The organism is Mycobacterium sp. SA01 (genome assembly GCF_041287105.1).
Classification (GTDB): Bacteria; Actinomycetota; Actinomycetes; order Mycobacteriales; family Mycobacteriaceae; genus Mycobacterium.
In genome coordinates this window covers 168,671-224,465 of the sequence record NZ_JBGGNO010000017.1, presented here as the reverse complement: position 1 = coordinate 224,465, position 55,795 = coordinate 168,671, and the positions used below count along the sequence as shown (strand labels likewise).

The window sequence follows — 55,795 nt, the reverse complement described above, 5'->3', positions numbered from 1 at the left end:
GGGTCCGTTCGAGGAACATAGGAGTTCACATGTCGCTGCTGGCCGGCCAGACCGCGGTCATCACCGGTGGAGCGCAAGGCCTCGGCTTTGCGATCGCGGAGCAGTTCATCGCCGAAGGCGCCCGCGTCATACTCGGTGACCTCAATCTCGAGGCCACCGAGGAGGCGGTCACCAAACTCGGTGGTGCCGACGTCGCCCGTGCGGTGCAGTGCAACGTCACCTCGTATGCCGACGTCGACGCACTCGTCGATGCCGCCGTCGAACAGTTCGGCCGCTTCGACATCATGGTGAACAATGCCGGCATCACTCGCGACGCGACGCTGCGCAAGATGACCGAGGACGAGTTCGACCAGGTCATCTCGGTACATCTGAAGGGCACCTGGAACGGGCTGAAGAAGGCGTCGACGGTGATGCGGGAGCAGAAGAGCGGCGCGATCGTGAACATGTCGTCGATCTCCGGCAAGGTCGGCATGATCGGGCAGACCAACTACTCGGCGGCCAAGGCCGGCATCGTCGGCATGACCAAGGCGGCGTCCAAGGAACTGGCCCATCTCGGTGTGCGAGTCAACGCCATCCAGCCCGGTTTGATCCGGTCGGCGATGACCGAGGCCATGCCGCAACGTATTTGGGATTCCAAGGTGGCCGAGGTGCCGATGGGGCGTGCGGGTGAGCCGTCCGAGGTCGCCAAGGTGGCACTGTTCCTGGCGTCTGACCTGTCGTCGTACATGACCGGAACGGTCCTCGAGGTCACCGGCGGACGGCACCTCTGATGCCCAGAACCGCCGTGATCTGTGAGCCGGTCCGCACGCCGATCGGCCGCTACGGCGGCATGTTCGCCTCCCTGACGGCCGTCGATCTCGGGGTGGCCGTGCTCAACGGTCTGCTGGCTCGCACCGGGATCGCGCCGGACGCCGTCGAGGACGTGATCCTCGGGCACTGCTATCCGAACAGCGAGGCGCCGGCGATCGGCCGCGTCGTCGCACTCGATGCCGGCCTCCCGGTCACTGTGCCCGGTATGCAGGTGGACCGACGCTGCGGTTCGGGTCTACAGGCCGTGATTCAGGCTTGTCTCCAAGTCGCTTCGGGGGATAACGATCTCGTCATCGCCGGTGGCGCGGAGAGCATGAGCAACGTCGCCTTCTACTCGACCGATATGCGGTGGGGTGGCGGCCGCACCGGGGTGCAGGTGCACGACGGTCTGGCCCGCGGGCGCACGACGGCCGGCGGCAAGCACCATCCGGTGCCGGGTGGCATGCTCGAGACCGCCGAGAACCTGCGCCGCGAGTACTGCATTTCCCGCCAGGAGCAGGACGAGCTGGCGGTGGCGTCCCATCAGCGCGCGGTCGCCGCGCAGAAGGACGGCATCCTGGCCGAGGAGATCATTCCGGTCACGGTCACCAGTCGCCGCGGTGAGGACGTGATCGACACCGATGAGCATCCCCGCGCCGACACGACCCTCGAATCGCTGGGAAAGCTCAAACCGGTTCTGCTGAAGCAGGATCCGGAGGCCACTGTCACCGCGGGCAACTCCAGCGGGCAGAACGACGCCGCGTCGATGTGCATCGTGACCACGCCGGAGAAGGCCGCCGAACTGGGTCTGACTCCGCTGGTGCGGCTGGTGTCGTGGGCGTCGGCGGGGGTGGGGCCCGAGGTGATGGGCATCGGTCCGGTGCCTGCCACCGAGGCGGCGTTGGCCAAAGCCGGTGTGACGCTGGGTGACATCGACCTCATCGAACTCAACGAGGCTTTCGCCGCCCAGGCGTTGGCCTGCATGAAGGCCTGGAACTTCACCGCTGCCGACCATGAACGCACCAACGTCCACGGCTCGGGGATCTCGCTCGGGCATCCGGTTGGCGCAACTGGCGGCCGGATGCTCGCGACATTGGCACGGGAACTGCACCGGCGCGACGCGCGCTACGGCCTGGAAACGATGTGCATCGGCGGCGGCCAGGGCCTGGCCGCGGTGTTCGAAAGGGTGGACGCACGATGACCCGTATTGCTCAGACCCTCGGCCTGACCGAGGTCCAGTCCGAAATCATCTCCACCGTGCGGCAATTCGTCGACAAGGAGATCATTCCCAATGCCCAGGAGCTGGAGCACGCCGACACCTACCCGCAGGCCATCGTCGATCAGATGCGGGAGATGGGCCTGTTCGGGCTGATGATCCCCGAGGAGTACGGCGGGCTGGGGGAGTCGCTGCTCACCTACGCGCTGTGCGTCGAGGAACTGGCCCGCGGCTGGATGAGCGTCTCCGGGGTGATCAACACCCACTTCATCGTGGCCTACATGATCCGCCAGCACGGCACCGACGAACAGAAGCAGCGTTTCCTGCCGAAAATGGCCACCGGCGAGATCCGGGGTGCCTTCTCGATGTCGGAGCCCGAGCTGGGTTCCGATGTCGCCGCGATCCGGACCAAGGCGAAGAACAACGGCGACGGCACCTACACCATCGACGGCCAGAAGATGTGGCTGACCAACGGCGGCAGTTCTACTCTGGTCGCCGCGCTGGTGCGCACCGATGAGGGAGCCGACAAGCCGCACCGCAACCTGACGGCGTTCCTGATCGAAAAGCCCTCCGGTTTCGGCGAAGTCGCGCCGGGCCTGACGATCCCCGGCAAGCTCGACAAGCTCGGCTACAAGGGCATCGACACCACCGAGCTGATCTTCGACGGCTACGTCGCCGGCGCTGACGACGTTCTGGGCGCCAAGCCCGGGCACGGCTTCTTCCAGATGATGGACGGTGTCGAGGTCGGCCGGGTCAATGTGTCGGCCCGCGCCTGCGGTGTGGGCATCCGCGCGTTCGAGCTGGCCGTCCGGTATGCCCAGCAGCGCAGCACGTTCGGCAAACCGATCGCCGAACATCAGGCCATCGCGTTCCAACTGGCCGAGATGGCCACCAAAGTGGAGGCCGCGCATCTGATGATGGTGAACGCCGCGCGGCTGAAGGACTCCGGGGAGCGCAACGACGTCGCGGCCGGGATGGCGAAATATCTCGCGAGCGAATTCTGCGCGGAGGTCACTCAGCAGAGCTTCCGCATCCACGGCGGTTACGGGTACTCCAAGGAGTACGAGATCGAGCGGTTGATGCGCGACGCGCCGTTCCTGCTCATCGGCGAGGGCACCAGCGAAATCCAGAAGAACATCATCAGCAAGCGGCTACTGGCCGACTACCGGATTTGACATGAGTACACCGGATTTCGTGCCCCGCCCGCAGCTGGCGGAGGATGTCGCGCGCTTTGTCCGGACCCGGATCTTCAACGGCACCTATCCCGCAGGTGAGTACATCCGGCTGGACCAGTTGGCCGCCGAGCTCGGCATCAGCGTCACGCCGGTGCGGGAAGCCCTGTTCGAGCTGCGCGGGGAAGGTCTGCTGGATCAGCTGCCGCGGCGCGGCTTCGTCGTGCTGCCGTTCACCGACCGGGACATCACCGATGTCTCGAACCTGCAGGCGTACGTCGGCGGTGAACTGGCCGCGCGGGCCGCGGTGAACATCACCGGCGACGAGCTTGCGGTGCTGTCGTCGATTCACGACGAGCTGGTCGCCGCCTACACCGCCGACGATATCCGCGCCGTTCGGCTCAACCATGAATTCCATCGCGCCATCAACGTCGCGGCGCAGTCTCCCAAGCTCGCGCAGTTGATGTCTCAGATCACCCGGTACGCACCGGAATCGGTGTTCCCCACCATCGATGGCTGGCCTGCCAAATCGGTCGCCGACCACGAGCGCATCCTCGCCGCGCTCAAGGCTCACGACCAGGAGCAGGCCCGCGCCGCGATGTCGGACCACCTGGCGGCGGGTGCCGGACCGCTGATCGAGCACCTCGTCAAACAGGGTGTGGCGCAGCGGTTTCAGACTACCGAGTAGCCCGCCGCGAGGGTGCCCCGTCCGGTGAGGGCGCACAGCAGCTCCTGGCTGTCGCCACGGCGCTGAGCGACGGCGACCGAGAGGGCAAGGATGCTGTCGGCGACGTGGGGCGGGAGGGCTTCGGGCGCACCGATGGCGCGAGCCAGATCGATGCTGTGCAGACCGAGTTCGAAGATCCGCGTCGGCAGATAGTCCGACAGCCGCATACCTCCGGCGATGGTCTGGATGACCCGATCCTCGCTGTTCAGCACAGCGGCCGCGCGATCCTGCTGTTCGCGCAGGACATCCAGTGGACGCTCACCCAGCGCCAGGCCGGCCTGCACGGCGCGCGCATCGATCTGCGAGGAGTCGGTGAGCAGAGGGGCGATCGCGAGGTAGTACTCGGCGGAGTCGGCGATGTCCAGCCGCTCCGCCGGTCGGGCCGAGTAGTCGACGACGGTGGTGAACGATCGGCCGATGTGGCCGACGAGCGTGCGTACCGACCACGTCCCGAGCGCGGGCGAATCCCATTGGTCGGGCCCGATCTGCTCGGCCATCCACACGGCGTGGGCACCCGCCCGGCGAAACGTTTCGATATGCGCCTGCAGCGTCATGGACCTAGAAGTTACCCCTGCCCGCTCAGCACCTCACGCAGGCGGCGCACATCGATCTTGCCGCTGGACATCAGCGGCAGCTGGTCGGGAGTCAGTGCGACGACGCGTCGCGGGATCTTGTACGCCGACAATTCGGCCTTGAGGCTGTGTCGCAGCGCGCCGGCGTCAAACGTGCCGGCATCCGGGGTGACCACCGCCGCGACGACGATCTGGCCGCGTCCCGGATCGGGGATGCCGATCACGTGGGCGGCCAGTCCGCCGGTCACGCGGGTGATCGCTTTCTCCACCTCGCCGGGAAACACGTTGGCACCGGCTGTTTTGATCATCGATCCTCGCCTACCGAGGAAGTAGAAGAACCCATCGGCGTCGGTGCGCACCAGATCGCCGGTGTGAAACCATCCGTCGGCGTCGAAGCACTCGTCGCGGCTGCGCTTGTAATAGCCCTGCATCACGTACCGGCCGCGAATCCACAGCTCGCCGTCGACGATCGTGGTTTCGAATCCGGGCGCGGGTTTACCGTACGACCCGCGGCGGTGTTCGGGCTGGTCGGTCTCGTCTGCGCTGAGCAACAACACACCGCCGGCTTCGGTCAGGCCCAGCATGTTGTGCCTCAGTTCCGGATCACGGGGCCGGACATCAGGAGCCATGATCGGATAGAGGTTGCCGCGCCGCATCGACGACAGATCGCGCCGCGCAAAGCTCTCATGACGCGCCAGATGCGCGATGCCGGAAACGAATCCGTTGGTGATCGTGGGCCGCACGTCCTCGAGCAGATCGAGGACGGCGCCGGCATCGGTGGCGTTGGAACACACCAGCGTCGCACCCGCGACCATCGTCGCCAGCAGACCGAAGCCGAAGCCGCCGATCCAGAAGAACGGTGAGTTGCAGAACAGGATGTCCTGCGCGGTCAGACCGCGAATCTCGTTGAGGTTGCGCTGATGTCCGAGCAGCGCCGCGTGGGTGTGCACCACACCCTTCGCGGCTCCGGTGGATCCCGACGTGTAGACGATGACGAGCGGGTCGCGGCCGCCGACGTCTCCGTCGACGGCTGTCGGCTCAGCCACGGCGGCGATGTCGTTGTCGAACACGACATGGCGCAGTCGCGGCGCGGTCACGTCCCGGAGCCGCGCAGAATAGTCGTGGCCGCGGAAAGAGCGTGCCGTGAGCAGGATCTCGGTGTCGCTGTGGACCAGCTGGGTTTCCAGTTCGGCGCCGGTCGAGAAGGTGGAGAACGGCACGACGACGGAACCGATGCGCGCTGCGGCGAGCATCGCGACCACGAACTGAGCGCCGTTGGGATACAGCACTCCGACGTGAGTGCCTCGGCCCGCGCCCAGTGCGATCAGTCCGTGGGCCAGCCGGGCGGAGCGTTCCTCGGCCTCGCGGTAGGTGAGCCGCTCGGCATCGCACACCAGCAGCGGATGGTGACCGCGGGCGGCGGCCTGGTGGCGCAGCAGCCGTCCGACGGTGTCAGCGGTCACGGCCGGTGAAGTGTTGCCGAACCGCACTCAGGTCCGCTTTACCCGACGGTGTACGTGGGATCGCGTCGACTATCGAGATCGCCGAGGGGATTTCATAGGGCGCCAGCCGGGTCCGCAGGTACTCGACCAGCTCCGCATCGGTGACCGACTCGCCGCGGCGCAGCTCGACCATCGCGACCGGTGTCTCACCGAGGCGTTTGTCGGGCCGGCCCACCACCGACGCGCCGAGCACGCCGGGGTGGGTCTCCAGCGCCGCGCGGACATCGTCGGGCAGCACTTTGAAGCCGCCTCGGATGATGGCCTGATCGGCCCGGCCCAGGATCCACAGGAACCCGTCGGAGTCGATGCGTGCCAGGTCGGTGGTGCGCAGCCACGGGGCGTCGCGCCCGAGTTGACCGGGCTTCACCTCCAACAGTCCCACCTGGCCCGCGGCCAGGGGCACCCCGTCGTCGGACACCACCCGCAGCTCGGCACCCAAGGTGGCGCGGCCTACGCTGCCGCGCTTGGACTCCCAGTACTTCCGGTGATCGGCCAACGTCCAGCCGGCCACGCCGCCACCGAATTCGGTTGCCGCATAGGAGGTCAGCACCGGGATGCCGAACTTGTCGAAGAAGGCGTCGGCGTCCTCGGCCGACAACGGCGCCGTCCCGGACGTGACGGCGCGGACCCCGGCAAGGTCATCGGGACCGAGGTCGGACTGCAGCACCATCCGCAGCGCCGCGGGCACCAGCGACACCGCTTTGGGGGAGTAGCGGCGCACCGCGGCTGACCAGGAGCCCAGTTCGAAGCGGGGCAGGAGAACGAACGGTCGTGCCTGGCAGATACATTGCAAAACCCGATACACCCCGCCGATGTGCACCAGCGGCGCGTTGACGATCGCGACGCCGCCGGACACCGCCGTCGGTGCGGGCGCCGTCGCGAAGTCGGTGCCGATCACCGAGACCGCCAGCATGTCGTAGGTGAGGTCCACCCGTTTGGGCGGTCCGGTGGTGCCACTGGTCAACATTCGGACGGCCACCCGCCCCGGGCCGGCATCGATCGGTGCGCCGGGCCGGATCCGCGGAGCGGTGTCGAGGTCGCCGATCGACACCACGGTGGTGGTATCGGCCGAATGCGCAAGCAAAGTTATGTCCTCGTCGGTGCCGATGATGACCGGCAGGGTCAGCGCGGCGACGTCCGCCCTGATCCGCTCGTCGCCGCGGGACGGGTTGATGACGACGACGCAGCCGCCGGCAGCCAGCACCCCCAGCAGTGCGGCCACGTGAGCGGGGCTGTTGCGCAGCAGGATTCCCACGTCGGTGCCGGGTTGCACGACGGAGGTGATGTGACCGCTCGCGTCCGCGAGCTGCCGCCAGGTGTACCAGTGGCCGTCGTATTCGATCGCGTGAGCCTCGGGGGCCAGCCGCAGAACGTCGTTGATCCGGCGGCTCAGCGCGCTCATCACCGCGGTCTGTTCTTCGCGCAAGCGCTCATCACCGCACCTTCGGAACGATGCGGGTCTTCTCCTGCTCGGCCAGCTCGGCCTGACCCAGCGGGTTGCCCAGCCGGGTGTAGATCAGGTTCTGCTCCATGGCCGCGCGATACGGCTTGTCCAGTGACTCCCAGATCGCCTTGACCGTCCCCTGGGTGGCCGACGGTGGCTTGGCGGCGATGGTGGCGGCGATCTCGTGGGCCCGCGACCAGAGATCGTCGGGCTCGACGACCTCGGACACCAGACCGATGCGCAGTGCGGTATCAGCGCTGACCCGTTCGTCATTGCCCATCAGTGCGATTCGCAGCGACTCGCCGAGCCCGATCTTGCGCATCAGGCCGATCGGTTCGAGCGCACAGACCAGCCCGGCGCTGACATGGGAGTCGAAGAACGTGGCGTCGGAGGAGCAGATCACCACGTCGGACTCGTTGACGAAGTAGAACGCCCCCGCCGTGCACATGCCGTGCACCGCACACACGACGGGCTTCCACATCTTCTGCCACTTCGGGCTGAGCAGCTCACCCGGGTCCTCGTGGTTCCACACATTCTGCGGCTGGCCGTACGGGGTCTTGATGTCCAAGCCCGCACTGAAGGCCCGTTCGCCGGCGGCGCGCAGCACCACCGCGTGGATGGCGTTGTCGTTCTTCACGATTCGCCATGCGGCGGCAACTTCTTCACACATGGTGCGGTTGAACGCGTTGAGCTGATCAGGTCGGTTCAGGGTGATGGTGGCGACGTGATCGATCCGGTCGAAGTCGAGCAGGATGGTCTCGAACGCGGCGGTCATCGGCAGTGCCATTCGGGTGCGCGCTTCTCGACGAAGGCCCGGGGTCCTTCGAGCGAGTCTTCGGTGTGCAGGTTGCGCTCCCGGAAGGCCTCGGCGAGCATCTCGGCTTCGTGCATCGGGATCTCCCGTCCCTTGATGATCGCCAAGCGGGTGCCGCGAACCGCCAGCGGCGCATTGCGGGTCACGATCTCCGCGATTTCGTGGGCCCGCTCGAGGAGCCGGTCATGTTCGACGATCTCGGTGATCAGTCCGAGCTCATAGGCACGGGCAGCATCCATGCGCTCATGCTTACCCATCATCGCCATCCGCAACGCCACCGTCCGCGGCAACACCCGGGCCAGCCGTACCATCTCGCGGCCCGCCACCAAACCGATCGACACGTGCGGGTCGAAAAACGTCGCCTGGTCCGAGGCGATCACGATGTCGCCGGTGGTCACCCAGTCCAGGCCTGCGCCACAACAGATTCCGTTGATCGCCACGATCACCGGCTTGGCCATCCGCCGGAACGGCGGGGTGCCTTCCTGTGGCGCCTCCCACTGGTCGTAGGTGGACAGGTAGGGCCGCTCGTCGATCACCTTGCCGTCTTCGGGAATCTCCTTGACGTCGGCTCCGGTGCAGAACGCGCGCCCCGTGCCGGTGACGATCGACAACCAGATGTTGTCGTCGTTCTCCGCCCGGTCGTAGGCGCTGCGCAGTTCGGTGATCATGTGCGGGCTCAGCGCGTTGAGCGCCTCCGGCCGGTTCAACGTAATCGTTGCCGTGTGGCCGGTGACCTCGAAGCCGATGGTGGCGTACGACTGTGCCGACATCAGTGGTTCCTCATCTCTCATCGCCCGGTGAAGCCGGGTGTGCGTTTCTCCCGGAATGCCGCCAGGCCCTCTTTGAAGTCTGATGTCCGGCAGGACAGTTCGAGGTTGAACAACTCCTGGGTCATGGCCTGGTTCAGGGTGGCGTGCTGGCTGTGGTTGATGGCCTGCTTGGCCAGGCCGATCGCGACCGTGGGACCGGACGCCAGCCGGTCCAGCAGGGCGGCCACGGTGGCCTCGAGGTCGGAATCCGCGACGCTGCGGTGGATCAGGCCCCACTGCGCGGCGGTCGCAGCCTCGATCTTCTCGCCGAGCAGCAGCATCTCCTTGGCGCGAGCGACACCCACCAGTCGGGGCAACAGCCACGTCGCGCCGGAGTCCGGGCTGAAGCCGCGGGCCACGAACGGTTCCCAGAACACCGCGCCGGCGGCGGCCACCGTGAAGTCGGCCGCCAGCGCCAGGCTGCAGCCCATGCCCGCGGCCCAGCCGCGGACCGTGCACACGACCGGCAGGTGCAGCGTGTGAATGAGTTCGATGGCGCGGTGCGCGGTGTGCGGGACGCGGCGGACCAGATCGCCGGTGCGGGGGCGCTGCCCCCCACTGTTGGAGCCGACCCAGTCCACACCGGCGCAGAAGTCCGACCCGGCTCCGCTCAGATGCACCGCGCGCAACTCGTCGTCACTGGACGCGGCGACCAGTGCGTTGTTCAGGGAGTCGATCATGCTGGGGCTCAGGGAATTACGCCGACCGGGTCGGTCGAGCAGGATGTGCAGCACCGAACCATCACGTGATGTCGTCACTACACCGTCGGCCGATCGGGCCTCGTCACCCACCGAAAACTCCGCCCTTCGCGACTTTACGGATAGCCCAACAGTAGTGCTATCTTGTACAAGATAGCAAGGATAGTGTGGCGAGGGGAGTCGATGGCAGCCGTTCCGCGTATCCGCCAGCCCCGCGTCGCCGACATCGTCGCGTCGCGGCTGCGTGACGACATTCTCTCCGGCCGACTGCGGGAAGGTGATGTCCTGCCGTCCCAGGAAAGCCTGTTCACCGAGTTCGGCGTCAGCCCACCCGCTTTGCGCGAGGCGATTCACATCCTCGAGGTCGACGGTCTGGTGTCGGTGCGGCGCGGCAACATGGGCGGTGCCGTGGTGCATCTGCCGTCGGCTGACCGCACCGCCCACATGATCAGCATGGTGCTGCAGTCACGCTCGTCCACCCCGGCCGATGTCAGCGGGGCGCTGATGCATCTGGAGCCGATCTGTGCGGGGATGTGTGCGGCCCGAGAAGACCGCATGAGCGAAGTCGTGCCGTATCTGCAGGACGAAATCGACCGTCAGGAAGAGCAGTTCGATGACAGCTCGCAGTACGTTCCCAATGCCCGTCGATTTCACGAGGCTCTGGTGTCCCGATGCGGCAACGAGCCGATGATTCTGTTGATCGGCTCGCTCGAGCTGATCTGGTCGGCTCACGAGTCCTCGGTATGGAGCGATGAACCGGACCCGATGCGGCACAAGACCATGCGAGCTGCGCTCAGCGACCATCAGAACATGCTAGCCGCGATCCGTGACGGCAACGCCGAGCGGGCGGTCCGGCTTGCCCAGGATCATCTGGCCGCCGCTCGCCGCAACACCCTGGCCTTCGGTCGGGACAGAACCATTGAGGCCAAGCTCATTTCGAATCCGGACCCCAGGTGAGGAACCGACCATGACCGACGACAACCGTGTGCTGTTCGAGGTGGACCGCGAGAAGCGCATTGCGACCATCACGCTGAACAACCCCGCCCAGCGCAACTCCTACGACGCGGCGATGCGCGAAACCGTCGGCCGCTACCTGGATGTCGTCGCTGAGGACGACGACATCACAGTCGTGCTGTTGCGCGGCGCCGAAGGTGTGTTCTCCACGGGCGCGAACATGAACAATGCCTACGGCTGGTACGGCGATAAGTCGGAGGAGCAGACTTCCTCCTCCGGGCGCCGCCCCAGTCAACGCCGCCGACTCACGGTGGACCGCAAGTCATTCGGCTTCTACCACAACCTCATGGGCTTTCCGAAGGTGACGATCGGTGAGATCAGCGGCTACGCACTCGGCGGTGGTTTCGAGATGGCGTTGATGACCGACATCTCGGTCATCGCCCGTGACACCAAGATCGGGATGCCGGCCACCCGCTTCCTCGGGCCTGCGCTCGGCAGCCTGCACATGTTCTTTCATCGGCTCGGTCCGGTGCTGGCCCGACGGCTGTTGCTGACCGGTGACACGATCACCGCCGGCGACGTCGAGCACCTCGGCGTCTTCACCGAGACGTGCGACGCCGGGTCGGTGACGGCGCGGGCCCGGTACTGGGCCGAGAAGGCGGCCAAGATGCCTGCCGACGGTGTGGTCATCGCCAAGGAAGCCTTCCGGCTGGTCGAGCAGAGCCAGGCCTACCAGGGGGAGGAAGTGGCCAGCTATCTGTTCCACGCATACGGCACCAACCTGCAGTTCGCGCCTGGGGAGTTCAACTTCGTCAAGACCCGGGCGCAGGTCGGCACCAAAGAGGCGTTCCGGCTGCGTGACCAACACTTCCACGTGCCTGAGCCAAAGTGACGTGTACCACTTACCGCTGGCAATACACATTCTGCTACTTTTGTAACGTCTCAACGTCGAAGCGAGGTCGTCATGCCTGAACCAGTCATCGTCGGTGCCGTCCGGACCGCGATCGGTCGTTCCTTCAAGGGGACGCTGGTCAACACCCCGCCCGAAGTGCTTCTGGGCGCCGTGCTGCCCGAGGTGGTTCGCCGCGCAGGCGTCGACCCGAACGCCATCGATGACATCATCATCGCCGAATCGCATTACGGCGGCGGCGATCTCGCCCGTTACTGCGCTCTGGTCGCGGGCTTCGAGAACGTACCGGGCCAGGCCGTCAACCGGCACTGCGCGGGGAGCCTGACCGCCATCGGCAACGCCTCGGCACAGATCGGCTCCGGCATGGAGAAGGTACTCGTCGCCGGTGGTGTGCAGTCGCTGTCGATGACGCCGCTGATGAACCAGCGCATCCCCGGCCCGGAACTGAAGTTCGAGGAGCGCTGGCTGCCCCCGATCCATGTCGAGACCCCGGATGCCCCGGCCCGCGACATGTCGATCACGGTCGGCTGGAACACCGCGCAGTCCTACGGCATCAGCCGCCAGCAGCTCGACGAATGGGCCGCGCGCAGCCACCAGCGTGCTGTCGCCGCCCAGGATGCCGGCAAGTTCGCCGACGAGATCATCCCGCTGAAGGTGGAGCAGTTCGACGGCTCGGTCACCGAGTTCGCCGTCGACGAGCACCCGCGCCGTGACACCACCGTCGAGAAGCTGGCCGGCCTGAAGGTGCTGCACCCGGAGATCGAGGGCTTCTCGATCACCGCAGGCAACAGCAGCGGCACCAACGACGCGGCTGCCGCCGTCACCCTGACCGACCGCGACTACGCGAGTTCCAACGGGCTCGAGGTCATGGCCACGGTCAAGGCGTGGGGAGCTGCCGGCGTGCCCGCTCGCGACACCGGCCTCGGCGCGGTCGCGGCGATCGGCAAGGTGCTCGACCGGGCCGGCCTCACGCCGTCTGATGTGGCGCTGTGGGAGATCAACGAGGCCTTCGCCTCGGTCCCGATCGCGGCCTGCAAGGAGTACGGCATCGACGAGGAACTGGTGAACTTCTCCGGCAGCGGTTGCAGCCTCGGCCACCCGATCGCGGCGTCCGGCGCCCGGATGATCACCACGCTGATCTATGAGCTGCGCCGTCGCGGCGGCGGCATCGGCGTCGCGGCGATGTGCGCGGGCGGCGGTCAGGGCGGCGCGGTCGTCATCGAGGTCTGATACCCCTAGCGTCACACCAGAGTCACGCTCGGCGCCGACGGTGACTCTGGGGTCACGCTCGGCGGACGGCTAGCCCTTTCGCCGAGACTTCGGCGGTGCGGATTTCGAGCCCGCCTCGATGAGCGCGGCCGCGTGGTCGAGGATGCACTCGAGGCCGAACTCGAAGTTACGCTCGTCGGCGCCGCCGATCCGGTGCCCCTCGGCGCTGACTCGGGCCAGCAGCGGGGTGCTCTCGGCGGTGCCGATGATCGCGTCCTCGAGCTGGTGGGCATCCTCGCCGGCAGCCCGGTTCTTCTCGTAAAGTCGGTGCAGCACAACCGAACCGCGAACATGCACCGACACCGCGGAGTAGGTGTCGAACGCGTCTTCCGCGGATAGGCCGGCCTCGACCAGACTCGTGATCGCCTTTTCGACCTCTTGCTCGCCGGCCCGTACCGCGCGGGGACTCAGCGCCGAGCGGATCAGGATCAGATCGCACAGGATCGGGTTGCCCATGAACGTCTTTCGCATCGCCCGTGCATGGTTGGCCAGTGTCTCGCGCCAGTCGGCGGCCTCCACGTACGGCGTGGCGAACACGTACTGGCCCAGTGCGCGGTCGGTCATCGCGTTGAGCAGGTCGTCCTTCTTGCGGAAGTACCAATAGATACTGGTGACTCCGACGCCGAGGTGCTTGCCCAGCAGGGGCATGCTCAGGTTGTCGATCGACACCTGCTCGGCGAGTTCGAAGGCGCCCGCGATGATGTCGTCGGGATTGATCGACCCACGCTCGCGCCGGGGCCGCTTGGCGGCGGTCGCTGGCTTGGCCACTGCAGGTCCACCCTTCCGTTCGAGAATCAGCGGGTGGAAACCTTACCCCGAAAGTGGTGTGTGAAGCCTCGTCCCCGCTCCGGATCCGTCGGTCTCTTCCCGTTACTGTAAAGCCTATAGTAGGTTTTACCGATACCAGCGAACCAATATGGAGGAGCCGCCGGTGTCGGACGCAGTTCTGCGGGAACGCCAAGGTCGGATACTGGTCATCACGATCAACCGCCCCGAGGCCCGCAATGCGGTGAATCTCGCTGTGAGCCAAGGACTTGCCGACGCGGTCGACGAGCTCGACAGCGACCCCGACCTGACCGTCGGGGTGGTCACCGGCGCGGGCGGCAACTTCTGCTCCGGGATGGACCTCAAGGCATTCGCGGCCGGCGAGGCCGTGGCCATCCCCGGTCGGGGGATCGGCTTCACCGAGCGTCCGCCGCGCAAGCCGTTGATCGCCGCGGTCGAGGGCTACGCGGTGGCCGGCGGGACCGAGGTGGTCCTGGGCACCGACCTGGTGGTCGCGTCCACGACGGCCAGGTTCGGTATCCCCGAGGTCAAACGTGGTCTGGTGGCGGCCGGCGGCGGACTGCTGCGGCTGCCGCACCGCATCCCGTATCAGAAGGCGTTCGAGCTGGCGCTGACCGGCGAGACGTTCACCGCCGAGCAGGGCGAGGCATGGGGCTTCGTCAACGTCCTCACCGAACCGGGCGAGGCGCTGGCCGGGGCTCTCGAGCTGGCTGGGAAGATCAGCGCCAACGGGCCGCTGGCCGTCGCCGCGACCAAGGATGTGCTGCTGCAATCCGCCGACTGGAGCCAGGCGGAGATGTGGAAGAAGCAGATGGAACTGATCATTCCGGTGTTCTCCTCCAACGACGCCCGCGAAGGTGCGGTCGCGTTCGCCGAGAAGCGGGCGCCGAATTGGACCGGGACGTAAAGCCGGCGGGCCGTGGATCTCGGGCTCGCTGACGCCACCGCCGTCGTGGTCGGTGGCGGCCGCGGAATGGGTTTGGCTGCCGCACGGTGTCTGGCCGACGACGGTGCGCGGATCGCGCTGATCGGCCGCACCGCGGCGGTCCTCGACACGGCAGCCCACGAGCTGAGCGCGCGGGGCAGCCCGGATGCGCTGGCAGTGGTGGCCGACACCGGCGACGATGCACAGGTTCAGCGCGCGTTCGATCACATCGGTGAGCGCTGGGGCGGACAGCTCAACATTCTGATCAACGCGGTAGGGCCAAGTGTGCAAGGCACTTTCGACGATCTGACCGACGCGCAGTGGCGCACTGCGATCGACGAGGGCGCGATGGGCATGGTGCGCTGTGTGCGTGCCGCGCTGCCGCTGCTGCGGGCCGCGGACTGGGCGCGCATCGTCAACTTCGCCGCCCAGTCGACGCAGCGGCAAAGCGCGCGACTGGCGGCCTACACCGCGGCCAAGGCAATGGTCACCAGCGTCTCCAAGAATTTGTCGCTGCATCTTGCCCGCGACGAGATCCTGGTCAACGTCGTCTCGCCGGGCAGCATCGCGTCCGAGGCGCTCACCGGCTGGGCCGGATCCGTCGGCGTCGACGGCTCCGACCCCTATGCGCTGATGGCCGCCATCGAGGAGCATTTCGGCCATCCGGCCCATCTGCCGCGGGCTGGGCTGCCTGACGAGATCGGGCCCGTGGTCGCCTTTTTGGCGTCGAGACGCAATTCGTACATGACCGGGGCCAACGTCAACGTCGATGGCGGAAGCGATTTCACCTGAGGAGCAGTGATGGCCAGAGCGCTGGAGGCCCGGGACTGGGCACGCACAGAGCTGCGCGGGATCGGCAACAGTCTGTACACCCCGTTCTCCGGAAGCGACGGTGACGACATCGACTGGGACGCCTACCGGACACTGGTGCGCTACTGCGTCGGTGAGCTGCGGCACCCGATGCTGTGGTGCACCAGCGGTATCGCCGAATTCTGGTCGCTGACCCTCGACGAGCGAAAGCGGTTGCTGGAGATCGCCATCGAGGAGGGCCGCCGGGTCAACCCCGGCGTCGTCATCCAAGCCTGCACCGCGGCGACGGCTGCCAAGGACTGTCTGGAGCTCACTCGGCATGCCCAGGAAGCCGGTGCAGACATCGTCTACATCCAGACGCCGATGATGGAGACCCACGGGGGAGCGGGCGTTCTACGGTTCTTCAGATACATCGCCGATCGCACCGATATCGCACTGGGAATGTTCAACTCGCCGTCGTCGGGCTATGTGCTGACGCCGGCGGAGGGGGCGCGCATCTACGCCGAGATTCCCGCGGTGTGCGCGACGAAGGAAGGCGCGTTCCGCCCGGGCAGCAGCCGGCTGTTGCACGAGCTGGCACCGGGTCTGGTGATCTGGGAATGCGATCTGACCGTCTACCGCGCGGGCTGGTTGCGGGCAGGCATCGTCGGTCCCGCGCAGCTGGGCACCGCGGGCTATCTGCACGAGACCCCGCAGCGGCCGATCATCTCCGAATTCTGGGAGCTGGTGTGGGCCGACAAACTCGTCGAGGCGATGGACTACGCCGAGAAGTCCGGGCTCGACCAGTTCGGCATCGACATGGGCAACTGGTTCACCTGTTACCCGGGCCGTCCCGACTACTTCACGCACTGGGGAAGTGCCTTCAAGTACGCCGCCTCGCTGCTCGGATTGCCGATCGGCGACTATCCCCATTCGCGCCCGCCGCAGACCGAATTGCCCGAGGCTGGAAAGGCTCAGATCGAGCAGGCCTACCAGCGGCTCGGTCTGCTCGAACACTGATTGCGGAAGGTGATACCGATAGGTGTACAGTATGGACGTATTCGCATGTTGGCGCGCCATTCTTGGAGGTACCGGTAGGTGACCGACACCCACGCTGATCTCACCGCGAATTCCGCTGCGGCCGAGCCGGTTCTGTACGAGGTTCTCGACAGCGGGGTCGCGGTCCTGACGTTCAACCGTCCGGAGCGGATGAACGGCTGGGGCGGTGGGCTGGCCGCCGGGTTCTACGCGGGCATGGACGCCGCCGACGCCGACCCCGATGTCCGCGCGATCGTCGTCACGGGCAGCGGGCGGGCGTTCTGCGCCGGGGCCGACATGGGCGACCTGTCGTCGATCAGTTCGGCCAGCGTCGACACCGCCGGCGAAGCCGACCTGACCAAGATGGTGGGGGAGCGGCACCCGCTGTTCGTCACGACCGTGCGCAAGCCGGTCATCGCCGCGATCAACGGTGCCTGCGCCGGCATCGGGCTGACCCAGGCGCTGATGTGCGATATCCGATTCGCCGCTGCCGGGGCGAAATTCACCACCTCGTTCGTCCGCCGCGGGCTGATCGCCGAGTACGGAATCTCGTGGATCCTGCCCAAAGTGGTCGGCTGGGGTGCGGCGCTCGATCTGCTGATGAGCGGCCGGGTGTTCTACGCCGAGGAGGCGTTCGAACTCGGCATGGTCAAAGAAGTCGTCGCACCCGACGAGTTGCTCGGCCGCGCAATCGAATACGCGGAAGACATCGCGGCCAACTGCGCGCCGAGTTCACTGGCCGTGATCAAGCGTCAGGTTTACGGCGACGCGCTGCGCGAGGCCGCCGACGCCAGCGGTCGGGCCGAGGCGCTGATGCACGAATCCATGCAACGCCCCGATTTCATCGAGGGCATCACCGCGTTCTTCGAGAAGCGGCCGCCGAACTTCCCGCCCCTGACGTGAGAGGACGACACCGATGACTCTGGACTACCAGGCGATTGACGTCGACAACCACTATTACGAGCCGACCGATTCGTTCACCCGGCATCTGCCCAAGGAGTTCAAGCGCCGTGGCGTGCAGATGCTCACCGAGGGCAAGCGCACCTTCGCCGTCATGGGTGGCGTCGTCAACCAGTTCATCCCGAACCCGACATTCGACCCGATCATCGAGCCGGGCTGCCTGGACTTGCTGTTCCGTGGTGAGATCCCCGACGGCGTCGATCCGGGGTCGCTGATGAAGGTGGACCGGTTGGCCGATCACCCCGAGTACCAGAACCGGGACGCGCGGGTGAAGATCCTGGACAAGCAAAACCTCGAAACCGTATTCATGCTGCCGACGTTCGCGTGCGGGGTCGAAGAAGCGCTCAAGCGCGACATCGAGGCGACGATGGCCTCGGTGCATGCCTTCAACCTGTGGCTCGACGAGGACTGGGGCTTCGACCGGCCCGACCATCGGTTCCTCTCGGCGCCGATCATCTCGCTGGCCGACCCGGACGCCGCGGTGGCCGAGGTCGAGTTCGTGCTCGGCCGAGGCGCCAAGATCGTCTGCGTGCGGCCGGCGCCGGTGCCGGGCCGGGTCAAGCCGCGCTCGCTCGGCGATCCGCTGCACGACCCGGTGTGGGCCCGGCTCGCCGAAGCCGGCGTGCCGGTGGTGTTCCACCTGTCCGACAGTGGCTACCTGGCGATTTCGGCGCTGTGGGGTGGCACCGGGACCTTCGAAGGGTTCGGTAAGCGGGATCCGCTCGACAACGTGCTGCTCGACGACCGCGCCATCCACGACTCGATGGCGTCGATGATCGTGCACCAGGTCTTCACCCGGCACCCCAAGCTCAAGGTGGCGAGCATCGAGAACGGCTCCTACTTCGTCTACCGCTTGATCAAGCGGCTGAAGAAAGCCGCCAACACCGCGCCCTACCACTTCAAGGAAGACCCCGTCGCGCAGTTGACGAACAACGTCTGGATCGCCCCGTACTACGAGGACGACGTGAAACTGTTGGCTGACACGATCGGTGTCGAGAAGATCCTCTTCGGCTCGGACTGGCCGCACGGCGAAGGGCTGGCCGATCCGATGAGCTTCACCGCCGACATCCCGCAGTTCCCGGAGTTCAGTGCCGAAGACACCCGGAAGGTGATGCGGGACAACGCACTCGACTTGCTCGGTGTCTCCGTGTCGTCGGCGGTCTGAGTCGTGCCCGAATGGACGATCGGCGCGGTGCTCGACGCGATTGCCGAGGTCATTCCAGACCGGCCGATGACGATCTGCGGCGAGCGCACCAGCACCTTCGCCGACACGGCCGACCGCACGCGCCGCCTGGCGAACTTTTTGGCAGGCAGGGGATTCGGCGCGCACCGCGAACGGTCCGCCCTGCAGAACTGGGAGTGCGGCCAGGACCGGGTCGCGCTGATCATGCACAACGACCTCTACCCGGACATGGTCATCGGCTGTCTCAAAGGCCGGGTCGTACCCGTCAATGTCAACCACCACTACACCCCACGCGAAGTCGCCGAGCTACTGGACTACGTCAAGCCCCGCGGCGTGATCTACCACCGCTCGCTGGGCGCCAAGTTCGCCGACGTGCTGCCTCCGGAGAGCGCCGAGCTGCTGATCTCGATCGACGACGGCAGTGAAGGGCCCAACCTGCCCGGCGCGATCGACTTGAATGATGCTCTGGCGCAGGGGGATCAGGACGCCGACATCACCCCCTCCCCAGACGATGTGCTGATGATCTGCACGGGCGGCACCACGGGCCGGCCGAAAGGGGTGATGTGGCGGCAAGCCGACACCTATGCCATCTCGATGAACGGTGCCGATCACGAGTCGGTCGGCGAAATCCACGACAAACTCGGCACGCCCGGTGCGCCGTGGTTCGCGGTGTCACCGCTGATGCACGCGGCCGGGATGTGGACGGCGTTCGCCGGCGTGCTGAACGGTCAGACCGTGGTGCTCTACGACTCCCCGAAGTTCGATCCGCAACGGGTGCTGTCGACCGCTCAGCGGCACAAGGTCGGCATGATGACGATGGTCGGCGACGCATACGCCGCCCCCCTGGTCGAGGAACTGCGCAGCGGCGACTACGACCTGTCCTCGTTGTTCGCGTTGGCGACCGGGGGAGCGGCGACCAACCTCAAGCACCAGCATGCCCTGCTGGAGCTGCTGCCCGACATCATCCTGATCAACGGCTACGGATCGTCGGAAACCGGAAACGTCGGGTTCGGGCGCAGCATGCGCGGCGACCACAAGGACACCTTCGAATTGCGCGACGGCGCATTGGTTCTCGCTGAGGACTACAGCCGTTTCCTCGACGCCGGCGAAGACGAGGTCGGCTGGGTGGCCCGCGCGGGCCGGATCCCCCTGGGTTACTTCGACGACGCCGAGGCCACCCGCAAGACTTTCCCCGAGGTCGACGGAGCTCGGGTGGTGATCTCCGGGGACCGCGGCTCGCTGGCGCCGGACGGAACGCTGCGCCTGTTCGGCCGGGACTCACTGGTGGTCAACACCGGCGGGGAGAAGGTCTTCGTCGAGGAAGTCGAAGAGGTGCTGCGCGCGCACCCCGAGGTCGCCGATGCCCTGGTGGTGGGACGGCCCAGCGACCGGTGGGGTCAGGAGCTCGTCGCGTTGATCGCGCTGCGTGCTGACGTGGCACACGACGCACTGCACGAGCACTGCACATCGCAGCTCGCGCGCTACAAGGCGCCAAAGGAGTTCATCGTCGTCGACCAGGTCAGGCGCCTGGGCAACGGCAAGGCCGATTATCGATGGGCCAAAGAGACTGCCAACAGCAAGGTTTCGCTGTCATGACACGCAAGGTGATAGACGGTCTGGTCAACGTCCACTTCGGTGAGGCCGAGCAGCAGCCGGGCTGGATGCTCAAGGTCCGTGACGACTATTTCAAGGGTCCGCAGTCGATGTTCGCCCCGGTGGACATGGCCGAGTTGCTCGACGAGATGGACACCCAGGGTGTGCAGAAGGCCGTCCTGATGGACAACATCGTCAAGCCGTCCGTCACCGCGCGCAAGTTCGCCGAAACGCGCCCGGACCGCTTCGCACTGGCGATGGGGGGCTTCAACCTGCTCAGGCCGATGCCCACCTTGCGGGAGCTGACCGCGGTCGTCGCCGACCTGCCTGTTGTGTATGCCGCTGTGGGGCCGAGCTTCTGGGGTGACGCGCAGTATCCGCCCAGCGACGCCGTCTACTACCCGCTGTACACCAAGTGCGCGGAGCTGGAGCTGCCGCTGTGTCTGAATACCGGACTGCCCGGCCCGCCGATTCCCGGTGAGGTGCAGAATCCGATCCATCTGGACCGGGTGTGTGTGCGGTTCCCGGAATTGCGGCTGTGCATGATCCACGGCGCCGACCCCTGGTGGGACGTCGCAATCCGGTTGATGATCAAGTACGAGAATTTGCGGCTGATGACCTCGGCGTGGTCACCGAAACGATTGCCGGACAGCTTACTTCACTACATGCGCACCCGCGGACCGAACAAGGTGATGTTCGGCTCCGACTGGCCGGTGCTCAGAATGCACCGCGTGGTACCGGAAGCCGAGGCGCTGGAGTTACCGCCGGAAGTCCTCGACAACTATCTGTACAACAATGCCAACGATTTCTTCTTCAGGGAGCGCTGAATGGACCGCTACGAACTGCGCAGGCTCGACTACAGCCTCTCCGAGGACCACACCGATCTGCAGACCGCCTATCGGCAGTTCTTCAAAACCCACAGCACGATCGAGACGGTGCGTGCCGCCGAGGCCACCGGCTTCGACAAGAGTCTGTGGGAACGGTTGTGCGCCATGGGCGCAACGACCATGGCCGTCCCGGAATTGGCCGGTGGCGACGGTGCCACGCTGGTGGACCTGACCTTGGTGGCCGAGGAACTCGGGCGATACATCGCGCCGGTGCCGTGGATCGACCACGTCTGCGCTGCCCGTCTGCTGGCCGGCTTGGGCGCGCTTACCGATGAGGTGATGAGCGGCACCCAGATCGTCGGCCTGGACGCCTCGCTGGACAGTTCCTCGGGGGTGCGGCTCATCCCGACCGGGTCGATCGCCGACCACATCATCATCCGGGACGGCGCACAAGGTGAAGACGTCGTTCTCCTCTCGTTCGGTACGCGTCCGGCCAAAGTCGACAACATCGGCCGGCTCCCGATGGCCTGGGTCGATCCGGCGGCCGCCGACAGCCGCACGGTGCTGGGCAGTGGGCCGGCCGCGCTCGCCGAATATGCTCGGGCGCTGGATGAATGGCGGCTGTTGACGGCATCCGCGCTTGTCGGCTTGGTCGAGGAGACCATGACCATCGCCGCCGAGTTCGCCAAGTCTCGCTACACCCTGGGCGTCCCGATCGCCACGCTGCAGGCCATCTCGCACCCGTTGGCCAACATGGTGATCACCGTCGAAGGCGGCCGCAACCTGGCCCGCCGCGCCGCATGGTTCCTCGACAACGAGCCGCACGCGCGTCCCGAGTTGGCGCCGTCGGCGTTCGTGTTCATGGCCGAAGAGGCGGCCAAGGCGGCGACGATGGCCGTGCACATCCAGGGTGGCCTCGGGGTGTCCTCGGAGGCGGCCGCGACCGCGTACCTGGTGCGGGCCAGGGGCTGGCCGCTGGCCGGTGGTGATCCCGGCGCAAGCGCCAAGCAGATCGGGCGCCTGCTGGCAGACCGCGAAACCGCATAGGGCAGTCATGGATTTCTCACGCGTAGAGCTGACCGGCGAGGACCAACGGTTCCTCGACGAGGTCCGTGACTTCCTGACAACCCACATCACCGACGAGGTGATCCGGCACGACCGGGAGACCGGCGACAACTTCCACGAGGGTGTGCACCTGGCACTGGGCGCGGCCGGATACCTCGAGGCCGAGTGGAAAGCAGAATCCGAGGGCGGCTTCACTCGGGTTCGCCGCCGGATCTGGGAACTGGAGAAGCGCCGGTTCGCGGTCCCGTGGGTGACCTGGGGGACCACGTCGATGGTGGCACGGTCGGTCGACACGTTCGGCTCCGAGGAACTCAAAGCCGAAGTCTTGCCAGGGGTTTTCAGCGGGCACGTCCGGCTGTGTCTGGGCTATACCGAGCCCGAGGGCGGTTCGGATGTCGCCACCTGCAAAACCCGCGCGGTTCGGGAAGCGGATGGGTCGAGCTGGATCATAACTGGCTCCAAGATGTTCACCACCGGTGCGCACAACTGCCAGTACGTCTTCCTGATCACCAACACCGATCCCGATGCGCCGAAGCACAAGAGCCTCACCATGTTTCTCGTTCCGCTTGACCTGCCCGGCATCGAGATCCAGGGTCTGCGCACCGTCGACGGTGACCGGACGAACATCGTCTATTACAGCGACGTCCGGGTCGACGACAAGTACCGCCTCGGCGAGGTCAACGGCGGCTGGACGGTCCTGCGCGAACCGCTCAACGTCGAGCACGGGGCGGTGGCCGCCGCCGCCGACGGCCTGGCGGATGTGTCGATCATGATGCACCAGGCGAACTTCATGGCCACCGCAGTCGACAAGGCGGCCGCCGCCGTCGGCCGGTCCGACCCCAACGGGCGGCGTGCGGTCGACGACGGTGCGGTGTCGTACCGACTGGGGCGTAGCGCGGCCCGGATGGAGGCCGCCCTGAGTTCGCCGAGTCTCTACGGCCGGGTTGCGATCGCACAGACCATGCGCGATATCTCACCTGACCTGATGGACATTCTCGGTGCCGCGGCGGCACTCCCGGTGGAGACCGACGGCGCTGCCGACGACGGGGCGTCGGAGTACGTGTACCGCTTCGCGCCGCTGTCCGGAATCTACGGCGGCACGCTGGAGGTCTTCCGCAACATGATCGGCCAATACGTGCTGGGGCTGGGCAAGCCCGCGTATGCACCTGCACCGAAGAAGGTGTCATGACCGGAGCGCAGCGGCGCGACGTACCGATCTTCGACGCCGATCAGCACATGTACGAGACACCCGAGGCGCTCACCCGGTACCTGCCTGAGCGCTATCGCTATGCGGTGCAGTACGCGCAAATGGGCAAGCAGACCAGGCTGGTGATCAACTCCCGCGTCAGTGACTTCATCCCGAACCCGACGTTCGAACGGGTCGCCGCCCCCGGCGCGCACGAGAAGTTCTTCGCAGGCGAGAACACCGAAGGCCTGACGCTGCGCGAAATGCAAGGCCCCGCAATCGAAGCGCCGGCTGCCACCAGAAATCCGGCGGACCGGATCGCCGAACTCGACCGTCAGGGTGTCGTCGAGGCGCTGAACTATCCGACGCTGGCCAGCCTCGTCGAGCACTCGTCGGCCGACGACCCCGAGCTGACGCTGGCGATCATCCATGCGCTCAATCAGTGGATGGCCGAGCACTGGGGCTTTGCGTACGAGAACCGGGTGTTCTCCACGCCGATCATCAACCTCTCCGAAGTCGACGGTGCGCAATGCGAACTCGAGTACCTGCTGTCCGCCGGGGCCAAGGTTGCGTTGATCAAGCCGGGTCCGGTTCGCGGTGTGCACGGGTGGCGCTCACCGGCCCTGCCGGAGTTCGATCCGTTCTGGCGCGACGTCGAGGCGGCCGGCCTGCCGATCGTGCTGCACGCGAGTTACCCGCCGCTCGACGAGTACGTCGGTAAGTGGGAGCCGCCGCACACCCAGAACTTCATGGCGATGAGTGCGTTCCGGTGGATGGTGCTGGGCCACCGCGAGATCGCCGACATGATCACCAGCCTGATCTGTCACGGCACGCTGACCCGGTTCCCGAACCTGCGGATCGCCAGCGTCGAGAACGGCAGCTCATGGATCGTCCCGCTGTTCAACGACTTCGACGACCTGTACAAGAAGATGCCGCAGAACTTCCCCGAGCACCCGCACGACGTGTTCCGGCGCAACATCTGGGTCAGCCCGTTCTGGGAGGGCAGCGTCTCGGATGTGGTGAACACCGTCGGCTGGGACAAGGTGCTGTTCGGGTCGGACTACCCGCACCCGGAGGGACTGGCCGAGCCGCGCGGGTTCTGGAAGTACGCCGAAGGCATGGACGAACGCCGAACCTACGACTTCATGGGTGACAACGCCCGCCGGTTCATGGGTCTGCCGCTGGCCAACCCGGACCCCGCCGCCGTCAACCCGCCGGAGCTGGCCGTGCCGTCCTAGCGCCCCCACTGCCGTGAGCCTGTAGTTATCGCGACCGCCACTCGAACTTCCGTCCGGTAACTACAGCCTCGGTGACGACGACCGCCGATAGCGATACAGGAGTTGCCATGGACTTCACCGAAGTCGAGCTGACCGCCGACGATGTGGGCTTCCAGCGCGAGCTGCGGGCGTTCCTGGCCGAATTGGTGACCGACGAGGTGCGTCTGCGGGACCGCCAGACGGGGGACAATTTCGACGAGGGGGTGCACCTGGCCCTCGGTGCCAGAGGTTTCCTGGAAAAGGAATACCGGACGGGATCCGACGGCGGCTTCACCCGCATTCAACGCCGTATCTGGGATCTCGAGCGTCGCCGGGCGCACGTGCCGTGGGTGACATGGGGGACCACCGTGATGGTGGCCAAGGCGGTCGCCGCGTTCGGCAAGCCGGAGCTGGTTGACGACGTGCTGCCGCGAGTCTTCGACGGCACGGCACGAATGTGTCTGGGTTACACCGAACCTGAGGGTGGGTCGGACGTGGCCACCTGCAAGACCCGCGCCGTCCGGGACGGCGACCAGTGGGTGATCAACGGTTCGAAGATGTTCACCACCGGCGCACACAACTGCCAATACGTGTTCCTGCTGACCAACAGCGATCCGACAGCGCCGAAACACAAGAGCCTGAGCATGTTTCTGGTGCCGCTGGACACCCCGGGCATCGAGGTCCAGGGCATCCGAACCGTCGACGGCGACCGCACGAACATCGTGTACTACACCGACGTCCGGGTCGACGAGAAGTATCTGCTCGGCGAAGCCAACGGGGGCTGGACGGTACTGCGCGGACCGCTCGACGCCGAACACGGGGCCGCGCCGACGGAAGCAGACGGACTCTCCGACGTGTCGATCATGGCTCATCAAGCCGGGGTGATGGCCGCCGCCGTCGATGCCGTTGCCGCCCGGGTCGGGCAGGTCGACGCCGCCGGGCGACGGATGGTGGACGACGGCGCGGTCGCCTACCGGCTCGGCCGCAGCGCCGCGCGGCTGGAGGCATCCCTGTCCACGCCAAGCATTTTCGGGCGGGTGGCGCAAGCCCAGACGATGCGCGACATCGCACCGGACCTGATGGATCTGGCCGGTGCCGCCTCGGTGTTGCCGGTGGACACCGATGGGGCGGCCGACAACGGTGCTTCTGAATATGCCTTCCGGTTCGCGCCGTTGTTCGGGATCTACGGCGGCACGCTCGAGGTGTTCCGCAACATGATCGCGCAGCACGTGCTCGGGCTCGGCAAGCCCAACTATTCGCCGCCACGATGACGACGACATCGGTCGTCTTCGACCCGTTCTCGGAAGACTTCTTCGTCAGCCCGTACGAGACGTATCGCCGGATGCGCGACGATGCCCCGGTCTACTACAGCCAGGAATACGACTTTTACGCGCTGACCCGCCACGACGACGTCGCCGCGGCATTCAAGGACTACGAAACCTATTCGTCGGCATACGGTGTCGATCTCGGCCAGGTCCGCAAGGGCGAGGTGACCAAGCACGGGTCGATCATCGCGATGGATCCGCCCGCCCACCGGCGGATGCGCAGCCTGCTCAACAAGGTGTTCACCCCCCGGGCGATCGAAGCGCAGCGCGCCCTGGTCACCGATTTGGTCGACAAGCATCTGTCGGCTGTCGATCCTTCGGGATTCGACTTCGTCCAGGGCTTCTCGGCGTTGTTCCCGGTCGAGGTCATGACCACCATGCAGGGTGTGCCCGCTGAGGACCGCCAGCAGATCAGGCTCTGGATCGACGAACTGCTGCACCGCGAGAGCGGCGATGTCGAAATGACCGAGGCCGGCCAGAAGGCTGCCGTGGACATGGCGATCTACTACTTCCGGCTGATCAAGAAGCGGCGCGAGGAGCTCGGCGACGACCTACTGAGCAAGCTGATCTGTGCCGAGATCGAGCGAGAAGACGGCCGGATGGAGCCGCTGGACAATATCGAGATCACCGAATTCGCAACGCTGTTGGGTGGTGCGGGCGCAGAGACCGTGACCAAGCTCATCGGCAACGCGGCCGTGGTCTTTGCGCAGAACCCCGACCAGTGGGAGCTGTTGCAGAGTGACCGGAGCAAGATCCCGCTGGCCGTCGAAGAACTGCTGCGCTTCGAAGCACCGGCCCAGTACAACGTGCGCTGCTCGCTGCGTGAGGTCACGGTGCATGGCGTGACGATCCCGGCCGGCAAGCCGGTCTTCCTGGTCGGCGGATCAGCCAACCGCGACCCGCGGGCGTGGACCGAGCCGGACCGATTCCATATCGACCGGGACCGGACGCAAGCGCAGAATCTCGGGCTGGGCTACGGAATTCACAGCTGCCTCGGTGCGGCCCTGGCCCGGCTGGAAAGCGCCATCGCGCTGGACAAGATGCTCGACTTCATGCCCCGCTTCGAGGTGGACTTCGACGGCTGCAAGCGGGTCAACATGCAGAACGTGGCGGGCTGGAGCAACGTGCCGGTGCGGGTGCTCACCTGACTAGATGATGCCGTCCTGGCGCAGGCTTGCGATCGTGGATGTGTCGTAACCGATTTCGGCCAGCACCTCATCGGTGTGTTCACCGAGCAACGGTGCGCGCCGGCGGATGGAGCCGGGCGTGGCCGACAGTCGGAACGGTGTCTCGATAAGCGGCACGGGTCGCGATGCGCCGGGAAACGGCACCCGCTTGAGATATCCCATCGCCTCCACGTGTGGGTCGTCGAGAACTTCCTGCGGCGAATTCACGGGTGCAGCCGGTAGTTTCGCCGCTTCCAACGCGGTGAGCACCTCAGCCCTGGTCTTGCCTGCACACCACTGCTGCATCAGATCGTTGAGGACATCGCCGTTCTGCCAGCGTGCGTCGTCGTCGGCGAATCGCGGATCGTCAAACAGCTCCTCTCGGCCGATCAGCCGGCACCACCGCTTGAACATCGGCTGGCCGGCGATCTGCAGCAGGACCCAACCGTCGGTGACTTCGTACAGGTCGCACGGCGCGACCGAGGTGCCGCGGTTGGCGGCGCGGGGCTTGTCGACGCCCAGCAGCTCGCGCTCGATGAGGAAGGCGTTGGACAGCATCAACGCCGTGGGCAGCAGGGCTCCCTCCACATGCTGGCCCTCGCCGGTCTGGCTGCGGTGGTAGAGGGCCATCATCACACCGATGGTCAAGGTGAGTGCCGTGCCGAAGTCGGCCTGGGGGACGACCGTGCGGATCGGCAGCTCCGGCAGGCCCTGGCGGTAGACGGCGCCGGACATCACCTGGCCGGCCCCGTCGAATCCGATCCGGTCGCTGTAGGGGCCACCTTCGCCGTAGGCCGTTGCACTGGCCAGGATGATGTCGGGTTTGACCGCGCGCAGCGACTCGTAGTCCAGCCCGCTGGCCCGCATCCCGGCGGCCGGCATGTTGGCGATCACGATGTCGGAGCGGGCCACCAACCGCCGGGTGATGTCGGTGCCCTCCGGGGTCGTCGAATCGAGGGTCAGTGAGCGCTTGTTCCGGTTGCACTGCAGGAAGGTCGCGCCTTCACCCCCGCTGGTGACCGACTGCACCCAGCGGTCCTCGCCGCCTTCCCGCTTCTCGACGCGCAGGACGTCGGCGCCCATGTCGGCGAGAAGTGCACTGCACCAAGGCGCGGCAATGAACCTGCCGTAGTCCAACACCCGCACCCCGTCGAGAACGCCCATGGGTCTACCGCGTCAGGATCGTCGCTGCTGCGGTACCCGGCGCGCCGTAGAGCTGAGTGAAACCGACCTTGGGCTGACCGGGAACCTGCCGGTCGCCCGCCTCGCCGCGCAACTGCCGCACGATCTCGTGAATCTGTCGCAGTCCGGACGCGCCGATCGGCTCGCCGTTGGCGATCAGCCCGCCGTCGGTGTTGATCGGCATGGAACCGCCGATCTCGGTCTCGCCGTCGGCCAGCAGCCGGTCCTGGTCGCCGTCCGGGCAGAACCCGCACTCCGCCATGTGGATGATCTCCGCGCCGGCGTCGGTGTCCTGCAGTTGGATCACGTCGACGTCTTGCGGTGAGACACCGGCTTTTTCGAACGCGGCGCGGGCCGCGTGCACGGTCGGTGCCACGTCCTCGTCGACGGGGCCGAACGTGGTGTTGACCTCGTAGGCGCCGTAGCGGCGGGTGCGGACCTCGACCGCCTTGAGGTACACCGGCGTGGATGTGTAGCGGTGCGCGATGTCGGCGCGGCACATGACGACCGCGGCGGCGCCTTCGTCGGGTGCGCAGAACATGTACTGCCGCAGCGGGTAGTTCAACACCGGCGAGGCCATGATCTGCTCGATCGAGATCTCCTTGCGGCGGAATGCATTCGGGTTCAGCACACCATTGCGGAAGTTCTTGTTGGCCACCCGCGCCAGCGTCTCCTCCGAGATGCCGTGGTCGTGCAGGTAGCGGTTGGCTTTCATGCCGAAGAACTGCGTGGTGAGGTACTGGCCGTTCTCGGCGTACCAGCGCGGCATCCCGACCAGTGCCGGGTCCTCGGTGAAGGCGCCGCGCGGGTGCTTGTCCAGTCCGATTGCGATACCGATGTCGTAGTCGCCCAGCCGGATCCCGTCGGCGCACGCCTTGGCGGCGCTGGCCGCCGTCGCGCAGGCGTTGAAGACGTTGGTGAACGGGATCCCGGTCAGCCCGACCATACCGACGATCGCATCGGGGTTGGCCACCGTCCAGCTGCCGCCGGTGGCGAACTGGACGTCCTTCCATTCGATGCCGGCGTCGGCGACGGCGGCGAAGATCGCGTCGACGCCCATCGCCATCGCGGATTTTCCCTCGAACCGGCCGAAGGGGTGCAGGCCGACGCCGATGATGGCGACATCGTTCATCGATGGTCTTCCTCTCGGGATCCGCGGAGACGCGCAGGAACTGTAACACTTACAGTATCGTGTCCTACGTGGCTTCCACGATCGAGCACAAGACCACGTTCTGCCGGATCTGCGAGCCGCTGTGCGGCATGGTGGCCACCGTCGAGGACGGCAGGCTGACGGCGCTGCGCCCGGACAAGGACCACCCGCTCTCGGCCGGTTTCGCCTGCCAGAAGGGCATCGCTTTCACCGAGGTGCAGAACGATCCGGACCGGGTCACCACGCCGCTTCGCAAAGGCCCGGACGGCTACGAGCCGGTGAGCTGGGACGAGGCGCTCTCCGATATCGCGGCCCGTCTGACTCAGATCCTGAGCGCCCGCGGGGCGGGGGCGGTCGGTTGGTACATGGGCAACCCCGGTGCGTTCAGCTATGCGCACACCTTCGCGGCCCTGGGATTCATCAAGGGCCTCGGGCGCGGCGGGCACTACTTCACGGCGTCATCGCAGGACACCAACAGCAGGCTGATCGCCAGCCAGATGCTGTACGGGGCTCCGACGTCGGTGCCGATCCCCGATCTGACCCGAACCGACCTGCTGGTCATGATGGGCGCCAATCCCGTTGTGTCCCATGGCAGCTTCCTGACCGCGCCGCGGATCAAGGACCGCATGCACGACATCGTCAAGCGGGGCGGGCGTGTGGTCGTCGTCGACCCGCGCCGCACCGAGACGGCGGCGGCGTTCGAATGGCTTCCCATCGCGCCCGACACCGATTCCCTCCTGCTGATGTCGCTTCTGCAGGTGATGTTCGCCGAGCGTCTCGTCGACACCGCACGGGTGAACGCACAGGCCGACGGCCTCGACTGGCTGCAATCGCTGTGCGCGCCGTTCACCCCGGAGTTCACCGCGGCGCGCACCGGTATCGATGCCGACAGTGTCCGGTCGCTCGCCCGGGATCTCGTGCGCGAGCCGCGAGCGGCCGTCTACGGCAGGCTCGGTACGTGCGTCGGCCGGTACGGCACACTCACCACCTACCTGATCGATGCGGTGAATCTCGTTGCGGGAAACCTCGATACACCCGGCGGATCGGTGTTCAGCTCGATGGAGACCGTCGGCGGCCGCTGGCAGGCCACAATGATGGGTCTTGCGATGCGCCGCTCGTATCGCAACCGGTCGCGGATCGGCGGGATCCCCATCGCCGTCGCGATGGAACCGGCGGCGCTGATGGCCAAGGAGATCATGACGCCGGGCGACCGGCAGATCAGGGCGATGTTCGTCTCGGCGGGTAACCCGGTGCTGTCGGTGCCCAACGGCGACGAACTCGAGTCGGCCTTCGACTCCCTGGAATTGTCGGTAGCCCTTGACTTCTACGTCACCGAGACGACCGGCAGGTGTGACTACATCCTGCCCGTGACCACGATGTACGAACGCGACGATTTCCCCTACACGTTCCAGGCCTTCCAGGCCACCCCGTTCCGCCAGGCCACCGAGGCCGTCGTCGCGCCGGCGGGTGAGGCCCGAGCGGAGTGGGACATCGTCGAAGACCTCACGATCCGGATGGCGGGCGACGTGCGTGCGTTCGCCGCTCTGGGTGTGATGCGAAAACTGTTGGGCCGCTTCGGGGTCGCGCTGAAGCCGAGAATGATGATCGACGCGCTGATCCGGATGTCGCAGGGCGGTGACCGGTTCGGACTGCGCCGCGGCGGCCTGACGCATCGCCGCTTGACCGAGGAGCATCCGCACGGCGTGGTGGTGGCACCGCATATCCGCACCGGTGCGCTGCGCAATTCGGTGGCCTATTTGTCCCGCCGGGTCCGGCTGAAGCACGCCGGTATCGCCGCCGAAGTCGAGAAGCTCTCGCGGAGCGCTCATCCCGAGGGCTATCCGCTGCGGATGATCGGTATGCGCGAGCCGCGTTCGGAGAACTCGTGGATGCACAATTCGCCGCTGCTGATGCGGGGCGAGCGAGGGCAGCGGGCGCTCATCGGGGTCGACGACGCAGCCGAATCGGGCATCGCCGACGGGGATGTGGTGCGGGTGTCGTCGCCGTACGGCGAGATCACCGTCGAGGTGATGACCACCAAAGACCTGATGCCCGGCGTGATCGCCGTGCCGCACGGGTGGGGGCACACCGGCACCGGGACGTGGAAACTGGCGAATCGCGCAGGCGGGTCCAACGTCAACCGGTTGACGTCCAGTGCGCCCGAGGACGTCGAGTCGCTGTCCGGGATGGCCTGGCTGACCGGTGTCCCGGTTCGCGTGGAACGCGTGGCGGACTAGGCGATCGCGCCGGACTCCTTGAGCGCCTCGATGCGGTCCCAGTCGATGCCGATCTCCATCAGCACGATCTCGGTGTGCTCACTGGCCTGCGGTGCGCGGGTGGTCTCCAGGGCTTCGTGATTGAACTGGACCGGGCCGCGCACCACCTTGAACGGTGCCCCGCCGTCAGCGGCCTCCACCTCGACGATCATGTCGTTGGCGATTGCCTGCTCGTCGGAGGCCAGATCGACCAGACTCTGGAACGGCGCCCACTGGCCCTTCATTGTCTTGAGGTGCTGGCGCCAGTACTCGAACGGCTTGGCGGCGATCGCCGCGGTGATCAGTCGGACACCCTCTTCGGCGTTCTGGATCAGCGGCATCACGTCAGAGAACCGGGGGTCGTCGGCGAGTTCGGGCAGGCCGAGATGTTCCCAGGTGTCGCGGATGTAGCCGGTCGGGCTGACGATGCACAGGTTGATCGTGCCGCCGTCGGAGGTCAGGTAGTTGGCCATGAACGGGTTGACCGATGTCGTGGAGCCCGGCATCAGCGACCGCATGGTCTCCCCGGTCTCCATGCCCTGGGTGACGCTGGCGCCGGCCGCCCACCACGCGGTGCTCAGCAGCGACACATCGATCTCCACCGCCTCGCCCGTCCGCTCCCGGTGGAACAGCGCCGCCGAGATGCCGCCGGCGATGTTCATTCCGCCGATCGAGTCACCGAACGCCGGAATACCCTGCGGCAGAGCGCCTCCGAGCTCCTCCGGTGTGAGCGCATGGCCGACGCCACTGCGGGTCCAGAATGCGGTCCCGTCGAAGCCACCGACCAGGCGCTCGGGTCCCTTGTCGCCGTAGGCGCTGCCGCGGGCGTAGATGATGTTCGGGTTGACCGCGCGGATGTGCTCGACGTCGAACTTGTTCTTCTGGCGGGCCTGCGGCATGTAGTTGGTCAAGAAGACGTCGGCCGTCTTCGCGATCTCGTACAGCACCTCCTGGCCGTCGGGTGTAGAGACGTCGATGCCGACGCTGCGCTTGCCGCGGTTGGGATGCTCGATCAGCGGGTGCCGGTTCGGGTCGAGTTGAAAGCCGCCCATGTTGATGAAGCCGCGCTGAGTGTCGCCGCGGACCGGGTGCTCGACCTTGATGACGTCGGCGCCCCAGTCGGCGAGGATTGCGCCGGCCGCCGGAACGAACGTGAACTGCGCGACCTCCAGTACCCGGATGCCGTCCATCACCTTGATCAAGATCAATCCCTTTCGCCCGGCCGTGGTAACCACATTCTCACACCCGGACGCTGCGGGTCGAGGAATCGGCCCCACACTGCTGCAGATAATTACTGTAACCTTTACCGTTGACCGTCCGAGAACAGAAGGTGGTGCGTCGGTGGGCCAGCAGGGTACGAGCGTCGAGCTGGGCTTGCGGGCCGCGAAGCGGGCCGAACCGCGGATGCTCATCGACGGGCAACTTGCTGCGGCCGCCGACGGCGCCGAGTTCGACAACATCAGTCCGGCGACCGGCCGGGTACTGGGGGTGACCACCGCCGCCGGGCCCGCCGATATGGACCGCGCTATTGCCGCGGCCAGTCGGGCATTCGACGACACCGACTGGTCCACCAACCGAGCACTACGCAAGCGGTGCATGGCCCAGCTGCAGGCCGCGCTGGAGTCCGAGAAGGAAGACCTCCGCGAGGAGCTGGTCGCGGAGGTCGGCTGCCCGGTGATGTCGACCGGCGACGCTCAACTGGAGTGGCCGCTGACCGACTCGCTCCGGTATCCGGCCCGGCTGATCGACGAATTCGACTGGGAGCGAACCCTCGACGGCGGCGGCCTGTTCGGGGAGCGCAACGTGCGCACCGTCGTCAAGGAACCGGTCGGCGTCGTCGCCGCCATCACGCCGTCCAACTATCCGATTGAGGTCATCCTCAACAAGCTCGGTCCCGCGCTGGCCACCGGCAACACCGTGGTGCTCAAGCCCGATCCCAACACCCCGTGGAACGCCACCCGCATCGGTCGCCTCGTTGCCGAGCACACCGACATTCCGCCCGGCGTCCTGAACGTCGTGCCCACCCCGTCCAACGAGGTTGCCGGGCTACTGGCCACCGACCCTCGGGTGGACATGGTCTCGTTCACCGGATCCACCGCGGTCGGCAAGCAGTTGATGCGCGACGGCGCCGAGACCATGAAGCGCACGTTCCTGGAACTGGGCGGCAAGTCGGCGCTGATCGTGCTCGACGACGCCAACCCGGCGCACATCATCGGCAGCGCGGTCGGGGTATGCGTGCATGCCGGGCAGGCCTGCGCGCTCACCACGCGGTTGGTGATCCATGAATCGCTCTACCCCGAGGCGCTCGCCGCGATCACCGCGGCTTTTCAGGCGGTGCCGGTCGGTGACCCGGCGCTGCCCAGCACGTTCGTCGGCCCTCTCGTCAGCGCCAAGCAGAAGCAGCGGGTGCTCGACGCATGCGATCAGGCTCGTCGCGACGGCGCCGAAATCGTCGTCGGCGGAGGCGGTGTCGACGATCTACCGGACCACCTCGTCGGTGGGCACTTCGTCGCACCCACGGTGATCATCGGTGCCGACCCTCGGTCGGCGATTGCTCAGCAGGAGATCTTCGGTCCCGTCCTGGTGGTGCTGCCGTTCCGCGATGACGAGGAGGCGATCCGCATCGCCAACGACAGCGTCTACGGGTTGGCCGGCGCGGTGTTGTCGGGGTCGGTGGAGCGGGGCGCCGCCGTCGCGCGCCGGATCCGCACCGGCTCGATCGGTGTCAACGGCGGAATGTTCTACGGTGCCGACGCCCCGTTCGGGGGTTACAAGAACAGCGGCATCGGCCGCCAGTGCGGCATCGAGGGATTCCAGCAGTACTTGGAAACCAAGACTCTTGCGTTCCGCGCTCCACGCCAGTCATAGGAGGACGCCCAATGGGTAAGTTGGACAACAAGGTTGCCGTCGTCTCGGGGGCTGCGCGAGGACAGGGTCGGTCACACGCGATCGCCTTGGCCGCCGAGGGCGCGGACATCATCGTGCTGGACATCTGCTCCGACCTCGAGGGCAACACCTATCCGCTGTCGCGGCCCGAGGACCTCGACGAGACGGTTCTACTGGTGGAAAAGGAGGGCGCGCGGTGCTTCTCGGCGATCTGCGACGTCCGCGAACGAGGTGCGGTGTGGCAGACGATCGCCGAGGCCGTCGACGAGATGGGGCACCTCGACATCGTCGTCGCCAACGCCGGTATCTGCCCGATGGGTAAGCGGCAGACCCTGCAATCGTGGTCGGACACCATCGACACCGACCTGGTCGGGGTGTTCAACGTGATCCAGGCCAGCATGCCGCACCTCAACGACGGCGCATCGGTGATCGCGACCGGCTCGCTGGCGGCGCAACTGGGCAGCGCCACCAACCAGGGCCCGGGCGGGTCGGCCTACAGCCTGGCCAAACAAATGGTCGCCCATTACGTCAACGATCTATCAGTCCAGTTGGCCAAGAGGATGATTCGGGTCAACGCTGTGCACCCGACCAATGTCAACACCGACATGTTGCACAACGAGGGCATGTATCGGGTGTTCCGGCCCGACCTGGCGTCGCCGACCCGTGACGACGCCGAACTGTCGTTCCCCGCCATGCAGGCGATGCCGGTGCCCTACATCGAGCCGCACGACGTGTCGGCGGCTGTGGTGTTCCTGGCCAGTGACGACGCTCGTTACATCACCGGAACGCAGATGCGGATCGACGCAGGGGGATACGTCAAGACCAAGCCTTGGAAGGGCTAGCGAACCGCGGTGAAGGTCACCGGCAACGATGTCGGCGACCGGAACGGCTGGCCGTGGATGTGCGGATCGTCGTCGGTGATCAGCGTGATGTCGCCAAGCCGATCCAGCAAGGACTCCAACGCGACGCGGGTCTCCATCCGGGCCAGGTGCAGACCCATACAGGTGTGCTCGCCCGCCGCGAACGTGATGTGCGGGGTGTGTCTGCGGAAGATGTCGAATTCCTCCGGATCCGGCCAGCGATTCGCATCGCGGTTGGCCGAGCCCATGCACACGTCGATCACCGAACCGGCCGGTATCGCAACACCTTCCAGCTCGCTGTCCTCGGTGGCGAACCGCTGCACGGTGGTCAGCGGAGTCTCGTAACGCAGACCTTCTTCGATGGCCGGCGCCAGCAGCTCCCGGTTGGCGTGCACCGCCGCGAACTGCTCGGGATGGGTGAGCAACAGATAGAGCAGATTGCCCGACGACCGGTAGGTGGTTTCCAGCCCGGCCGGGAGAAGTAGTCGCAGGAACGAGTAGATCGCCTCGTCGGTCAGCTTCTCCCCGTCGATGTCCGCACTCACCAGATCGCCGATGATGTCGTCCGTCGGCTTGGACCGCCGCTTGTCGATCTGCTCGAGGAAGTAGTCCTTGAGCGCCGCCGACGCCTCGAATGCCTTCCGGTAGTCGACTGCATAGCTGATCAGCTGGACGGCGCGGCGCCGGAAGGTGGGCAGGTCTTCTTCGGGCAGACCCAGCAGCCGGGTGATGACGCGGGTGGGGAATTCGAAGGTGAATGCCCGCACCAGGTCGGTGTGCCCGTCGCGGATGAACTCATCGATCAAGCCGTTGACGATGGGGCGGACCACCTCAGGCTCCCAGCGCGCCAACGACTTCGACTTGAATGCCGCGGACACCAGATTGCGGTGATCCCAGTGGGCCCTGCCTTCCATCGCCAGCAACGACGGCCCGATGAACAGTCCGATGGTGGAGTCGTAGATGGAGGAGTTGAACACCCGCCCATCGCGCAGCACGGTGTTCACCGCGTCGAAGGACACCGCGGCATACTCTCGCCTCGGACGCAGCGACTCCGGAGTCTTCGAGTAGTCCATCACCGTGCCGCGGAAGATCCCCGGCCCGCGGCGCATCTCGGCGAAGAACGGATACGGATCGCGAAGATAGTTCGCGGGCAGCGGCGGCACGGCGGTGTCGGCGTCCATTACGTCTCCCAGGCCGCGATCAGTTGCTCGGTGGTGGTGATGGTCGCCAGCAAGGCCAGGGTGTTGTCGATGATGGCGGTGCCGTACTCGGCGGGTACCCCGGCGACCGCATCGCGCGGCAGCACAACGCGGTAGCCGGCGTTGACGGCGTCCATCACCAGATTGGGGATCGCCACGTTCAGTGACACCCCGACGGCGACGATAGTGGTCGCACCGAGATTGCGCAGGATCGCGTCGAGATCGGTCCCGCCCATCGGACCCAGGCCGTGCCACCGGCTCAGGACGAGATCGCCTGGTGCCGGCCCGAATTGCGGCAACAGCGTGGCACCGGGGCTGCCCGGCGCGATGTCCACCCCGCCGGCGCCGATCGCGAACAGCTTGGCATTGTGATTGGAGCCGAGTCCATCGGGCCGACGCTGTACCAGGCAGTGCACCACCGTCACCCCGGCCGTCCGTGCCGCGGGCAACAGGCGCGCGATGTTGGGTAGCGCCTCGCGTTCCGCTTCGCGGGCCAATGCTGCCAGTCCGGCATCGGGTCCGACGACGGCTCCCTGCAACTCCTGGGTGACGATGACGGTGTGGCCCGGGTCGACGAGCTCCGCCTTCATACCGGTGCCGCCGAGACGTCGTAGAACTGCTGAGCCCACTTACGCATCGCCATATAGGGTTTCGCGTCGACTTTCGCCAGGGCAGGGTGTTCGACGTACTTTTGGTAGCGCCAGATCTCGAGGTCGTCCCACACCGTGCCCAGGTACTGCTTTTCCACCCGTTCTCGGACGTCGTCGGGCGGAATGTCACTGGCGTCGCCGTCTTTTCGCGGCCACCAGATGGAATAGAACATATTGGACACCTCGTCGTCGACGGGCGTGCAGGCGAAGATCAGCCGGTGGTTCGACGAGCCCTCGAACGCACTGATGGCGAAACCCAGCCCGGAGAAGTGGCTGTGAATACGCAAGGCCATGGCGTTCGGATCGTCGCTGCGGGCATCGGGCCAGCCGGTGACGAACCGCCACTCTTCGTCGACTGCCTCCCACTCCAGGCAGACCGGAGTGACCGTGGCGTGGTGGACGTAGTGGAAATGCGAACTGTCCGGACCGTTTTCGGCAACGATTTGGGGATGCACCGGCTCGTTCTCCGCGAAGCGGGAGAACTCCGGATACGGGCGGTAGTAGGCGTCGGGGGCCGCGGTGAACTGCGGGAACTTGGCGAACATATCGGGCAGCTCCCACCGGGGTGGCTCACCGCCCGGGTGGTGCCACAGAAAGATGCAGCCGTGTTGCTCCTCGACGGGGTAGGTCCGTAGGTGCAGCCCCCTGTTGGGTCGCTCCGGCTGATAGGGGATGTAGGTGTTGGCGCCGTCGGGCCCCCAGCGCCAGCCGTGGAACGGACACTCGACGCAGTCGCCGACGACGGTACCGCCATGCCCGATGTGCGCGCCGAGGTGCTTGCAGTGACCTTCGAGCACGTGCAGTTCGCCGGCGGAGTCGCGATAGATCACCAGGTCCTCGCCGAAGTACCGCAGCGGTCGGACGTCACCGACGGCGTACTGCGCCGACCAGCCGATCATGAACCAGCCGGTGACTTTCCAAGTGAATGGCACCTTCACGCGGCACCTCCTCGAACCGGTGTACTGATCACGTCGCCTGCAATGACCACCTCGCCGAACGCGTCGATGTAGTCGAGCGCAGCTGCCGGGGTGGGAGCGTCGACGCGAGCGACCGCCCAGTTCGCGCCGTGGCCGGCGAGTTCACTCAGCGTGTCCTCCGCTTGGCGCCGCGAGGAGTTGTCGTCCAGGTCGATCCAGGGGCAGATGACTTGCACATCGAGCACCTCCGGATCCCGACCGGCGTCTGCCAAGGCTTGACGCAGCCGGCCGAGTCGGGCGCCGAACGCCGCGGCGTCCTCCAGCGCGGCCGTGCCGATCGCCGACGTCATGCCCGCGGGCACGATGAGCGGCATCCAGCCGCTGCCGTATTCGACGACACGGCGCACGGCGGCCGCGGTGTTGCCGCCGATCCAGATCGGTGGATGCGGGCGCTGCACCGGTGGCTGCAGCCACATCGGACCGGTTGCCGTGAATCCCCGCCCACTGACCGGTGTTTCGGGATCGGTCCAGATGGATCGCAGTGCGGCGAGTGCTTCGTCGAGCAGTCCGGCCCGGTCGTCGACCTCGACACCGAGCGCGGCGAACTCCGAGCGCAGGTACCCCGCGCCCACTCCGGCGATCAGCCGGCCGCCGGACAGGATATCCAGGCTGCCGAGCGCCTTGGCGGACAGATACGGGTTGCGAAAGGGCAGCACGAACAGGTTGGTCATCAGTCGGATCCGGCTGGTCACCCCGGCCATGAAGCTCAGCGCTGCGACGGGGTCCAAGGTGTTGTGCCCGCCGTTGCGGCGCCATTTCAGCGATGGTGCCGGATGTTCGGAGAGCGCAACCGCGGAGAAGCCTGCCGCTTCGGCTCTCGACACGACATCTCGGATCACGTCGGGGGAGAGGAAATCCGCGGGCGCGGTGGGTAGCTCGCTCGGATACTCCAGGGTGTACCGCATCGCCCACCTGAGGGTTTCGGGGAACCGCGATCAGGCCGGTTCCAATACTGTAATCATTACAGTAGCATCCGCTGTGCGGTTGGCGAAGGGTCAAATGATGGATAGTGCAGATGTGCTCGTGATCGGAGCCGGGTTCTCCGGTCTCTACATGCTGCACCGGTTGCGACAGCTCGGGATCCGGGCGCAGGTGCTGGAGAGAGCCGAAAAGATCGGCGGCACTTGGCTGTTCAACCGCTACCCGGGTGCACGCTGCGACATCGAGAGTATCGAGTACTCCTACAGCTTCTCCGAGGAGATCCAGCAGGAGTGGGTATGGACCGAGACCATGCCGGCCCAACCGGAGATCGAGGCCTACCTCAACTTCGTCGCCGACCGCCTTGACCTGCGCCGCGACATCCGGCTCGGCACCGACGTGACCGCGATGACGTTCGACGACGACAGTGCGAGGTGGACGCTGCACGCCGCCGACGGCGAGACGTTCGTGGCCCCCTTCGTCGTCGCAGCATCCGGCATCCTGTCGGTCCCGCTCGAGCCCGACATCCTGGGCATGGGCACCTTCGCCGGGGACTCGCTGTTCACCAGCCGGTGGCCGGCGGGCGGCTTCGACCTGTCCGGTAAGCGGGTCGGCGTCATCGGAACGGGTTCGACCGCCGTGCAGATGATCCCGGTGATCGCGCGGGAGGTCCAGCAGCTCTGCGTGTTTCAGCGATCGCCGGCATTCACGCTGCCGTGGGAGGTGCGGCGGTTCGAGGCCGGTGAACTCGACGAGATGAAGGCGAACTACGGCGAGATCCGGCAGGCGCAGCGCCAGCATCCGGTCGGTGCGGCACGACTCTCGGCGTTTTCGGTGCTGATCGACATGCTGGTCAGCCCGCCCATCAAGTCGGCCACCCGCGACGAGCAGGTGCGCGCCGTCGACGAGCGCGGCGTGATGGGGGCGCTCAACTGGGGTGACATTTTCTTCGATATCGAGGCCAACCGGATGGCCACCGCGCTGTACGGCGAGGCGATCGCCCGGATCGTCCACGATCCCGACACCGCCGCGGCGCTGGTCCCGAGTCACCCGTTCGGCTGCAAGCGGCCGATCATCGATCAGGGGTACTACCAGACCTATAACCGCGACAACGTGACGTTGGTGGACCTGCGCAAGCATCCGATCCGCACCATCACCCCGGGCGGTATCGACACCGCGGCCGGGCACTATGACCTCGATGTGATCATCTATGCCACCGGATTCGACGCGATGACAGGTGCACTGACCCGCATCGACGTTCGCGGCCGGGACGGTGTGCTGTTGCGGGACGTCTGGGCCGAGCATGGTCCGGTGTCCTACCTCGGGCTGGCGGTCGCCGGGTTCCCCAACCTGTTCACCGTTCAGGGACCGGGCAGCCCGGCGGCGGCGACGAACTTCGTCACCGCGCTCGAACAGCACGTCGAATGGATCGGCGACTGCATCGCCCACTTGAGGGCCAACGGTCACCGCACCATCGAGGCGACGCCGGAGGCGCAGCACGAGTGGATCGAGCACACCACATCCCTTGTGGCGGCGACGGTTCTGGTCCACCCGAGCTGCAATTCGTGGTACAACGGCGCCAACGTTCCCGGTAAGAAACGGATGTACATGGGCTACACGGCAGGCATTCCGGAGTACCGGCGCCGCTGCGACGAGATCGCCGGCGCGGGTTACGCCGGCTTCCTGCTGGCGTGAGCGGGATGGGGCTGAGCACCGCACACCGACTGGCGACCCAGCTGGGCGGCGTGCTACCCCGGTCGCTGGCCGCTTTGCACCGCTCGAAGGACTGGAGCCCGCTGACCGGGCGCGGTGTACGGCAGGTCGCCGAGGTCGCCCTTGATGAGCTGGTGGTCACCGGGATGACCCTGCTGTCGTCACCGCCCCGGCTGGACCGCCCGGTCGAAGACTATGCCGGGGTGGCAGCCGACTTGGTCGCCCTCGGGGTTACCGGAGTGCATAATGCGCCGGAGCCGTTGAAGGTCAACAGTATTCGGCGGGTCAGCGCCGGAGTGCTGTCCTATGAGCGAATGAGCTATGACCACGACCCGCAACTGGTCTCTGCGCTGGCGGCCGAAGGGCACGACGGTCCGGCCTGGGCCGAGGTCGTGCTGTTCCGCCACGACGACGGACCGCGGCCCTGGCTGGTGTGGGTACACGGCGCGGGCCAGGGCGGCATGTCCGACATCCTGGTCGCCAGGGTCGGGCGCATCCACCGGGAGCTGGGCTTCAATGTCGCGTTGCCCGTTCAGCCCGGACATGGGCCGCGGCGCGACCGCTGGCCGGCGTATCCCGGCACAGACCCGGTCGCGAACGTCGCGGGAATGGTCCGGGCGGTCTCGGAGGTGCGCGCGGTGATCGACTGGATCGAGCCTGACGCGACCACGATCGCCGTCTCCGGGTTGTCGCTGGGTAGCGCGGTCGCAGCCCTGGTCGCGGGGCTGGACGACCGCGTCCGCGCCGTCGCGCTCTACACGCCGATCCTCGGGCTGAACGGGATGATCGCCCGGCACCTGCACCGGTGGGGGTCGGCAGCCGATAGCGTCGGGGCCGCAATGACATCCGACATCGTGTCGGACCTCACCTCGGTGATCGATCCGCTCGCGCTCGACCCGTTACCGTCCCCGGACCGGCGATTGATCGTCGGGGCGTGGCACGACCAGATGGCCTACCGGCAGTCCGCGCTGGCGTTGCACGAACGTTGGGGCGGGCAGTTGTACTGGCATGACGGCGGACATGTCGGACATCTGTTCTCGGGTGCCGTCCGGGCGCAGACCGAGCAGTTCCTGCGCGCGCTGACTCAGGCGCCGTAGTCTCGGACGATCCGGTCGCGTGCGTGCGCCAGTTCGGCATCCAGGTCGAACCCGGACGGCAGCGCGACCCACTGAAAGGCGAGGCCGAAGAACGCGGCGGTGATATCGCTGACCGCCCGGTCCAGATCAATGTCAGGGCGAACTGAGTTGTCCCGCTGTCCTTTCCGCAGTCCGTCGGCCACGTTTGCGACACCCCCGGTCAGCTGGTCCTGGACGCGATCGCGAAGTGGTGAGGTGGTCTTCATCGCCTCGAAGGTGGACACGAACATCGCGCGCAACACGTCCCGGTCAACGGCGTATAGGTCGCGGATCCGGTCGATGTGCGCAAGCACCTGGTCCATTCCGGTCGGGTACGGCACAAGGTCCGGGTTGAGCCGGCTGACGTACTCCTGCAGGAAGTCCTCCAGGATCGCCTCCTTGCCGCCGAAGCGGGCGTGCACCATCGTGCGGCTGTATCCGGCGCGGCGGCCGATGTCGGCGGCAGTTGTTGCCTCCCAGCCTTTCTCGACGATCAGCTCGGCGGCGGCCTCCATCAGGCGGCGCCGGGACGTCTCGACTCGTTCGGGCTGCGTCAAACCACGTGCGGGGGAGGGCACCCTTGCATATTAAACACCTCGCAACTATCTTGCGAGGGTGACTTCAGCGACGGCACAGGTGCCGTCAGGCATCGACGCCGTCGACCCGGCGTGGCTCACCGAGGCATTGCACGCGACCGTGACCGACGTCGTCGCCGAACAGATCGCCCAGGACAGCGGATTCTCGTCGCTGCTGTATCGCCTGCACCTCACCGGTGAGGGCGTTCCCCGAACGGTCATCGCCAAGCTGGCGGCGCAGTCGGAGGCCCGCGGCGCGATGGAGCTGCTCGGTGGCTACCGGCGCGAACTGGCCTTCTATCGCGATATCGCGGGTCGGGCTCCGCTGGGCACGCCGCACGTTTACGCGGCGCGGATGGCCGACGACTCCGCCGATTTCGTCCTGGTGATGGAAGACCTGTTGGAGTGGGAGAACGCCGACCACCTTGCGGGATTGTCGATCGAACAGGCGAGGCTGTGCATCCAGCAGTTGGCCGGATTGCACGCATGGTCGGTCGAGCCGTCCAATACTGCTGCACTGCAGTTGTTTCCACGTTTCGACATGCCCGCCGTCCGCGATCTACTGGTGCCTGCCTTCGGTCCCGGCTGGGAGATCTACCGAACGCACTCGGCGGCACCGGTGCCGGAGTCGGTGGCCCGTTTCGCAGAGCGGTTCACCGAGCACGCCGCGACAGCGCTCGACGGCTTGACCGAGCGGTCGATGCTGCTGCACGGCGACATCCGCGCCGACAACATGTTCTTCTCGGGCAAGGAGATGAAGGTGGTGGACTTTCAGTTCGCCTGTGTCGGTGCGGGTGCGGCCGACATCGCCTACCTGGTCAGCCAGGGATTGCCCAGCGAGATCCGGCGCGGCCGCGACGAGATACTGGTGCGCGAATACCTTCAGGATCTGGGCGACATGGGCTACTCGTTCGACGAGGCGTGGCGCCACTACCGATTGGCGACGGGATTCCTGATCGTGCTGCCCGTCATCACGTTGCTCGGCTGGGATGCGTTGCCGCAGCGCTCGCGCGAGCTCTGCCTGACCCTGACCGATCGGGCGGTGGCGACGATCGCCGACATCGATGCGCTGGAGGTGTTCGGATGAGCCGCAGCGCGCGCGAGGTCGTCGAGCTGTACAACCTGGTGGTCTGGAACAACCGGGATGTCGCACTCGCTGAGGAACTGCTGGGCGACAGCGTGATTCGACACGAGGTCGGCGAGGCTGTCGTGCTCACCCACGCCGAGGCGGTCCAGCGGGTCGTCGACCACTTGGAGATGTTTGACGAGATCCGCTTCGACCTGAACCTGGTGGTGGCCGGCGACGACGGCGAGCACGTCGCGATCGTGTACCAATCGCCGATGACGCTCAAGGACGGTGGGCGGGTCGACGTGGGCAGTATGGAGATCTTCCGCGTCGTCGACGGCCGGATCACCGAAGTGTGGAATTGCGGCTACAAACAAGGAGTTTGGGCATGACTTCTGAACGTGTGCTCGACGAGCTCGGTTACTACCTGCTGGCGGGTGCCGGCGGCGAGGGTCCGGCCACGCTGATGGACGAAGCCCGCCGCGGCGAGGAGCTGGGCTTCGGCACCGGCTTCATCTCGGAGCGCTGGAACGTCAAGGAGGCCTCTTCGCTGGTGGGCGCGGCGTGCGCGGTGACCAGCCGGATGCAGATCGCCACGGCGGCAACCAATCACAACACCCGTCACCCGCTGATCACCGGATCATGGGCGACCACCATGCACCGGCTCTCGGGTGGGCGCTTCACGCTCGGGATCGGCCGCGGCATAGCGGCGCTCTACGGGGCGTTCGGCATTCCTCCGGTGACCACCGCGCAGATGGAAGACTTCGCCCAGGTGATGCGCCGGCTGTGGCACGGCGAGCTGATCTTCAACCACGACGGTCCGTTGGGGAAATACCCGGTTCTCTTCTTGGATCCGGACTTCAACGAGGACATCCGGCTGGCTCTGGTGGCGTTCGGCCCGGAGACGCTGAAGCTCGGCGGCCGGGAGTTCGATGACGTCATCCTGCACACCTACTTCACTCCGGAGACGTTGACGCGCTGCGTCAAGACCGTCAAAGACGCCGCCGAGCAGGCCGGTCGTGATCCGGCCAGCGTGCGGGTGTGGTCGTGCTTCGCCACTGTGGGCGATCACCTGCCCGAGGAGTTACGGCTCAAGAAGACCGTCGCGCGGCTGGCCACCTACCTGCAGGGCTACGGCGACCTGATGGTCACCACGAACAACTGGGATCCCGCTGTGCTGGAACGCTTCCGCGCGGACTCAGTGGTGCAGTCGGTGGGCGGCGGGATAGACCACAAGGCGACAGCCGAGCAGATCGAGCACATCGCGACGCTGATTCCCGATGAGTGGCTGGAGCCGTCGGCCACCGGCTCGGCGGAACAGTGTGTGGACCGCATCCGCAAGGAGTTCGATTACGGCGCCGACGCGGTGATCATGCACGGCGCGACGCCGGACGAGTTGGAGCCGGTGGTCGCGGCGTACCGGCAGGCGGTCAGGTAGCTGAAGTCGTTTCACCTCAGGATAATTCGGGTGCAGGCAGCGGTAATGCGGTTGCGCCCTCAGGGCGTAACCCGTCGAAGATGATCGCCAGGTAGCGCCGCCACAAGTCGGGTGGCGGATCGGAGAGCCCGTCCATCACGTGCACCGGTGCACACATCAGCAGGAAGACATCGGTCCCGGTGACATCGGGGCGGATTGCGCCGGCCGCGCGGGCATTGGCGACAAGCGTTTCGACGCCGGCGTGGACCGCGTCGCGGATCGCTATCACCCTGGCATCGCCCGCGCTGTAGGTCTGCAGATACGTCAGATCGTGTTGGCGCCGCTGGTCGGCGGCGATGGTGAGGAATTCCAGCAGGGCCGCACCGGGATCATCGGCATCCGACAACCGGTGCGCAGCGTCGGTGAGAGTGACCAGGTGCTCGCACACCAGGGACGCGATCAAGTCGTCTTTGGAGGCGAAGTGCCGAAACACCGTGCCTTTGGCCACCCCCGCGCGGCGGGCGATATCTGCGACCGAGGCCTCCACGCCGCGCTCGGCGAACACCTCCTCGGCGGCGGCCAGTAGCGATTCGCGGTTGCGCGCGGCGTCGGCACGCAGGGAGCGAGCGGGTGCGGTCACGCCCGCACGATACCAAGTTGACCGCGTGGTCATCTTGTGCTTACAGTGGCGGGGTCAAGATGACCGCCCGGTCAGCTTGTACGACACCCCGGAATGCCATGGAGGACAGATGAAATTGGCAGGCGCTACGGCATTGGTCACTGGCTCCAATCGCGGTATCGGCGTTCATTTCGCGACCCAACTCCTTGACCGTGGCGCCAAGGTGTACGCCACCGCGCGGCGACCCGAGCTCGTCGATGTCCCGGGTGTCGAGGTGCTGCGCCTGGATATCACCGACCAGAGGGCAGCGCAGGCCGCCGCCGAGCTCGCGAGTGACGTCGATATCCTGATCAACAACGCCGCCGACACCGCGGGTGGCAGCCTGGTGACGGGCGACCTGTCGGACGTCCGGCGGGTGATGGAGTCCAACTATTTCGGCACGTTGAACGTCATCCGGGCGTTCGCACCGGTTCTCGCGCGCAACGGCGGAGGGGCCATCGTGAACGTGCTGTCGGCGGCCGCGTGGCTCACCGTGGCCGGCAACACCGCGTACGCTGCGGCCAAGTCGGCCGAGTGGGGGCTCACCAACGGCGTGCGCGTCGAATTAGCCGGGCAGGGAACGCAAGTCGTCGGCCTCATGCCCGGGCTCATCGGTACCGAAACACTGTTTGACTTCGCCAGCAGCGCCGGGATCGAGTTCCCCGAAGGGGCGGTCACCGAACCGGCCGCACTCGTCGAATTGGCCCTCGACGGGTTAGCGGCCGGCGATATAGAGATCGCCGACGCGATCGGACTTCAAGCCAAGGCCACGCTGGCCGGGCCACCGCAGGCCTTCGCCCTCTAAGTGTTCAGACGGTGGAGACTAGGGCGTGATCACCGTCCGGCTGACCGGTTCGGCGACTTCCTGACGGCTGAAGATGCCGCGCTGCAGCGCGAGAATCAGCGAGTTCCGCGTCTCCTCAGGCGAGATCAGTTCATCGAATCCGAGGCTGCCCGCCGAACGGTAGGAGGCCTCGAGTTCCATGCTCTTGAGAATCTCGGTGACGTCGGAGTCGGCGTGCGAGGCGCGGCTCAACGCGGCCGCGCTCATCGCACCCATCGTCGCTCCTGGGTAGGCGAATGTCGCCACCTGATTGTCAAAGCCCAGCAGTGACATCACCATCGAGCCGAAGCCGAACGCTTTGCGTAAGGTGACATGCAGCTTCAACGTCGTCGCCGCGGTCTGTGCGGCGAACATCCTTGCCCCGCTTCGAAGTACGCCGCTGCGCTCGGACTGACTACCCGGCAGCATGCCGGGATTGTCGGCCAGGAACACGATCGGCAGGTGGAACGAGTCGGCGACCATGATGAAATGCGCGGCTTTGTCGGCGGCGTCGGAGTCGATGGACCCGGCCAGCTCGGTTGGCTGATTGGCAACGACCGCAACGGGATAGCCCCCGAGATGCGCCAACGCGCAGATGATCGCCTGGCCGAACTTCGGCTGGATCTCGAACCAGTCCGGCTCGTCGAAGACGACGTCGAGGACAGTGCGCATGTCGTAGATGTTGCGGTTGTCGCGGGAGATGATGTCGAGGAGTTCGGGAGTGGGGCGAAGGCCGGCCTCCTCGTCGTACAACCGGGTTGGAGGATACGACCAGGCACTGGACGGGAAGTAGGAGAGGTAGCGCCGGATGTCGTCGAGCACCGCTTCGTCGGTGTCGGCGACGTTGTGGATGACACCGCTGGGCAACGCGACCACCGGTCCGCCGAGATCCTCCTTCGAAATGTCCTCACCGGTCGCCTCTTTGACGACCGGCGGGCCCGCGGTGAAGATCGCGCCCTGGTCGCTCATGATCGAGAAGTCGCAGACCGGCGCCACGAGTGCGCCATGGCCCGCCGACGGACCGAGCACGGCGGAGATGGTCGGAACCTTGCCTGAGCATCGCGCCTGCGCGATCAGGTCAGTCGGGGTGCGGCCATAGTGTTCGCCGCCCGCAGCGCGGAAACCGGCCCCCTCCAACAACATCACCAGCGGAATCTTGTTGCGGAGCGCGAGTTCGGCGAGCCGGTAGCGCTTGGCATTCCCGCCGGGACCGATGCTGCCGGCCAACGTGGTGAAGTCCTCCGCGCCCACCATCACCGGCGTCCCGTCGATGCGGCCCGCGCCCGCCACCAAACCGTCCGCCGCGATCTCGCCACCGACGAGGGTGCCGAACTCCTGGAAGGTGCCGGGATCGAGGAGGTGATCGATGCGCGCCCGGGCGTCGAGCTTTCCCTTGCCGTGGTGCTTGGCCAGGCGTTCCTCACCGCCCATGGAATGCGCATGCTGACGGCGTCGACTCAGGTCGTGGAGCGTGTCCTGCCAGTCCTGCGCGTTGCTCATCGACGTGTCCTTACCGTGGCGGCGTTGACCATACTGAAGTGCTTACTGTAGCGTCTGCCGGCATGGGCGAGGTCGGCGGTCTCAAAGTCGACCGCGGCGTCATCAGCAGGCTTGCCGGGGTCGCCGAGGGCGCCCGTGAGGTCGAGCGACTCGGTTACGACGGGTGCTGGACGGCCGAGATCAGCCACGACCCGTTCCTTCCCCTGACGCTGGCGGCCGAGCACACCACCCAGATCGAATTGGGGACCTCGATCGCGGTGGCGTTCGCCCGCAATCCGATGACCGTCGCCAACATCGGGTGGGATCTGCAGGACTACTCCCACGGCCGGCTTCTGCTCGGATTGGGAACGCAGATCAAACCGCACATCGAAAAGCGGTTCGGCATGCCGTGGAGCCATCCCGTGCGACGCATGGGCGAGTTCGTCACTGCGCTGCACGAGATTTGGGCGAGCTGGCGTGACGGCACCAAGCTGAGCTTCGACGGCGAGTTCTACACCCACCGGCTCATGACGCCGATGTTCGTGCCCGAACAGCATCCGTACGGGTCGCCGAAGGTGATGATCGCCGCGGTCGGTGAGTTGATGACGCAGATGTGCGGCGAGGTGGCCGACGGTCTGATCGCGCACGCGTTCACCACCAAGCGGTATTTCGACGAGGTGACCATTCCGGCGCTGGAGCGGGGGATGGCCAACTCAGGTCGGTCGCGTAGCGACTTCCAGGTGATGGCACCGGTGTTCGTGGTGACCGGCGCGGATGAGGCCGAGATGGCCGCCGCGGCGGCGGGTTCGCGCAAGCAGATCGCCTTCTACGCCTCGACGCCTGCCTATCGGAAGGTGTTGGAGCTGCACGGGTGGGGTGATCTGCAGACCGAGTTGCACCGCCTGTCGCTGGCCGGCGAGTGGGACACGATGGCGACGCTGATCTCGGATGAGATCCTCGAGACATTCGCCGTTGTCGCGCCGTTGGATCGATTGGCTGCCGCGCTGCGGGAGCGCTGCGACGGGATCATCGACCGGGTGATGATCGGGTTGCCGTCGTCCGCGTCTGAAGACACCGTACGTGTGTTTCTTGATGAGGTGCGCGCGGGCTGAGTTCGGTTGTGGCTCTGGGGTTATCCCCAGATCTGACTTCATCCACAGATCGATTTCGACGTCTGCTTTTGTCGGTGGCCCGGGATAAAATTCCGACATGCTTTCGATCGAGGTGGGTGAGGCGCTCGACGCGATCGATGCGGCGTTGTCCACGTTGTCGAAGGTGGATGTGGCCGGGCTTTCGGTGACGGATGTGTTGGAGTTGGCCGCCCGGTGTGAGAAGGCGACCCGCCATCACGATGTGGTGCGCTACGACCTCAGTCATGAGCTGCATCGGCGTGAGGTCAGCGAGATCGGTGGTAAGCCGGGAAAGGTGCTGGCCGATTGGTTGCGGATCACGCCGGCGGAGGCCAAGCGCCGCGCCGAGGTTGTTGAGCCTCTGAGCCCGCGCACCGCGTTGAGCGGGGAGCCGCTGGCGCCGCGTCACCCCGGTACGGCGCAGGCGTGGCGCGACGGGAACCTCGATGGCGAGCATGTGCGGATCATTGCGAAGTTCCTCGGACAGTTGCCCTTTGATGTGCCCGCCGAGGTCCGTGACGGCGCCGAGCTGTTCCTGGCCGAGAAGGCGACACTGATGCGTCCGGATCAGTTGAGCCGGGTGGCGCATCGGTTGGCGTTGGAGATCAACCCGGACGGTCAGTTCTCCGATGAGGACCGAGCCCGCAAACGCTCCGCGGTGGTGGGCCGCCAACAGCCCGACGGGATGACCGAGATCCGTATCAATGCCACCCCGGAGATGATGTCCTACGTCGAGGCGGTGTTCGCTAAGTTCGCTGCCCCGGGCATGTGCAACCCGACCGATCAAACCGCGGTCACCGAGGGTGAGCCTGCCCAAGAACAGGCACAGGTGGATTCTCGTACGATCGGGCAGCGCCAGCACGATGCGTTGATGGCGATGCTGCGCGGCACCCTCGGTGATCCGAAACTCGGGCAGCACAACGGCCTACCCGTCACCGTGATCGTGTCGACCACCCTGCAGGAACTGCAGAACGCGACCGGCCACGGCATCACCGGCGGCGGCACGATGCTGCCGATCACCGACGTCATCCGGATGGCCCGGCATAGCTACCACTACCTGACGATCTTCGACGGAGTCACCGGCCAAGCCTTGTGGTTGGGCCGCACCAAACGCATCGCCTCGGCCGATCAACGAATTGTGTTGCACGCCAAAGATCGTGGATGCACCAAGCCGGGTTGCACGGTGCCCGGATATGCCACCCAAGTCCACCACGCCGCTAAAGACTGGAAACACGGCGGCGCCACCGATATCGACGAATTGGCCTTCGCCTGCCCACCGGATAATCAGCTCGTGGAAACCGGCGGCTGGACGACCCGCAAACTCCCCAACGGCGACACCGAATGGATCCCACCGCCACATCTACCGATGCTGATCGGCGGGGTCAACGACTACCACCACCCTGAACGTTTCCTGCCAGATGACGATGATCCGTGAGGCCGGGAATGAATAAGGCCGCGCGGGGCTTGTAGGCAAGCATGACGTTCACGCTGACCGACGACTCAGCCCTGCTCCAGCCGATCACCATCGGGGCGAACACCGCGCGGAATCGCCTTTTCATGGCGCCGCTGACGCGCTCACGCGCCGAGTCGGACGGCACGCCGAGCGACCTGCAGGTCGAGTACTACGCCCAGCGGGCGTCGGCCGGGCTGATCATCACCGAAGCCACCGCTGTCTCCCAGGTGGGCAACGGGGCCTACGTCAACACCCCGGGCATCTACACCGACAGCCACCAGGAGAAGTGGGCCGAGGTGGCCTCGGCCGTGCACGCGCAGGACGGGTTGATGTTCATGCAGATCTGGCATGTCGGCCGCATGGCGCACCCGGACATCAACGGCGCCGAGTCGGTGGCGCCGTCGGCGATCGCGGCGCAAATGCTCGCCCACACGCCGGGCGGCAAGAAGCCGCTGCCGGTGCCACGGGCCTTGGACACCGACGAAATCGCCGGAGTGGTCGCGCAATTCCGCGCCGCCGCCCGCCGCGCGGTCGATGCCGGTCTCGACGGCGTCGAAATCCATTCGGCCAACGGCTATCTGCTGCACCAATTCCTGGCCGATGCCACCAACACCCGCACCGATCGGTACGGCGGCACACCGGAGAACCGCGCACGGTTGACCGCGGAGGTCGTCGAGGCCGTGGCCGCCGAGATCGGCGCCGACCGGGTCGGGCTGCGCATCTCGCCCGGAAACGGAGCTGGTGACGTCAACGAAGTCGACACCGTCTCGGCCTATGAGGCTCTGCTGGAACGCATTTCGCCGCTGGGGCTGGCGTACCTGCACGTCCTGATCAACCCGGACGCGCCCGAGTTCGGAATCGTGCGGGCACTGTGGTCCGGACCGTTCGTCCTGAACACCGGCCGCGAAGTGGACACCAGCTTCTGCGAACTGGAGAACCTCGCCGATTGGGGTGCCATCAGTGCGGCCGCGGTCGGCCGGGCATACCTGGCCAACCCCGACCTCATCGAACGGCTACGCACCGGTGCCGAGCTGACCGAGCCCGACGTGGCGACGTTCTACTCCCCGGGCCCGGCCGGCTACGTCGACTACCCGACGCTGGCGCCGACTGCCTGAGCGGACTTCTCGTGCAGCCGCTGGCGTTCGACGGTGGCCAGATAGAACGCCCACGCGAACGCGAAGCTGGTGAACAGGCTGGAGACGAAGAACAGCCACGGCCGGCGGATGCCGCGCCGGTACCCGTCGACGATCGTGAACAACGGCAGCAGGATCACGTTGCCGATCGTGTAGTCCTGGCTGGCTGACGCCGCTGCGGGGTTGTCGTAGCCCAGGGTGATGAACTGCCACCAGCTGCCCGCGCCGGTGAAGACATTGCCCGAGCCGTCGGCGTACTGATGCACGAACTGGATGTTGAAGTACCAGCCCAGCGCCACCGACGCGATGCCGACCAGGTAGTACAGGATCTCGAGCGCACTGACGGCGGGACCATTAGCCGGCCGGCGGAACACCGCCGAATTGGATCCGATGATCCATGCGATGACGAGGACGGCCAGCACTGCATGAACGAGGAGCGTCATGGCTCCGTAACTGTAGTGAAGTCGGTAATCGTTTTGTCAATTTTGACAATTCTTTTTGAGGTAGGTTACCTCCGTGGTTCGCCCTGCTCAGACAGCGCGCAGCGAGCGCACGCGCGACGCCCTGCGCCGTGCCGCGCTCGTGCGTTTTCTGGCCCAGGGTGTCGAGGACACCTCCGCTGAGCAGATCGCTGACGACGCCGGAGTGTCACTGCGCACGTTCTACCGGCACTTCACGTCGAAGCACGACCTGCTGTTCGCAGACTACGACGTCGGCCTGGAGTGGTTCCGGGCGGCCTTGCAGGCCCGCTCGCCCGGGGAGTCGATCATCGAATCGGTGCAATCGGCCATCGACGCCTCGCCCTATGACCCGGAAGCCGTCGCGCAGATCGCCGCGCTGCGGGCCAGGGAACTCGACGCCGGCCGAATCGTGCGCCACACCCGGCAGGTGGAGGCCGAATTCGCCGACGCCATCGTCGACCAGCTTTCGCAGAGCGCCCCGGCCACCACTCCCGACGAGCGTCTGCGCGTCATCGTGACAGCACGGTGCATCGCCGCCGCGGTGTTCGGCGCGATGGAGCTCTGGATGGTCGGCGAGGACACATCGCTGGCCGAATTGGGCCGGTTGTGCCGCACCGCACTGGAGTCGTTGCGCAAGGGCATCATCGACGAGTGACGGTGGCGGTCAGGTCGGCAGGCTCGGCGATCGTCAACACGGCATCGACGATGTGCGGGTTGGCTTCGAGTTTGCGTTCCAGCTCGCGCAGGGTGTGCGCGATCCTCGACTCGATCTGATCCCCGACCAGGTCCACACTCGCCACCACGAAAAGCTGTCGCGGGCCGACGAATTCGAGCCGGATAAAGCGAACCGACGCCACATCGTCGAGCGCTTCGATCCGTGCGACCACGGCGTCGCGCAGCTGTGGTGTCCCCGGCTCCCCGGTCAGGAACCGGCGATTCCGGTCGATCAGCAGCACCGCCACCACGCCGAGCAACAGGCCCACCAGGATCGAGCCGACCGCATCCCAGGCCGCCACCCCGGTCAGCTGATGCAGACCGATACCGGCGCCTGCCAGCACGATGCCGATCAGCGCGGCGGTGTCCTCGGCGAACACCGCGCGCACCGTGGGATCGGACGTCTGCATGGCGTACTCGAGTACTTCGCGGTCCATCGCATGCGCATCGGTACGCAACTGTCGCACCGCCTGCGTCCACGAGATGCCCTCCATCACCAGCGCGATCCCCAGCACCACGTAGGCCACCAGGTAGTGCTCGTCGGCTGGGCGATCATCGAGCAGTTCGTTGACCCCGCGCCACACCGACACCGTCCCGCCGACCACGAACAGTCCGACCGCCGCCAGCAGCGACCAGACGTACGCCTCCCGGCCGTAGCCGAGCGGGCGCGTGCGGTCCGCGGCCCGGCCGGCGCGGCGATTGGCGATCATCAGAAACGCCTGGTTACCGGTATCCGCCCAGGAGTGCGCGGCCTCGGCCGCCATCGACGCCGACCCGGACACCACGCCCGCCAGCGTCTTGGCCACCGCGACGATCAGGTTGGCGCCGAACGCGATGGCCACCGTCTTCGTGCTCTCACCCTGCGCTGCGCCCGCCGCGTCTTCGCCCAGCAGGTTCCTCGTCGCCGTCATTCCCGCTGGTGTACCCGTGGCATGCTGACCACATGCATGCGTTCCGCGTCGCCGTCGAAGCCGGCGATTTCGATGCCCTGCCCGCTCTCTGCGCCGAGGACGTGGTCTTCCGCAGCCCGATCGCACACAAGCCCTACCAGGGCCGCGACCAGATCGGTGTCATCCTGCGGGCGGTATCGCGAGTGTTCGCCGACCTCACCTATGTGAAGGAGATCGGCGGCGAAGGCCAGGCCGACCACGCGCTGGTGTTCGTCGCCAAGGTCGGCGACCTCGAGATCAACGGCTGCGACTTCCTGCATGTCCGCGAAGACGGGCTCATCGACGAGTTCACGGTCATGCTGCGGCCGCTGAAGGCCGTCACGAAATTCGCCGAGCTGATGGCCGTGGAATTTGAAAAGGAAATGGCCGCGGCCGGATTGGCGTAACACTCGGCGTGGTTCCGCGCATCCGCCGCAGCGGCGGAGCACTATGAGGCATGGCAAGGATCGGCGACGACTCTCTGATCGTCCGCGGTGAATTGCGTCCTGACGGCACTTGGCTTTTCACCATCCGCTACACCGTGCATTTCGAGGCGGGCGAGCTCGGCGCCCGATTCGCCGACTCGGTGCAGGTGTCCGCGAACGGCGGGGCGACGCCGGTTCCGTTCGTCGCGTGTGGCCGCTCGGTGCTGCGCAAAAAACGAGTCGTCGTCGGCGACGAGGCGCTGGCCTCCCGCGACGATGTCTATGCGACCGTGTGCGTGCGGCCCCGGGGCGGGGTCGACGCGCTGACTCAGTCGGCGCGGTTACGCAGGATCTCCACCCAGTCGCTCGGAACCCGGCCGCGCGGACCCGGGGTGGTCTCCTCGGACGGCCTGCTCTCCGGCGGGGCCAGCTCCGGACCGTCGTAGTACTGGTTGGTCTGGTAGTCCCAGAACCAATCCTCGCCGGGCTCGAACGACCTGATGATCGGGTGCCCGCTCGACCGCCAGTGCGCGGCGGCGTGCCGCATCAGCGAATCGTCGCAACACCCGACGTGCCCGCAGGCGGCACAGCGCCGCAGGTGCACCCACCAGCCGCCGGCGGCATCGCATTCGACGCATCCGGTGCCACTCGGCGGAACCGACGGATCTACCGCATCAGCCATGTCTGTGAGCTTAGGGGACCCCGGCGCGAAAACAGTTGGCCCTCACGGGAGAACCCAGGTGAAAATCGCCGGCACCAACTATGGTCACGCCATGGCAGTCAAAGATTCCCGCGAAGTCGTGATCGAGGCCAGTCCCGAAGCGATCCTCGATGTCATCGCCGATGTCGAATCGACACCCAGCTGGTCGCCGCAGTATCAGAGCGCCGAGGTGCTGGAGGCCTATGACGACGGCAGGCCACACAAGGTGAAGATGAAGATCAAGGCGGCGGGTCTGACCGACGAGCAGATCGTCGAGTACACCTGGGCCGACAACGAGGTGAGCTGGACGCTGGTCAAGGCCGGCCAATTGCGTTCGCAGGACGCCAAGTACACGCTGACGCCCGACGGCGACAAGACCAAGCTGCGCTTCGAACTGTCGATCGACCTCGCGGTGCCGCTGCCCGGCTTCGTGGTCAAGCGCACCATCAAGGGCGCGATGGAGACCGCCACCGACGGCCTGCGCAAGCAGGTGCTGAAGGTCAAGGGATAGTTTCGGAATCGTTCCCGCGGTCAATGGTGCGGACATGGCCGTCACCGAAACCCGCGAGGTCACCATCGAGGCGACGCCCGAGGAGATCCTCGCTGTGCTGTTCGACCTGGAGTCGCTGCCGACATGGTCGCAGGCGCACCAGAAGGTCGAGGTGCTCGAGCGAGACGCCGAGGGGCGCCCGAGTAAGTCACGCCAGACGGTCAAGGTCGTCGGCATCAACGACGACCAGGTGCTCGATTATGCCGTCCATCCCGACGGGGTCAGTTGGACCCTGGCCAGCTCCAAACAGCAACGCGCACAAGAGGGTCGGTACACGCTGACCCCTGACGGCGAGTCGACCCGGGTTAGGTTCGAGCTGACGGTCGACCCGCTGATTCCGCTGCCCGGATTCGTGATCAAGCGCGGCGCCAAAGGTCTGATGGAGACCGCGACCGACGGACT

56 protein-coding genes (1 of these 56 only partly in view) are annotated in these 55,795 nt (G+C 66.4%); 36 read left to right on the top strand and 20 right to left on the bottom strand.

Going from position 1 to position 55,795, the window contains the following annotated elements; all coding sequences use genetic code 11:
- The first annotated feature begins 29 nt into the window (after window positions 1-29).
- From fabG to AB4879_RS11170, 4 genes are read left to right on the top strand one after another with little or no spacing between them, the layout of a single operon-like run.
- A complete protein-coding gene (gene fabG, locus AB4879_RS11185) occupies window positions 30-770 on the top strand; it encodes a 3-oxoacyl-ACP reductase FabG (RefSeq protein WP_370507645.1) in 741 nt (246 codons plus the stop codon).
- On the top strand, window positions 770-1,990 hold the full coding sequence (locus AB4879_RS11180; RefSeq protein ID WP_370507644.1) for an acetyl-CoA C-acetyltransferase: 1,221 nt from the start codon (window positions 770-772) through the stop codon (window positions 1,988-1,990). The genes fabG and AB4879_RS11180 overlap by 1 nt, the downstream gene beginning before the upstream one ends.
- Window positions 1,987-3,180, top strand: coding sequence for an acyl-CoA dehydrogenase family protein (locus tag AB4879_RS11175; RefSeq protein ID WP_370507643.1), 1,194 nt, complete (start codon window positions 1,987-1,989; stop codon window positions 3,178-3,180). Before AB4879_RS11180 ends, AB4879_RS11175 begins: the two co-directional genes overlap by 4 nt.
- A 1-nt stretch (window position 3,181) precedes the next feature.
- Window positions 3,182-3,865, top strand: coding sequence for a GntR family transcriptional regulator (locus AB4879_RS11170; RefSeq protein WP_370507642.1), 684 nt, complete (start codon window positions 3,182-3,184; stop codon window positions 3,863-3,865).
- Here AB4879_RS11170 and AB4879_RS11165 read toward each other — a convergent pair.
- From AB4879_RS11165 to AB4879_RS11140, 6 genes are read right to left on the bottom strand one after another with little or no spacing between them, the layout of a single operon-like run.
- Window positions 3,850-4,458 carry a maleylpyruvate isomerase N-terminal domain-containing protein gene (locus AB4879_RS11165; RefSeq protein WP_370507641.1) on the bottom strand — a complete coding sequence of 203 codons (609 nt, stop codon included), beginning with the start codon at window positions 4,456-4,458 and terminating at the stop codon, window positions 3,850-3,852. The genes AB4879_RS11170 and AB4879_RS11165 overlap by 16 nt on opposite strands.
- A gap of 11 nt (window positions 4,459-4,469) precedes the next feature.
- Entirely contained in the window at window positions 4,470-5,939 is a 1,470-nt protein-coding gene (locus AB4879_RS11160; protein WP_370507640.1) for a class I adenylate-forming enzyme family protein, read from the bottom strand.
- Entirely contained in the window at window positions 5,929-7,380 is a 1,452-nt protein-coding gene (locus AB4879_RS11155; protein ID WP_370507884.1) for a class I adenylate-forming enzyme family protein, read from the bottom strand. Before AB4879_RS11155 ends, AB4879_RS11160 begins: the two co-directional genes overlap by 11 nt.
- 31 nt (window positions 7,381-7,411) lie before the next feature.
- Window positions 7,412-8,209: an enoyl-CoA hydratase/isomerase family protein gene (locus AB4879_RS11150; protein ID WP_370507639.1), complete on the bottom strand. Its 798-nt coding sequence runs from the start codon at window positions 8,207-8,209 to the stop codon at window positions 7,412-7,414.
- Window positions 8,194-9,006 (bottom strand): enoyl-CoA hydratase/isomerase family protein, encoded by an 813-nt coding sequence (locus tag AB4879_RS11145; RefSeq protein ID WP_370507638.1) that lies wholly within the window; start codon window positions 9,004-9,006, stop codon window positions 8,194-8,196. Before AB4879_RS11145 ends, AB4879_RS11150 begins: the two co-directional genes overlap by 16 nt.
- Before the next feature lie 17 nt (window positions 9,007-9,023).
- Window positions 9,024-9,836 (bottom strand): enoyl-CoA hydratase/isomerase family protein, encoded by an 813-nt coding sequence (locus AB4879_RS11140; protein WP_370507637.1) that lies wholly within the window; start codon window positions 9,834-9,836, stop codon window positions 9,024-9,026.
- A 90-nt stretch (window positions 9,837-9,926) separates the two neighbouring features.
- Here AB4879_RS11140 and AB4879_RS11135 point away from each other — a divergent pair, with 90 nt between their 5' ends.
- From AB4879_RS11135 to AB4879_RS11125, 3 genes are all read left to right on the top strand, one after another.
- Window positions 9,927-10,700: a FadR/GntR family transcriptional regulator gene (locus tag AB4879_RS11135; protein ID WP_370507636.1), complete on the top strand. Its 774-nt coding sequence runs from the start codon at window positions 9,927-9,929 to the stop codon at window positions 10,698-10,700.
- Window positions 10,701-10,710: 10 nt separating this feature from the next.
- Window positions 10,711-11,589 (top strand): enoyl-CoA hydratase/isomerase family protein, encoded by an 879-nt coding sequence (locus AB4879_RS11130; protein ID WP_370507635.1) that lies wholly within the window; start codon window positions 10,711-10,713, stop codon window positions 11,587-11,589.
- Window positions 11,590-11,661: 72 nt separating this feature from the next.
- A complete protein-coding gene (locus AB4879_RS11125; protein WP_370507634.1) occupies window positions 11,662-12,837 on the top strand; it encodes a thiolase family protein in 1,176 nt (391 codons plus the stop codon).
- Window positions 12,838-12,906: 69 nt separating this feature from the next.
- Here AB4879_RS11125 and AB4879_RS11120 read toward each other — a convergent pair whose 3' ends face one another.
- Entirely contained in the window at window positions 12,907-13,644 is a 738-nt protein-coding gene (locus AB4879_RS11120; RefSeq protein ID WP_370507633.1) for a TetR/AcrR family transcriptional regulator, read from the bottom strand.
- Between the two features lie 163 nt (window positions 13,645-13,807).
- Here AB4879_RS11120 and AB4879_RS11115 point away from each other — a divergent pair, with 163 nt between their 5' ends.
- The 12 genes from AB4879_RS11115 (at window position 13,808) to AB4879_RS11060 (ending at window position 26,957) form a co-directional block, all read left to right on the top strand.
- The gene (locus AB4879_RS11115) at window positions 13,808-14,569 is read left to right on the top strand and encodes a crotonase/enoyl-CoA hydratase family protein (protein WP_370507632.1); all 762 of its coding nucleotides are present in this window, start codon (window positions 13,808-13,810) and stop codon (window positions 14,567-14,569) included.
- Window positions 14,570-14,581: 12 nt separating this feature from the next.
- On the top strand, window positions 14,582-15,379 hold the full coding sequence (locus AB4879_RS11110) for an SDR family NAD(P)-dependent oxidoreductase (protein WP_370507631.1): 798 nt from the start codon (window positions 14,582-14,584) through the stop codon (window positions 15,377-15,379).
- 9 nt (window positions 15,380-15,388) lie between these two features.
- Window positions 15,389-16,396: a dihydrodipicolinate synthase family protein gene (locus AB4879_RS11105; RefSeq protein ID WP_370507630.1), complete on the top strand. Its 1,008-nt coding sequence runs from the start codon at window positions 15,389-15,391 to the stop codon at window positions 16,394-16,396.
- A 78-nt stretch (window positions 16,397-16,474) separates the two neighbouring features.
- Complete coding sequence (locus AB4879_RS11100) at window positions 16,475-17,317, top strand: enoyl-CoA hydratase (RefSeq protein WP_370507629.1); 843 nt, start codon at window positions 16,475-16,477, stop codon at window positions 17,315-17,317.
- A gap of 13 nt (window positions 17,318-17,330) precedes the next feature.
- The gene (locus tag AB4879_RS11095) at window positions 17,331-18,539 is read left to right on the top strand and encodes an amidohydrolase family protein (RefSeq protein ID WP_370507628.1); all 1,209 of its coding nucleotides are present in this window, start codon (window positions 17,331-17,333) and stop codon (window positions 18,537-18,539) included.
- 3 nt (window positions 18,540-18,542) lie between these two features.
- Complete coding sequence (locus AB4879_RS11090) at window positions 18,543-20,153, top strand: acyl-CoA synthetase (RefSeq protein WP_370507627.1); 1,611 nt, start codon at window positions 18,543-18,545, stop codon at window positions 20,151-20,153.
- The gene (locus AB4879_RS11085) at window positions 20,150-20,977 is read left to right on the top strand and encodes an amidohydrolase family protein (RefSeq protein ID WP_102808263.1); all 828 of its coding nucleotides are present in this window, start codon (window positions 20,150-20,152) and stop codon (window positions 20,975-20,977) included. Before AB4879_RS11090 ends, AB4879_RS11085 begins: the two co-directional genes overlap by 4 nt.
- Window positions 20,978-22,024: an acyl-CoA dehydrogenase family protein gene (locus AB4879_RS11080; protein ID WP_370507626.1), complete on the top strand. Its 1,047-nt coding sequence runs from the start codon at window positions 20,978-20,980 to the stop codon at window positions 22,022-22,024.
- 7 nt (window positions 22,025-22,031) lie between these two features.
- Window positions 22,032-23,231 carry an acyl-CoA dehydrogenase family protein gene (locus tag AB4879_RS11075; protein ID WP_370507625.1) on the top strand — a complete coding sequence of 400 codons (1,200 nt, stop codon included), beginning with the start codon at window positions 22,032-22,034 and terminating at the stop codon, window positions 23,229-23,231.
- Window positions 23,228-24,466: an amidohydrolase family protein gene (locus tag AB4879_RS11070; RefSeq protein WP_370507624.1), complete on the top strand. Its 1,239-nt coding sequence runs from the start codon at window positions 23,228-23,230 to the stop codon at window positions 24,464-24,466. Before AB4879_RS11075 ends, AB4879_RS11070 begins: the two co-directional genes overlap by 4 nt.
- Window positions 24,467-24,573: 107 nt before the next feature.
- The gene (locus AB4879_RS11065) at window positions 24,574-25,755 is read left to right on the top strand and encodes an acyl-CoA dehydrogenase family protein (RefSeq protein WP_370507623.1); all 1,182 of its coding nucleotides are present in this window, start codon (window positions 24,574-24,576) and stop codon (window positions 25,753-25,755) included.
- Entirely contained in the window at window positions 25,752-26,957 is a 1,206-nt protein-coding gene (locus AB4879_RS11060; protein ID WP_370507622.1) for a cytochrome P450, read from the top strand. Before AB4879_RS11065 ends, AB4879_RS11060 begins: the two co-directional genes overlap by 4 nt.
- On the opposite strand, the gene AB4879_RS11055 is transcribed toward AB4879_RS11060, so the two are convergent.
- Window positions 26,958-28,139 carry a CaiB/BaiF CoA transferase family protein gene (locus AB4879_RS11055; protein WP_370507621.1) on the bottom strand — a complete coding sequence of 394 codons (1,182 nt, stop codon included), beginning with the start codon at window positions 28,137-28,139 and terminating at the stop codon, window positions 26,958-26,960.
- 4 nt (window positions 28,140-28,143) lie between these two features.
- The gene (locus AB4879_RS11050; protein ID WP_370507620.1) at window positions 28,144-29,289 is read right to left on the bottom strand and encodes a thiolase family protein; all 1,146 of its coding nucleotides are present in this window, start codon (window positions 29,287-29,289) and stop codon (window positions 28,144-28,146) included.
- A gap of 68 nt (window positions 29,290-29,357) precedes the next feature.
- On the opposite strand from AB4879_RS11050, the gene AB4879_RS11045 reads away from it, so the two are divergent.
- Window positions 29,358-31,544, top strand: coding sequence for a molybdopterin-dependent oxidoreductase (locus AB4879_RS11045; RefSeq protein WP_370507619.1), 2,187 nt, complete (start codon window positions 29,358-29,360; stop codon window positions 31,542-31,544).
- On the opposite strand, the gene AB4879_RS11040 is transcribed toward AB4879_RS11045, so the two are convergent.
- Window positions 31,541-32,752: a CaiB/BaiF CoA transferase family protein gene (locus AB4879_RS11040; RefSeq protein WP_370507883.1), complete on the bottom strand. Its 1,212-nt coding sequence runs from the start codon at window positions 32,750-32,752 to the stop codon at window positions 31,541-31,543. The two genes, AB4879_RS11045 and AB4879_RS11040, sit on opposite strands and share 4 nt — an antisense overlap.
- Window positions 32,753-32,966: 214 nt before the next feature.
- On the opposite strand from AB4879_RS11040, the gene AB4879_RS11035 reads away from it, so the two are divergent.
- Window positions 32,967-34,430, top strand: coding sequence for an aldehyde dehydrogenase family protein (locus tag AB4879_RS11035; protein ID WP_370507882.1), 1,464 nt, complete (start codon window positions 32,967-32,969; stop codon window positions 34,428-34,430).
- 11 nt (window positions 34,431-34,441) lie between these two features.
- Window positions 34,442-35,290: a mycofactocin-coupled SDR family oxidoreductase gene (locus AB4879_RS11030; protein WP_370507618.1), complete on the top strand. Its 849-nt coding sequence runs from the start codon at window positions 34,442-34,444 to the stop codon at window positions 35,288-35,290.
- On the opposite strand, the gene AB4879_RS11025 is transcribed toward AB4879_RS11030, so the two are convergent.
- From AB4879_RS11025 to AB4879_RS11010, 4 genes are read right to left on the bottom strand one after another with little or no spacing between them, the layout of a single operon-like run.
- On the bottom strand, window positions 35,287-36,489 hold the full coding sequence (locus AB4879_RS11025) for a cytochrome P450 (RefSeq protein ID WP_370507617.1): 1,203 nt from the start codon (window positions 36,487-36,489) through the stop codon (window positions 35,287-35,289). The two genes, AB4879_RS11030 and AB4879_RS11025, sit on opposite strands and share 4 nt — an antisense overlap.
- On the bottom strand, window positions 36,489-37,097 hold the full coding sequence (locus AB4879_RS11020) for a cysteine hydrolase (protein WP_370507616.1): 609 nt from the start codon (window positions 37,095-37,097) through the stop codon (window positions 36,489-36,491). Before AB4879_RS11020 ends, AB4879_RS11025 begins: the two co-directional genes overlap by 1 nt.
- Window positions 37,094-38,095, bottom strand: coding sequence for an aromatic ring-hydroxylating dioxygenase subunit alpha (locus tag AB4879_RS11015; RefSeq protein WP_370507615.1), 1,002 nt, complete (start codon window positions 38,093-38,095; stop codon window positions 37,094-37,096). Before AB4879_RS11015 ends, AB4879_RS11020 begins: the two co-directional genes overlap by 4 nt.
- Complete coding sequence (locus tag AB4879_RS11010; RefSeq protein WP_370507614.1) at window positions 38,092-39,039, bottom strand: TIGR03619 family F420-dependent LLM class oxidoreductase; 948 nt, start codon at window positions 39,037-39,039, stop codon at window positions 38,092-38,094. Before AB4879_RS11010 ends, AB4879_RS11015 begins: the two co-directional genes overlap by 4 nt.
- 97 nt (window positions 39,040-39,136) lie before the next feature.
- Between AB4879_RS11010 and AB4879_RS11005 the strand changes: the two genes are divergently transcribed.
- Both AB4879_RS11005 and AB4879_RS11000 read left to right on the top strand, forming a co-directional pair.
- The gene (locus AB4879_RS11005) at window positions 39,137-40,747 is read left to right on the top strand and encodes a flavin-containing monooxygenase (RefSeq protein ID WP_370507613.1); all 1,611 of its coding nucleotides are present in this window, start codon (window positions 39,137-39,139) and stop codon (window positions 40,745-40,747) included.
- Between the two features lie 5 nt (window positions 40,748-40,752).
- Window positions 40,753-41,862 carry a PHB depolymerase family esterase gene (locus AB4879_RS11000; protein ID WP_370507612.1) on the top strand — a complete coding sequence of 370 codons (1,110 nt, stop codon included), beginning with the start codon at window positions 40,753-40,755 and terminating at the stop codon, window positions 41,860-41,862.
- On the opposite strand, the gene AB4879_RS10995 is transcribed toward AB4879_RS11000, so the two are convergent.
- Window positions 41,850-42,458 carry a TetR/AcrR family transcriptional regulator gene (locus AB4879_RS10995; protein ID WP_370507611.1) on the bottom strand — a complete coding sequence of 203 codons (609 nt, stop codon included), beginning with the start codon at window positions 42,456-42,458 and terminating at the stop codon, window positions 41,850-41,852. The genes AB4879_RS11000 and AB4879_RS10995 overlap by 13 nt on opposite strands.
- A gap of 37 nt (window positions 42,459-42,495) precedes the next feature.
- Here AB4879_RS10995 and AB4879_RS10990 point away from each other — a divergent pair, with 37 nt between their 5' ends.
- From AB4879_RS10990 to AB4879_RS10980, 3 genes are read left to right on the top strand one after another with little or no spacing between them, the layout of a single operon-like run.
- Complete coding sequence (locus AB4879_RS10990; protein WP_370507610.1) at window positions 42,496-43,542, top strand: phosphotransferase; 1,047 nt, start codon at window positions 42,496-42,498, stop codon at window positions 43,540-43,542.
- Entirely contained in the window at window positions 43,539-43,913 is a 375-nt protein-coding gene (locus AB4879_RS10985) for a nuclear transport factor 2 family protein (RefSeq protein ID WP_370507609.1), read from the top strand. Before AB4879_RS10990 ends, AB4879_RS10985 begins: the two co-directional genes overlap by 4 nt.
- Window positions 43,910-44,959, top strand: a complete 1,050-nt coding sequence (locus tag AB4879_RS10980) for a TIGR03857 family LLM class F420-dependent oxidoreductase (RefSeq protein ID WP_370507608.1) — start codon at window positions 43,910-43,912, stop codon at window positions 44,957-44,959. Before AB4879_RS10985 ends, AB4879_RS10980 begins: the two co-directional genes overlap by 4 nt.
- Window positions 44,960-44,975: 16 nt before the next feature.
- On the opposite strand, the gene AB4879_RS10975 is transcribed toward AB4879_RS10980, so the two are convergent.
- Window positions 44,976-45,578 carry a TetR/AcrR family transcriptional regulator gene (locus tag AB4879_RS10975; RefSeq protein WP_102808281.1) on the bottom strand — a complete coding sequence of 201 codons (603 nt, stop codon included), beginning with the start codon at window positions 45,576-45,578 and terminating at the stop codon, window positions 44,976-44,978.
- Window positions 45,579-45,687: 109 nt separating this feature from the next.
- On the opposite strand from AB4879_RS10975, the gene AB4879_RS10970 reads away from it, so the two are divergent.
- Window positions 45,688-46,401 (top strand): SDR family NAD(P)-dependent oxidoreductase, encoded by a 714-nt coding sequence (locus AB4879_RS10970; protein ID WP_370507607.1) that lies wholly within the window; start codon window positions 45,688-45,690, stop codon window positions 46,399-46,401.
- Between the two features lie 18 nt (window positions 46,402-46,419).
- Here the strand turns inward: AB4879_RS10970 and AB4879_RS10965 are convergent, their stop codons facing one another.
- Entirely contained in the window at window positions 46,420-47,919 is a 1,500-nt protein-coding gene (locus AB4879_RS10965) for an acyl-CoA carboxylase subunit beta (RefSeq protein WP_370507606.1), read from the bottom strand.
- Between the two features lie 62 nt (window positions 47,920-47,981).
- On the opposite strand from AB4879_RS10965, the gene AB4879_RS10960 reads away from it, so the two are divergent.
- From AB4879_RS10960 to AB4879_RS10950, 3 genes are all read left to right on the top strand, one after another.
- Complete coding sequence (locus tag AB4879_RS10960; protein ID WP_370507605.1) at window positions 47,982-49,010, top strand: LLM class F420-dependent oxidoreductase; 1,029 nt, start codon at window positions 47,982-47,984, stop codon at window positions 49,008-49,010.
- Window positions 49,011-49,107: 97 nt separating this feature from the next.
- A complete protein-coding gene (locus tag AB4879_RS10955; RefSeq protein ID WP_370507604.1) occupies window positions 49,108-50,463 on the top strand; it encodes an HNH endonuclease signature motif containing protein in 1,356 nt (451 codons plus the stop codon).
- Between the two features lie 41 nt (window positions 50,464-50,504).
- Complete coding sequence (locus AB4879_RS10950; RefSeq protein WP_370507603.1) at window positions 50,505-51,596, top strand: alkene reductase; 1,092 nt, start codon at window positions 50,505-50,507, stop codon at window positions 51,594-51,596.
- Here the strand turns inward: AB4879_RS10950 and AB4879_RS10945 are convergent.
- Window positions 51,569-52,057: a DUF2834 domain-containing protein gene (locus AB4879_RS10945; protein ID WP_370507602.1), complete on the bottom strand. Its 489-nt coding sequence runs from the start codon at window positions 52,055-52,057 to the stop codon at window positions 51,569-51,571. The two genes, AB4879_RS10950 and AB4879_RS10945, sit on opposite strands and share 28 nt — an antisense overlap.
- A gap of 73 nt (window positions 52,058-52,130) precedes the next feature.
- Between AB4879_RS10945 and AB4879_RS10940 the strand changes: the two genes are divergently transcribed.
- Window positions 52,131-52,730 carry a TetR/AcrR family transcriptional regulator gene (locus tag AB4879_RS10940; protein WP_102808809.1) on the top strand — a complete coding sequence of 200 codons (600 nt, stop codon included), beginning with the start codon at window positions 52,131-52,133 and terminating at the stop codon, window positions 52,728-52,730.
- On the opposite strand, the gene AB4879_RS10935 is transcribed toward AB4879_RS10940, so the two are convergent.
- Entirely contained in the window at window positions 52,717-53,700 is a 984-nt protein-coding gene (locus AB4879_RS10935; protein WP_370507601.1) for a cation diffusion facilitator family transporter, read from the bottom strand. The genes AB4879_RS10940 and AB4879_RS10935 overlap by 14 nt on opposite strands.
- 32 nt (window positions 53,701-53,732) lie before the next feature.
- On the opposite strand from AB4879_RS10935, the gene AB4879_RS10930 reads away from it, so the two are divergent.
- A complete protein-coding gene (locus AB4879_RS10930) occupies window positions 53,733-54,125 on the top strand; it encodes a nuclear transport factor 2 family protein (protein ID WP_102808806.1) in 393 nt (130 codons plus the stop codon).
- A 50-nt stretch (window positions 54,126-54,175) separates the two neighbouring features.
- Window positions 54,176-54,589: a hypothetical protein gene (locus AB4879_RS10925; protein ID WP_370507902.1), complete on the top strand. Its 414-nt coding sequence runs from the start codon at window positions 54,176-54,178 to the stop codon at window positions 54,587-54,589.
- Here AB4879_RS10925 and AB4879_RS10920 read toward each other — a convergent pair.
- Window positions 54,472-54,825: a UBP-type zinc finger domain-containing protein gene (locus AB4879_RS10920; RefSeq protein WP_370507600.1), complete on the bottom strand. Its 354-nt coding sequence runs from the start codon at window positions 54,823-54,825 to the stop codon at window positions 54,472-54,474. The two genes, AB4879_RS10925 and AB4879_RS10920, sit on opposite strands and share 118 nt — an antisense overlap.
- A 91-nt stretch (window positions 54,826-54,916) precedes the next feature.
- On the opposite strand from AB4879_RS10920, the gene AB4879_RS10915 reads away from it, so the two are divergent.
- On the top strand, window positions 54,917-55,354 hold the full coding sequence (locus AB4879_RS10915; RefSeq protein WP_370507599.1) for an SRPBCC family protein: 438 nt from the start codon (window positions 54,917-54,919) through the stop codon (window positions 55,352-55,354).
- 34 nt (window positions 55,355-55,388) lie between these two features.
- On the top strand, window positions 55,389-55,795 hold the 5' portion of the coding sequence (locus AB4879_RS10910) for an SRPBCC family protein (protein WP_370507598.1). The gene runs 37 nt beyond the window's last position; the window shows 407 of its 444 coding nt (coding positions 1-407); its start codon is at window positions 55,389-55,391; the stop codon falls past the right edge of the window.

Coding starts and splice junctions, on each gene's coding strand:
- fabG (WP_370507645.1), top strand. CDS start 30: ATGTCGCTGCTGGCCGGCCAGACCGCGGTCATCACCGGTGGAGCGCAA.
- AB4879_RS11180 (WP_370507644.1), top strand. CDS start 770: ATGCCCAGAACCGCCGTGATCTGTGAGCCGGTCCGCACGCCGATCGGC.
- AB4879_RS11175 (WP_370507643.1), top strand. CDS start 1,987: ATGACCCGTATTGCTCAGACCCTCGGCCTGACCGAGGTCCAGTCCGAA.
- AB4879_RS11170 (WP_370507642.1), top strand. CDS start 3,182: ATGAGTACACCGGATTTCGTGCCCCGCCCGCAGCTGGCGGAGGATGTC.
- AB4879_RS11165 (WP_370507641.1), bottom strand. CDS start 4,458: ATGACGCTGCAGGCGCATATCGAAACGTTTCGCCGGGCGGGTGCCCAC.
- AB4879_RS11155 (WP_370507884.1), bottom strand. CDS start 7,380: ATGAGCGCGCTGAGCCGCCGGATCAACGACGTTCTGCGGCTGGCCCCC.
- AB4879_RS11150 (WP_370507639.1), bottom strand. CDS start 8,209: ATGGCACTGCCGATGACCGCCGCGTTCGAGACCATCCTGCTCGACTTC.
- AB4879_RS11145 (WP_370507638.1), bottom strand. CDS start 9,006: ATGTCGGCACAGTCGTACGCCACCATCGGCTTCGAGGTCACCGGCCAC.
- AB4879_RS11135 (WP_370507636.1), top strand. CDS start 9,927: ATGGCAGCCGTTCCGCGTATCCGCCAGCCCCGCGTCGCCGACATCGTC.
- AB4879_RS11130 (WP_370507635.1), top strand. CDS start 10,711: ATGACCGACGACAACCGTGTGCTGTTCGAGGTGGACCGCGAGAAGCGC.
- AB4879_RS11125 (WP_370507634.1), top strand. CDS start 11,662: ATGCCTGAACCAGTCATCGTCGGTGCCGTCCGGACCGCGATCGGTCGT.
- AB4879_RS11105 (WP_370507630.1), top strand. CDS start 15,389: ATGGCCAGAGCGCTGGAGGCCCGGGACTGGGCACGCACAGAGCTGCGC.
- AB4879_RS11095 (WP_370507628.1), top strand. CDS start 17,331: ATGACTCTGGACTACCAGGCGATTGACGTCGACAACCACTATTACGAG.
- AB4879_RS11085 (WP_102808263.1), top strand. CDS start 20,150: ATGACACGCAAGGTGATAGACGGTCTGGTCAACGTCCACTTCGGTGAG.
- AB4879_RS11080 (WP_370507626.1), top strand. CDS start 20,978: ATGGACCGCTACGAACTGCGCAGGCTCGACTACAGCCTCTCCGAGGAC.
- AB4879_RS11075 (WP_370507625.1), top strand. CDS start 22,032: ATGGATTTCTCACGCGTAGAGCTGACCGGCGAGGACCAACGGTTCCTC.
- AB4879_RS11070 (WP_370507624.1), top strand. CDS start 23,228: ATGACCGGAGCGCAGCGGCGCGACGTACCGATCTTCGACGCCGATCAG.
- AB4879_RS11065 (WP_370507623.1), top strand. CDS start 24,574: ATGGACTTCACCGAAGTCGAGCTGACCGCCGACGATGTGGGCTTCCAG.
- AB4879_RS11060 (WP_370507622.1), top strand. CDS start 25,752: ATGACGACGACATCGGTCGTCTTCGACCCGTTCTCGGAAGACTTCTTC.
- AB4879_RS11055 (WP_370507621.1), bottom strand. CDS start 28,139: ATGGGCGTTCTCGACGGGGTGCGGGTGTTGGACTACGGCAGGTTCATT.
- AB4879_RS11050 (WP_370507620.1), bottom strand. CDS start 29,289: ATGAACGATGTCGCCATCATCGGCGTCGGCCTGCACCCCTTCGGCCGG.
- AB4879_RS11040 (WP_370507883.1), bottom strand. CDS start 32,752: ATGGACGGCATCCGGGTACTGGAGGTCGCGCAGTTCACGTTCGTTCCG.
- AB4879_RS11035 (WP_370507882.1), top strand. CDS start 32,967: ATGCTCATCGACGGGCAACTTGCTGCGGCCGCCGACGGCGCCGAGTTC.
- AB4879_RS11030 (WP_370507618.1), top strand. CDS start 34,442: ATGGGTAAGTTGGACAACAAGGTTGCCGTCGTCTCGGGGGCTGCGCGA.
- AB4879_RS11025 (WP_370507617.1), bottom strand. CDS start 36,489: ATGGACGCCGACACCGCCGTGCCGCCGCTGCCCGCGAACTATCTTCGC.
- AB4879_RS11020 (WP_370507616.1), bottom strand. CDS start 37,097: ATGAAGGCGGAGCTCGTCGACCCGGGCCACACCGTCATCGTCACCCAG.
- AB4879_RS11010 (WP_370507614.1), bottom strand. CDS start 39,039: ATGCGGTACACCCTGGAGTATCCGAGCGAGCTACCCACCGCGCCCGCG.
- AB4879_RS11005 (WP_370507613.1), top strand. CDS start 39,137: ATGGATAGTGCAGATGTGCTCGTGATCGGAGCCGGGTTCTCCGGTCTC.
- AB4879_RS11000 (WP_370507612.1), top strand. CDS start 40,753: ATGGGGCTGAGCACCGCACACCGACTGGCGACCCAGCTGGGCGGCGTG.
- AB4879_RS10985 (WP_370507609.1), top strand. CDS start 43,539: ATGAGCCGCAGCGCGCGCGAGGTCGTCGAGCTGTACAACCTGGTGGTC.
- AB4879_RS10980 (WP_370507608.1), top strand. CDS start 43,910: ATGACTTCTGAACGTGTGCTCGACGAGCTCGGTTACTACCTGCTGGCG.
- AB4879_RS10970 (WP_370507607.1), top strand. CDS start 45,688: ATGAAATTGGCAGGCGCTACGGCATTGGTCACTGGCTCCAATCGCGGT.
- AB4879_RS10965 (WP_370507606.1), bottom strand. CDS start 47,919: ATGAGCAACGCGCAGGACTGGCAGGACACGCTCCACGACCTGAGTCGA.
- AB4879_RS10960 (WP_370507605.1), top strand. CDS start 47,982: ATGGGCGAGGTCGGCGGTCTCAAAGTCGACCGCGGCGTCATCAGCAGG.
- AB4879_RS10955 (WP_370507604.1), top strand. CDS start 49,108: ATGCTTTCGATCGAGGTGGGTGAGGCGCTCGACGCGATCGATGCGGCG.
- AB4879_RS10950 (WP_370507603.1), top strand. CDS start 50,505: ATGACGTTCACGCTGACCGACGACTCAGCCCTGCTCCAGCCGATCACC.
- AB4879_RS10945 (WP_370507602.1), bottom strand. CDS start 52,057: ATGACGCTCCTCGTTCATGCAGTGCTGGCCGTCCTCGTCATCGCATGG.
- AB4879_RS10935 (WP_370507601.1), bottom strand. CDS start 53,700: ATGACGGCGACGAGGAACCTGCTGGGCGAAGACGCGGCGGGCGCAGCG.
- AB4879_RS10930 (WP_102808806.1), top strand. CDS start 53,733: ATGCATGCGTTCCGCGTCGCCGTCGAAGCCGGCGATTTCGATGCCCTG.
- AB4879_RS10925 (WP_370507902.1), top strand. CDS start 54,176: ATGGCAAGGATCGGCGACGACTCTCTGATCGTCCGCGGTGAATTGCGT.
- AB4879_RS10920 (WP_370507600.1), bottom strand. CDS start 54,825: ATGGCTGATGCGGTAGATCCGTCGGTTCCGCCGAGTGGCACCGGATGC.
- AB4879_RS10915 (WP_370507599.1), top strand. CDS start 54,917: ATGGCAGTCAAAGATTCCCGCGAAGTCGTGATCGAGGCCAGTCCCGAA.